The organism is Rothia sp. HMSC076D04, assembly GCF_001814645.1.
Classification (GTDB): Bacteria; Actinomycetota; Actinomycetes; order Actinomycetales; family Micrococcaceae; genus Rothia; species Rothia mucilaginosa.
The window spans coordinates 1-57,671 of sequence record NZ_KV817364.1 but is presented as its reverse complement, the minus strand read 5'-3'; the positions used below and the strand labels follow the sequence as shown (position 1 = coordinate 57,671).

Annotated in this window: 46 protein-coding genes, 2 tRNA genes and 1 other RNA gene (1 of these 49 running past the window's edge); 26 read left to right on the top strand and 23 right to left on the bottom strand. The window is 60.4% G+C overall.

Going from position 1 to position 57,671, the window contains the following annotated elements; genetic code table 11:
* The 7 genes from purQ to HMPREF2980_RS01930 all read right to left on the bottom strand — a co-directional run.
* Positions 1–128, bottom strand: partial view of a phosphoribosylformylglycinamidine synthase subunit PurQ gene (gene purQ, locus HMPREF2980_RS01960; protein ID WP_005507195.1) — the 5' end (the start) only. 685 nt of this gene lie to the left of the window's left edge; 128 of the gene's 813 nt are visible here — the first part of the coding sequence; the start codon lies at positions 126–128; the stop codon falls past the left edge of the window.
* A 5-nt stretch (positions 129–133) separates the two neighbouring features.
* On the bottom strand, positions 134–385 hold the full coding sequence (gene purS, locus HMPREF2980_RS01955; protein WP_005507194.1) for a phosphoribosylformylglycinamidine synthase subunit PurS: 252 nt from the start codon (positions 383–385) through the stop codon (positions 134–136).
* Between the two features lie 122 nt (positions 386–507).
* Positions 508–1,458: a 3-methyladenine DNA glycosylase gene (locus HMPREF2980_RS01950; RefSeq protein WP_070689941.1), complete on the bottom strand. Its 951-nt coding sequence runs from the start codon at positions 1,456–1,458 to the stop codon at positions 508–510.
* A gap of 52 nt (positions 1,459–1,510) precedes the next feature.
* Positions 1,511–1,972, bottom strand: a complete 462-nt coding sequence (locus tag HMPREF2980_RS01945) for an excisionase family DNA-binding protein (RefSeq protein ID WP_070593554.1) — start codon at positions 1,970–1,972, stop codon at positions 1,511–1,513.
* A gap of 234 nt (positions 1,973–2,206) precedes the next feature.
* Positions 2,207–3,502, bottom strand: a complete 1,296-nt coding sequence (locus HMPREF2980_RS01940) for an aspartate kinase (protein WP_070593553.1) — start codon at positions 3,500–3,502, stop codon at positions 2,207–2,209.
* Positions 3,503–3,689: 187 nt separating this feature from the next.
* The gene (recR, locus tag HMPREF2980_RS01935; protein ID WP_070634305.1) at positions 3,690–4,844 is read right to left on the bottom strand and encodes a recombination mediator RecR; all 1,155 of its coding nucleotides are present in this window, start codon (positions 4,842–4,844) and stop codon (positions 3,690–3,692) included.
* A gap of 193 nt (positions 4,845–5,037) precedes the next feature.
* Positions 5,038–7,896, bottom strand: a complete 2,859-nt coding sequence (locus tag HMPREF2980_RS01930; RefSeq protein WP_070689939.1) for a DNA polymerase III subunit gamma and tau — start codon at positions 7,894–7,896, stop codon at positions 5,038–5,040.
* Positions 7,897–8,113: 217 nt separating this feature from the next.
* Here HMPREF2980_RS01930 and ffs point away from each other — a divergent pair.
* The 3 genes from ffs to HMPREF2980_RS01915 all read left to right on the top strand — a co-directional run bounded on the left by ffs (position 8,114) and on the right by HMPREF2980_RS01915 (position 9,081).
* Positions 8,114–8,210, top strand: an RNA gene (gene ffs, locus HMPREF2980_RS01925) — signal recognition particle sRNA small type.
* Between the two features lie 339 nt (positions 8,211–8,549).
* A tRNA-Ser gene (locus HMPREF2980_RS01920) sits at positions 8,550–8,638 on the top strand.
* A gap of 119 nt (positions 8,639–8,757) precedes the next feature.
* A complete protein-coding gene (locus HMPREF2980_RS01915; RefSeq protein WP_005507186.1) occupies positions 8,758–9,081 on the top strand; it encodes a type II toxin-antitoxin system VapB family antitoxin in 324 nt (107 codons plus the stop codon).
* 125 nt (positions 9,082–9,206) lie between these two features.
* Here HMPREF2980_RS01915 and HMPREF2980_RS01910 read toward each other — a convergent pair whose 3' ends face one another.
* Both HMPREF2980_RS01910 and HMPREF2980_RS01905 read right to left on the bottom strand, forming a co-directional pair.
* Positions 9,207–9,902: a TetR/AcrR family transcriptional regulator gene (locus HMPREF2980_RS01910; RefSeq protein WP_005507185.1), complete on the bottom strand. Its 696-nt coding sequence runs from the start codon at positions 9,900–9,902 to the stop codon at positions 9,207–9,209.
* A 108-nt stretch (positions 9,903–10,010) separates the two neighbouring features.
* Complete coding sequence (locus HMPREF2980_RS01905) at positions 10,011–11,063, bottom strand: hypothetical protein (protein ID WP_070689938.1); 1,053 nt, start codon at positions 11,061–11,063, stop codon at positions 10,011–10,013.
* Between the two features lie 234 nt (positions 11,064–11,297).
* Here HMPREF2980_RS01905 and HMPREF2980_RS01900 point away from each other — a divergent pair, with 234 nt between their 5' ends.
* From HMPREF2980_RS01900 to HMPREF2980_RS01870, 6 genes are all read left to right on the top strand, one after another.
* Positions 11,298–12,026 (top strand): queuosine precursor transporter, encoded by a 729-nt coding sequence (locus tag HMPREF2980_RS01900; RefSeq protein WP_049340305.1) that lies wholly within the window; start codon positions 11,298–11,300, stop codon positions 12,024–12,026.
* A 107-nt stretch (positions 12,027–12,133) separates the two neighbouring features.
* Positions 12,134–13,585, top strand: a complete 1,452-nt coding sequence (locus tag HMPREF2980_RS01895) for an amino acid permease (RefSeq protein WP_049340307.1) — start codon at positions 12,134–12,136, stop codon at positions 13,583–13,585.
* 232 nt (positions 13,586–13,817) lie between these two features.
* Positions 13,818–15,323 (top strand): amino acid permease, encoded by a 1,506-nt coding sequence (locus HMPREF2980_RS01890; RefSeq protein WP_049350501.1) that lies wholly within the window; start codon positions 13,818–13,820, stop codon positions 15,321–15,323.
* Positions 15,324–15,669: 346 nt separating this feature from the next.
* Positions 15,670–16,182, top strand: coding sequence for an acyl-CoA thioesterase (locus tag HMPREF2980_RS01880; RefSeq protein ID WP_070634313.1), 513 nt, complete (start codon positions 15,670–15,672; stop codon positions 16,180–16,182).
* A gap of 111 nt (positions 16,183–16,293) precedes the next feature.
* Entirely contained in the window at positions 16,294–17,415 is a 1,122-nt protein-coding gene (locus HMPREF2980_RS01875; protein WP_070634314.1) for a phosphoglycerol transferase, read from the top strand.
* Positions 17,416–17,651: 236 nt separating this feature from the next.
* On the top strand, positions 17,652–18,365 hold the full coding sequence (locus HMPREF2980_RS01870) for a hypothetical protein (protein ID WP_070592999.1): 714 nt from the start codon (positions 17,652–17,654) through the stop codon (positions 18,363–18,365).
* A 146-nt stretch (positions 18,366–18,511) separates the two neighbouring features.
* Here HMPREF2980_RS01870 and HMPREF2980_RS01865 read toward each other — a convergent pair whose 3' ends face one another.
* The 5 genes from HMPREF2980_RS01865 to HMPREF2980_RS01845 all read right to left on the bottom strand — a co-directional run bounded on the left by HMPREF2980_RS01865 (position 18,512) and on the right by HMPREF2980_RS01845 (position 24,152).
* Positions 18,512–19,021, bottom strand: coding sequence for an SRPBCC family protein (locus tag HMPREF2980_RS01865; RefSeq protein ID WP_070641818.1), 510 nt, complete (start codon positions 19,019–19,021; stop codon positions 18,512–18,514).
* A gap of 32 nt (positions 19,022–19,053) precedes the next feature.
* Complete coding sequence (gene tgt / locus HMPREF2980_RS01860; RefSeq protein ID WP_070593001.1) at positions 19,054–20,364, bottom strand: tRNA guanosine(34) transglycosylase Tgt; 1,311 nt, start codon at positions 20,362–20,364, stop codon at positions 19,054–19,056.
* A gap of 124 nt (positions 20,365–20,488) precedes the next feature.
* Positions 20,489–21,427 carry a Dyp-type peroxidase gene (locus HMPREF2980_RS01855; RefSeq protein WP_070615632.1) on the bottom strand — a complete coding sequence of 313 codons (939 nt, stop codon included), beginning with the start codon at positions 21,425–21,427 and terminating at the stop codon, positions 20,489–20,491.
* A 121-nt stretch (positions 21,428–21,548) separates the two neighbouring features.
* Positions 21,549–22,811, bottom strand: coding sequence for a glycoside hydrolase family 76 protein (locus tag HMPREF2980_RS01850; RefSeq protein ID WP_070689936.1), 1,263 nt, complete (start codon positions 22,809–22,811; stop codon positions 21,549–21,551).
* Between the two features lie 162 nt (positions 22,812–22,973).
* Entirely contained in the window at positions 22,974–24,152 is a 1,179-nt protein-coding gene (locus tag HMPREF2980_RS01845; protein ID WP_049354485.1) for a pseudouridine synthase, read from the bottom strand.
* A 558-nt stretch (positions 24,153–24,710) separates the two neighbouring features.
* Between HMPREF2980_RS01845 and HMPREF2980_RS01840 the strand changes: the two genes are divergently transcribed.
* Positions 24,711–25,295, top strand: coding sequence for a TetR/AcrR family transcriptional regulator (locus HMPREF2980_RS01840; RefSeq protein WP_049354486.1), 585 nt, complete (start codon positions 24,711–24,713; stop codon positions 25,293–25,295).
* A 265-nt stretch (positions 25,296–25,560) separates the two neighbouring features.
* On the opposite strand, the gene HMPREF2980_RS01835 is transcribed toward HMPREF2980_RS01840, so the two are convergent.
* A complete protein-coding gene (locus HMPREF2980_RS01835) occupies positions 25,561–31,122 on the bottom strand; it encodes a DEAD/DEAH box helicase (protein ID WP_070689935.1) in 5,562 nt (1,853 codons plus the stop codon).
* 147 nt (positions 31,123–31,269) lie between these two features.
* On the opposite strand from HMPREF2980_RS01835, the gene HMPREF2980_RS01830 reads away from it, so the two are divergent.
* Positions 31,270–31,857 (top strand): malonic semialdehyde reductase, encoded by a 588-nt coding sequence (locus tag HMPREF2980_RS01830; RefSeq protein WP_005507168.1) that lies wholly within the window; start codon positions 31,270–31,272, stop codon positions 31,855–31,857.
* Positions 31,858–32,000: 143 nt separating this feature from the next.
* On the opposite strand, the gene HMPREF2980_RS01825 is transcribed toward HMPREF2980_RS01830, so the two are convergent.
* The 5 genes from HMPREF2980_RS01825 to HMPREF2980_RS01805 form a co-directional block, all read right to left on the bottom strand.
* On the bottom strand, positions 32,001–32,942 hold the full coding sequence (locus HMPREF2980_RS01825) for a DUF4232 domain-containing protein (protein ID WP_070689933.1): 942 nt from the start codon (positions 32,940–32,942) through the stop codon (positions 32,001–32,003).
* 2 nt (positions 32,943–32,944) lie between these two features.
* Positions 32,945–33,265, bottom strand: coding sequence for a 2Fe-2S iron-sulfur cluster-binding protein (locus HMPREF2980_RS01820; RefSeq protein ID WP_005509285.1), 321 nt, complete (start codon positions 33,263–33,265; stop codon positions 32,945–32,947).
* A gap of 279 nt (positions 33,266–33,544) precedes the next feature.
* Positions 33,545–34,810, bottom strand: a complete 1,266-nt coding sequence (locus tag HMPREF2980_RS01815; protein ID WP_070689931.1) for a cell wall biosynthesis glycosyltransferase — start codon at positions 34,808–34,810, stop codon at positions 33,545–33,547.
* Complete coding sequence (locus HMPREF2980_RS01810; RefSeq protein WP_070689928.1) at positions 34,810–36,366, bottom strand: DNA repair protein; 1,557 nt, start codon at positions 36,364–36,366, stop codon at positions 34,810–34,812. Before HMPREF2980_RS01810 ends, HMPREF2980_RS01815 begins: the two co-directional genes overlap by 1 nt.
* A gap of 352 nt (positions 36,367–36,718) precedes the next feature.
* Positions 36,719–36,794 (bottom strand) — tRNA-Arg (locus tag HMPREF2980_RS01805).
* Between the two features lie 499 nt (positions 36,795–37,293).
* Between HMPREF2980_RS01805 and HMPREF2980_RS01800 the strand changes: the two genes are divergently transcribed.
* From HMPREF2980_RS01800 to HMPREF2980_RS01785, 3 genes are all read left to right on the top strand, one after another.
* Positions 37,294–39,144, top strand: a complete 1,851-nt coding sequence (locus tag HMPREF2980_RS01800) for a phosphoenolpyruvate carboxykinase (GTP) (protein ID WP_070689926.1) — start codon at positions 37,294–37,296, stop codon at positions 39,142–39,144.
* A gap of 371 nt (positions 39,145–39,515) precedes the next feature.
* Positions 39,516–39,986 carry an RrF2 family transcriptional regulator gene (locus HMPREF2980_RS01795; RefSeq protein WP_070689924.1) on the top strand — a complete coding sequence of 157 codons (471 nt, stop codon included), beginning with the start codon at positions 39,516–39,518 and terminating at the stop codon, positions 39,984–39,986.
* Positions 39,987–40,617: 631 nt separating this feature from the next.
* A complete protein-coding gene (locus HMPREF2980_RS01785) occupies positions 40,618–41,799 on the top strand; it encodes an FAD-binding oxidoreductase (RefSeq protein ID WP_070634331.1) in 1,182 nt (393 codons plus the stop codon).
* A gap of 157 nt (positions 41,800–41,956) precedes the next feature.
* On the opposite strand, the gene HMPREF2980_RS01780 is transcribed toward HMPREF2980_RS01785, so the two are convergent.
* Positions 41,957–43,363: a phosphomannomutase/phosphoglucomutase gene (locus tag HMPREF2980_RS01780; RefSeq protein ID WP_070605030.1), complete on the bottom strand. Its 1,407-nt coding sequence runs from the start codon at positions 43,361–43,363 to the stop codon at positions 41,957–41,959.
* Positions 43,364–43,500: 137 nt separating this feature from the next.
* On the opposite strand from HMPREF2980_RS01780, the gene manA reads away from it, so the two are divergent.
* From manA to HMPREF2980_RS01765, 3 genes are all read left to right on the top strand, one after another.
* The gene (gene manA, locus HMPREF2980_RS01775; RefSeq protein ID WP_070689921.1) at positions 43,501–44,688 is read left to right on the top strand and encodes a mannose-6-phosphate isomerase, class I; all 1,188 of its coding nucleotides are present in this window, start codon (positions 43,501–43,503) and stop codon (positions 44,686–44,688) included.
* A gap of 298 nt (positions 44,689–44,986) precedes the next feature.
* Entirely contained in the window at positions 44,987–45,256 is a 270-nt protein-coding gene (locus HMPREF2980_RS01770; RefSeq protein ID WP_005507158.1) for an ACT domain-containing protein, read from the top strand.
* Between the two features lie 10 nt (positions 45,257–45,266).
* Positions 45,267–46,622 (top strand): PFL family protein, encoded by a 1,356-nt coding sequence (locus HMPREF2980_RS01765; RefSeq protein ID WP_070688145.1) that lies wholly within the window; start codon positions 45,267–45,269, stop codon positions 46,620–46,622.
* Positions 46,623–46,754: 132 nt separating this feature from the next.
* On the opposite strand, the gene HMPREF2980_RS01760 is transcribed toward HMPREF2980_RS01765, so the two are convergent.
* Positions 46,755–47,897: a DNA polymerase III subunit delta' gene (locus tag HMPREF2980_RS01760; RefSeq protein ID WP_049346701.1), complete on the bottom strand. Its 1,143-nt coding sequence runs from the start codon at positions 47,895–47,897 to the stop codon at positions 46,755–46,757.
* Positions 47,894–48,610, bottom strand: a complete 717-nt coding sequence (tmk, locus tag HMPREF2980_RS01755; protein ID WP_080974871.1) for a dTMP kinase — start codon at positions 48,608–48,610, stop codon at positions 47,894–47,896. The genes HMPREF2980_RS01760 and tmk overlap by 4 nt, the downstream gene beginning before the upstream one ends.
* A 159-nt stretch (positions 48,611–48,769) precedes the next feature.
* Between tmk and HMPREF2980_RS01750 the strand changes: the two genes are divergently transcribed.
* The 9 genes from HMPREF2980_RS01750 to rlmB all read left to right on the top strand — a co-directional run bounded on the left by HMPREF2980_RS01750 (position 48,770) and on the right by rlmB (position 57,227).
* Positions 48,770–49,972, top strand: coding sequence for a trans-sulfuration enzyme family protein (locus HMPREF2980_RS01750; protein WP_049340345.1), 1,203 nt, complete (start codon positions 48,770–48,772; stop codon positions 49,970–49,972).
* Positions 49,973–50,020: 48 nt separating this feature from the next.
* A complete protein-coding gene (locus HMPREF2980_RS01745; RefSeq protein WP_070634707.1) occupies positions 50,021–50,338 on the top strand; it encodes a DUF2516 family protein in 318 nt (105 codons plus the stop codon).
* 220 nt (positions 50,339–50,558) lie between these two features.
* Entirely contained in the window at positions 50,559–51,296 is a 738-nt protein-coding gene (locus tag HMPREF2980_RS01740; RefSeq protein WP_005507152.1) for a phosphoglyceromutase, read from the top strand.
* 165 nt (positions 51,297–51,461) lie between these two features.
* Positions 51,462–52,604: a sensor histidine kinase gene (locus HMPREF2980_RS01735; protein WP_239665180.1), complete on the top strand. Its 1,143-nt coding sequence runs from the start codon at positions 51,462–51,464 to the stop codon at positions 52,602–52,604.
* 41 nt (positions 52,605–52,645) lie between these two features.
* Complete coding sequence (locus HMPREF2980_RS01730; protein ID WP_005507150.1) at positions 52,646–53,329, top strand: response regulator transcription factor; 684 nt, start codon at positions 52,646–52,648, stop codon at positions 53,327–53,329.
* A 15-nt stretch (positions 53,330–53,344) separates the two neighbouring features.
* Positions 53,345–54,088, top strand: coding sequence for a 2-C-methyl-D-erythritol 4-phosphate cytidylyltransferase (ispD, locus tag HMPREF2980_RS01725; RefSeq protein ID WP_049350517.1), 744 nt, complete (start codon positions 53,345–53,347; stop codon positions 54,086–54,088).
* Positions 54,089–54,161: 73 nt separating this feature from the next.
* Positions 54,162–54,644: a 2-C-methyl-D-erythritol 2,4-cyclodiphosphate synthase gene (gene ispF / locus HMPREF2980_RS01720; protein WP_005509302.1), complete on the top strand. Its 483-nt coding sequence runs from the start codon at positions 54,162–54,164 to the stop codon at positions 54,642–54,644.
* 82 nt (positions 54,645–54,726) lie between these two features.
* Positions 54,727–56,145 (top strand): cysteine--tRNA ligase, encoded by a 1,419-nt coding sequence (gene cysS / locus HMPREF2980_RS01715; RefSeq protein WP_044146129.1) that lies wholly within the window; start codon positions 54,727–54,729, stop codon positions 56,143–56,145.
* A gap of 95 nt (positions 56,146–56,240) precedes the next feature.
* Positions 56,241–57,227 (top strand): 23S rRNA (guanosine(2251)-2'-O)-methyltransferase RlmB, encoded by a 987-nt coding sequence (gene rlmB / locus HMPREF2980_RS01710; RefSeq protein ID WP_005507146.1) that lies wholly within the window; start codon positions 56,241–56,243, stop codon positions 57,225–57,227.
* The last annotated feature ends 444 nt before the right edge of the window (positions 57,228–57,671 follow it).

The window sequence follows — 57,671 nt, the reverse complement described above, 5'->3', positions numbered from 1 at the left end:
TCACGGTCATCCAGGGTGCCGGGGAAAGTCACCACGCCAACGCGTGCGTCAGCGAAAGCGGGGTTCGGGGAGTAGCTAGAGAAGTCGCCAACCAGGGGGACTTCAGTGGGTGCGAGGGACTCTGCCATAGGTATTAGTCCTCCAGAACCGAAACGTTCACAACGTCTTCGATGACGGGGTTCGAGAGCAACTCTTCAGCAGCCTTGCGGGCAGCCGCGAGGTGCTCCTCGGTTGCCTCACCCTCGACGGTCAGCTCGAAGCGCTTACCCTGGCGAACATCAACGAAGGAATCAACGCCGATACGGGGCAGCTCGTGAGAAATAGCCTTACCCTGCGGGTCAAGAATTTCGGGCTTGAGCATAACATCAACAACAATACGGGCCATGTGTGGGCACTCCTTGGGTGCGTGGGTTCTGTATGAGCCGTATCTCATCTTACCGTACTAACGACCGTAACGGGGGTATGTGTTCGGTTGGTGGATACCCTAAGAGGCTCGAATCACGTCTTTTACGCCTCGAGGGGTGGAAGATAGCGCTCGCACACCCGCAGCAGACGCTCACGCAGCTCAATCGAACGCTCCGACAGCTCACGCTGAATCCGCACGTACTCAGCCTTACCCTCGGTCGTCTCCACCGGAATCGGCTCATACCCCCAGTCACGAATATCGTAGGGGGCTGCGCGCATATCCAGTTCACGCGCATCCCACGCCAGGTCAAAACAATCCATGACCAGAGTCGAATCAACCAGCGGAAGCAGCTTGTACGCCCACTTGTACACGTCCATATTCGCGTGCAGGCACGCGGGCTGCTCCAGCACACGCTGCGTCTCACGGGTCGGCTGCAGCTCGTTCAACGGTGCTGCCTGCGGCATGAAGAAACGGAACGCATCAAAGTGCGAGCAGCGGATGCGGTGCTCCTCCACCACGCGGTCCGTACCCTCCGCACCCAGGCGCAGCTCCAGGTAGTCGTGGCGGATATTGTTCTCCACCGACTTGTACGCCATCGCCCACTCGTGCATGCCGAAGCAGCCGAACTGGCCCTTCTTCGCGGCGGTATTACGCAGAATCTCGTGGGTGAAGGCGAGGGCGGTAGCGCGGCGCTCCACGAAGTCGGTGACGTCCACCGTGACGGCGGAGGCGGCATCGGCCTGGGCACGCGTCACCTCGGGGGTACAACCCGCTTCGAGGAGCTCCTGCTCGGTTGCGGACCGGTAGAAACGCCAGGAGGCGCGCTCGGGTGCATCCAGCAGAATGATGCCGGCGCCGGGGTGCCAGCGCTTGAACTGGCCGGGCTTGAGAGTGTAGTAGGTGAAGAGGAAGTCCTCCACGGGGTGCACTTCGTGGCGGGCACGACGCTGCGCAAACGGGTCGGCGTAGCGGCCGGCACGCGCCTCATGCGCCGCCTCTGCGGCACGCCATTGACGGGCATCCATCACCTGGGAAAAAACAACACTACTCATGCTTCTAGCCTAAACGATGCCGCGACAAGGTAGGGCAGAAAGTAAAACTACTTTATTCAGTGAAGGTGTCAACAAGACCGTGTTCATCCTCGAGTTCCCAGAGCTCTTTGAGAGCTTGCTCCTTCTGAGCAACGGTCTTCTTGAGAAGTCCCTTACGGAAAGCATCGGCATCCTCGGTGCGGATACGGAAGTGGCTACCCACCTTATGCGCCGGGAGGTCACCAGAGCGAATAGCCTTCATGAGCGTGGGGCGGGAAATACCGATACGCTGCGCCGCAACGGTCGTCGTCAAATCTTGGGGGACAGGCTGAACATCAATACTCTGCCCGTTAGCCAAGGCATGGAAGACGTGCTGAATGACCTGGTTAAGGGCGTCGCCAAGCTGCTGGCTTTCTCGACCCGAAACGGTCAGCTCAATGGTGGTTTCTTCAGAATTCTTGAGAATCTCCCGCGCCTCTGCGCGAGCCTGATTGAGGGTATCTTCCTCCAGGGGGTTGGTTAGGGTGGTGGTCATTATCTTCTCCTTGGTGCTGTTGCCGGCAGAGTCAACGTCCGAAGATGCCACGTCGGTGGGGTGCATATCATTCGGTTGGAGGCTCATTCACGGTTGATACAACCCTACCCCTATCTGAAATAACTGTAAAGCGTTTCAGTTATTTCACCTATACACAGACAAAAGGGAGGGGCGGTGCCGGATCAAACCAGCACCGCCCCTCCCGAAGCGTACAGCCCACAAACGAGCTAAACCCTAGCGGCCAGTACCACCGTAAACAGTAGCCTCACCCTCAGCGTCCAGACCGAACGCAGTGTGCACCGCGCGAACAGCCTCATCCAGCTTGCTCAGCTCAGTAATCACCGAAATACGGATCTCAGACGTTGAAATCATGTCAATGTTCACGCCAGCAGCAGACAGAGCCTCAAAGAAAGTGAACGAAACACCCGTGTTAGTCTTCATGCCCGCGCCAACCAGCGACAGCTTACCAACCGACTCGTTGTAAATAACCTCCTGGAAACCCAACTCAGCCTGCGCAGCCTCCAGCGCCTTCAGCGCGGTGGGGCCCTGCTCCTGATCCAGGGTGAAGGAAATATCGGTCACGCCGGGGCGGTCGGTGGGAACGTTCTGAACGATCATGTCCAGGTTCACCTTCGCCTCGTTAATCAGACCGAACACCTTAGCTGCCGAACCGGGAACATCCGGAACACCAACAACAGTAATCTTTGCGCGGGTGCGATCGTGCGCGACACCAGAAATCAGGGGCTGCTCCAAGGGAATCTCCTTCAGATGGGTGGGGGTCAGTTCCGCGGACTCCTCCGGAACCACGATAGTGCCTTCAAGGTTAGAGAACGAAGAACGCACGTGAAGCTTCAAGTTAAAACGACGAGCATACTCGACGCTACGCAGGTGCAGAATCTTTGCACCGTTCGCCGCCATCTCCAGCATTTCCTCGCTGGTGATGGTATCCAGCTTGTGCGCGGTCGGCACGATGCGCGGGTCGGCGGTGAACACGCCGTCCACGTCCGAGTAAATCTCGCACACATCGGCGTTCAGCGCGGCGGCCAGCGCAACGGCGGTTGTATCGGAACCGCCGCGGCCCAGGGTCGTAATGTCGCCACTCTGACGGTTCATGCCCTGGAAACCGGCCACAATCGCGATATTTCCGGCCTCGACGGACTCACGGATGCGATCGGGGCGAACCTCCACGAGGCGCGCCGAACCGTGCACGCCGTCGGTAATCATGCCAGCCTGCGAACCAGTGAAAGACTGGGCCTTAGCACCCAGGTCGTTAACAGCCATCGACAGGACGGCGGTCGAAATGCGTTCACCGGCGGTCAGCAGCATGTCCAGCTCACGGGAAGGAGTGACATTGCTGGTGACCTCTGCGGCAAGGTCGAGCAGCTCATCGGTGGTGTCACCCATAGCGGACACCACGACGACCACATCGTTACCTGCCTTCTGAGTGTCCACGACGCGGCGGGCAACGCGCTTTACACCCTCCGCATCAGCTACGGAGGAACCGCCGAACTTTTGGACGATCAGGCTCATAGAATTCTCCAGGTCAGTTACTTGTGTGCCACCGGCAGAGGCCGGCTCCTCATTTATAGTAGACGGCGTTCAGTGCAAGCGGCGAACTGTGCACCCGTATGTATTGCCCCGTGAAATATTACGTAGTATTACGCGGTGGTGACGCGGGGCGCGGAAGCGGGTACAGCACGCCCGCGGAGGCTAGTTTTTAGGTCCACGGGTTCACATACGTGACACCCGGTAGCGGCGGAACATCCGGCTTCGGGGTGCGCAACGGGGCGTTCTGAATAGTGCGGATCTTCTCCTCATAATCGGGGGTGCGGAACACCTCCGGCGCATCTTCCGCCTGCTCGGCTACGGGTGCTTCAGCCGGTTCGGAGGTGGCGCTCGCAGGAGCCTCCTCGCCGGAGTCTTCGCCCAGGTCGGGGGCGGGTTTTACAGTGGGTTCTGCGTCTGCAGATTCGGCAGCAGAATCCATACCAGAACCAGCGGGGGATTCCTTGTTGCTGGATTCCTCAGCCTCCTGCAGAACCTGCTCAATCAGCTGCTCATCCACCGTGCCCTGCACACCCTCAGTGGCGGGCGCCTCCGTGCGGGAACCTGCAGAATCCTCAGAATCCAGGTCATCAAACATGCTCGAAGTCCAGCGGCGACGACTCTGCTTCGCCTCCTGAGCCTGAACCTGAGCCGCCTGCTCACGCTCCTGTTCCTCCTCACGGTTCACGCGCTCAAAATCCTCGGCGGCAGTATGCGCCACCGCTGTGCCCTCGCTAATGACGCGGCGGCCCTCCAACGCGCGGCCCAGGGTAATCTCGTCCGCGTACTCCAGATCGCCACCGACCGGAAGACCCGATGCCAGGCGCGATAGACGCACACCCAGCGGCACGAGCATACGCGAGAGGTAGGTTGCGGTCGCCTCACCCTCAAGGTTCGGGTCCATCGCCAGAATAATCTCCTGGATACGCTCATCCGCCAGGCGGGACACTAGCTCACGAATACGCAGCTGCTCCGGGCCCACACCCGCCAGCGGGTTAATGGCGCCGCCGAGCACATGGTAGCGGCCGGTAAAGGAACGGGTACGCTCAATCGCCACCACGTCCTTCGACTCCTCGACCACACACAGCACGGACGGGTCGCGGCGCTCATCACGACAGATCGTGCACAGCTTCGTCTCGGAGACGTTACCGCACTCCTCGCAGAAGCTGACGCTGGTCTTCACCGTGGAAATGGCGTTGGCTAGGCGCGCCATATCGGCAGCATCCGCATTCAGAATGTGAAAAGCGATGCGCTGAGCCGACTTGGGACCCACGCCCGGCAGGCGGCCGAGCTCGTCAATGAGGTTTTGAACTGCTCCCTCGTACATGGCTTCTCCTTCAGATGCGGTGCGTTGTGCTGGTGTGTTGTGCTGGTGCGTTGGTGCGCTTGTTCTTGGGCGACGTTATGAGTATGCACCCAACCCCTGACAGTTTAGGGGGCGTTTCGCGTAGCGAGTATGCGGCTGGAATGAGTGCGCCCGCCATCGGTGCGATGGCGGGCGCGGCACCTACAACCCCGGATTAGGGCTGGTGCAGGGGGCGTTCGTCAATGACGGTGCCACCAATAATTTTTTCGATAGCGCGCAGACCGATGAAGGTGCTGTTTTCGACCTTCTCATCATCCTCAGAGACGTAGTCCTCATCGGATGCGGCGCGTGCCGGGCGAGCCGGTGCCGCAGGTGCGCTGGGAGTCGGTGTGGCAGGTGCGTTAGAAGCCTGCGCTGCGGGCTTCTCATCGCTTGCCGGAGCGTTATCAGCCGCAGCCGCTTGCGGTGCCTCTGCCAACGGACCAGCCGGGGCGAGGGGGCCTGCCGGTGCAACCGGAGTAACGAGGGGACCAGCCGGCTCAACCGGAGTAGCAAGTGGGCCTGCCGGTGCTACAGGCTGAGCAGGCATTGCGGGCGCAACAGGCATTGCGGGCGCGGTGGGTGCCTCAACCGGTTCAGCGTAGGCAGGCTCATCCTCAAAAGGGGGCTCCTCCTCATACGGAGGTTCCTCCGCGTGAGGAGGCTCCTGCGCGAACGGGGGCTCCTGCGCATACTGGGGATTTGGGGCATGCTGGGGTTCCTGTGCTTGCTGGGGTTCCGGGGCGCTCTCCTGCTGCGGAACTCCGCTACCGGATGCGGCAAAGGAATCACGCTCACCAAAACCACCCGCCGGAGCAACCGGAACCTGCTGAGCTGCCGGAACTTGTTGACCCGTCGGAACCTGCGGAGCAACCGGGGGCTCAGGCGCAAGCGGACCAGCCGGGGCTTCCTGAACCGGTGCCTGCGGTGCAGCCGGGGCAATCTGCTGAGGTGCTTCCTCGGGGGCGCTCTGCGGAATCGGGGCAACCTCCCACGCGCCCAGGGGGGCATCCACGCTCGTGGACTCGGGGGTGTTTGCGCCGGTCAGCGGCTGACCGTGGCGACGCCACGCATCCTCACCGCCGCGCGGACCATCAGCCAGCGGTGCCGGCTGAGCGGGCTGCGGGGGAGTCTGCTGAGCGGGCTGCTGAGGCGCCTGCGGGGCAACAGCGGCCGGAGCCGCGGGCCGCGCTGCGGGAGCACTGGGCGCTGCGGACTTGACCTGCTCACCGGGCTTCGCCACCTGAGCGTGGATGGTCACCTGACGGCGCAGGAACTCACTCACGCGGGCGGTCAGCTCGGGCACAAAGCCCTTGACCGCGCGCAGAGTCGCAATGTCGGCGCTCACGTACAGGGTTGCGCCGTCCATGCGGGCGGGGCGAACCTTCATCAGCTGCTCCGCCGCACCGGGAACGCTCATTCGGTTAAGAATGGCGCGCCAATTACCCTGAACCGCCGCCAGCGGATCGTTCGGGTCAAGCTTCAGAGGCGCGGAGGGGGTACCCGCCGCAGCTGCTGCAGGAGAAGCCGGGACATTCGGTGCCGCCGGAGCATGAGGTGCCGCCGGGGTGTTACCCGCTAGGGGAGCACCAGCCGCAGACTCCTGCGCGGTCGGTGCCAGAGGTGCAACACTAAGGGGCGCACCCGCCAGCGGGGGAGCACCCGCGCTGGCCTGCTGAGAACTGCCCTGCTGAGAGCCGCTCTGCTGAGGGGCTGCCTGCTCCTGAGAAGTCTGGGGTGCAGACACCTGGGTCTTAGGAGCCAGGCCAGCCGCCGCCATACCCGCCGCGCGAGCCGCAGACATGCCGCCCTGCGCCGGGGCAGAACCAGCAGAACCCGCGGAACCAGCAGCACCAGAAGCCACGCGGCGCTCCAAAACCTGCAGGCGAGAAGCCAACGCCGCAACCTCAGCGCCACCGGCAGAACCCTCCACCGCAGGCAGAAGCAGACGAGCACACAGCAACTCCAGCTGAAGCTGCGGATTCGCCGCACCCGTCATACCATTCAGAGTCTCATTCGCCGTACCCGCAGCAACCGTCAGCTCACGCTCACCCAAAGCCTGAGCCTGCTGACCCAGACGCTCCAACTGATCCTGCGGAAGACCCTGCAAAATCTGACCCGCAGCCTGCGGAACAGCCTTCACCACAATCAAGTCACGCAGACGCTCCAGCAGATCCTCCACAAAACGGCGAGGATCCTGACCGGTCGCCACCACACGCGACACCGCGCCAAAGAGAGTCGGCGCATCCTTCGCACCCAACGCCTCAATGACCTCATCCAGAAGCTGCGCGTGGGTATAACCCAGCAGCGCCACCGCACGGTCATACTCAATACCGTTCTGCGACGACGCACCAGCCATCAGCTGGTCAAGAATCGACAGCGAATCACGCACCGAACCGCCGCCAGCACGAATCACCAGCTGCAGCACACCCGGCTCAACCGGCACCTGCTCCTGATCGCACAGACCCTGCAGGAACGGCAGAAGCACCTCCGGCGGAACTAGGCGGAACGGGTAATGGTGAGTACGCGAACGAATCGTGCCCAGCACCTTATTCGGCTCAGTCGTCGCGAAGATAAACTTCACGTGCTCCGGCGGCTCCTCCACAATCTTCAGCAGCGCATTGAAACCCTCACGGGTCACCATATGCGCCTCATCAATAATGAAGATCTTGTAACGGTCACGCACCGGCGCCAAAGTAGCGCGTTCACGCAGGTCACGGGCATGATCCACACCGCCGTGGCTCGCCGCGTCCATCTCAATCACGTCAAGAGAACCGCCACCATCACGCGACAGCTCACGGCACGAATCGCACACACCACACGGAGTCGGAGTCGGACCCTGCGCACAGTTCAAGCAACGCGCCAAAATACGCGCCGACGTGGTCTTACCGCAACCACGCGGACCCGAAAACAGGTACGCGTGATTCACACGGTTCTTTTCCAAGGCGACCATAAGAGGTTCGGTCACGTGCTCCTGCCCGATAACCTCAGCAAAGGTTTCGGGGCGATAACGACGATAAAGGGCAGTGCTCACGGCAACCTCTTCAACTCGGGGGTGCGGATAGGACAATCCCTACCATTTTAGACGCTTTACCCCTCAGCCCGAGTGGCCGACAGTCACCGGTGAACACGCCACCGCACCGCCGCCGCCGTGACACCTACCATGGATGCTCACCCGGGTGGCATGTACGCCCACAGAAATACCGTGGACGCACCGAATTCCCAAGAACCCAAAAATCCGGTACACTGGTTCTTGCCTCTTACGTGGCGTTATCTTGGAAAACTCCCCCAGGACCGGAAGGTAGCAAGGGTATTCGAGCTATGACGGGTGCGTAGGAGGTCTTTTTTTACCCAAAATCGGCTACCTGATACTCGTGCACCCGTCATATGCACTGCGTGCCCGCTCCGCTGGCGCTCCGCGGCTTCGGATCCGGATTCCGCCTCTAGAGCTCGGCGGCTTCGACGCAGGATTTATTACCTCGCGCGCTCGGAATCCTGCGCCTCAGTTCGCGAGCTCAGAATCCGGATCCTCAGCAGTTGCGTAGGAGGTTTTTTCATGCCCAAAAACAGGGGCACAAGCATCCACAAATGTGCTTTCTGTTACTTTTCCCATCCAGGACTTGCGTGCTTCGCAAAAGCGTAGTAAAGTTTTATTCGTTGCCTGCGCAATGCGTAGAAAACATAGCTGGAGGATTCGCCTAGCGGCCTATGGCGCACGCCTGGAACGCGTGTTGGGTTAACAGCCCTCGGGGGTTCAAATCCCCCATCCTCCGCCACCGATCCCCGGTCTTAGATTCTAAGACCGGGGATTTTTTATACCCCTTGGTACTATTTCTTCAGAACCCCACGGTTACACGCGCCGCCGAGGCGCCCCACACCTGCAGAAAGCACCACCATGATCTTCAAAAAAGTAGGCGACAGCCGCCCCTACCCCCAACACGGCATGACCCACGCCGACTGGGGAGGAATCCCGCCGCAGCAGGTACGCCTCGACACCCTCATCACCACCCAAAAAACCCTCAACCTTGAGACCCTACTCGCCGAAGACTCCACCTTCTACGGTGACCTCTTCCCGCACGTGGTCAAATGGGGCGGCGAACTCTACCTCGAAGACGGCGTGCACCGCGCGCTACGTAACGCCCTGCACCGCCGCGCCGTCATGTACGCGCGTGTACTGGACCTGGACTCCATCTCACCGGCGCTACTGCCTGGCGCGTAAAAACCTACCCGAATACAGAAAAAGCCGCGGACCGATGCAAAGAAGCATCAGGTCCGCGGCATTTTTGTGACGTATAACTGAGCTACGTTCCGCGGTTCAGGTTCCACGGTTCAGAGGTGCCACGCTTAGGATGCGACCTTCAGGCCCGCCTCCTGCACCGGGGATTGCTCCGGCAAAGACTTCTCGGAGTCCAGACGAACAGGGTTGCCTTCGGTATCGAAACGCGCGCCCAGGCCCATCTGAATAAAACGGATAGTATTCAGAATCTGACGCTCGCGGGTCTCCTCATCCGGTGCATCCTCGGCACGACCGGCGCTTGAGGAGAGGGAACCGTGCACGAGCATCGCCAGTTCGCGAATGTCGTTCTTCGGAATGTAGTTCTCGGCAATGGCGGCAGAAAGAATATGCGCGAGCACCATCTGCAGCTCGTGAACGTGCTTGCCGAGCTTCGCGTAGGACTCGGGGGAGAGCATGGAGCGCATCGCAGGGCCCGGAGGCAGGTGGCGGCGCGCCAGGTCGTTGATCTGCAAGCGAATGTAGACCGCGAGCTGGTCAATCGGGTTTTCGATGCCCTCCAGGCCGACGCGCAGCTCGTTGAGGAAGCGTTCGGTCTCGTCCAGGGCGTAGGCGACCAGCAGTTCGCCCATGTCGGCGAAGTAGTTGTAGACTGCGGTGCGGCCGATGCCGGCGTTCTTGGCGACGTCGGTCATGGTCAGGCCGGAGAGGCCGCGGTTGTAGAGGATCTCGCCGAAGGAGTTGAGGATGGCGCGCTTGGTGTTTTCGCGCTGGGCGGCGTTGGTTGCTGCAGAAATACGAGGCATAGTGACACTCTACCCTAATACGTCATCAAATGACGAATGTATTGAATGTGTCACCAAGAAATTTGCGTAATCCATGCGAATTTTCACAAATATGACAAAAATCAGTCCTCACAAGAACCCCAAACGAGTAGCCGCCGCCAAATCAGCACCCACCAACGACGCAATCGGATACCCCGTATGGCCACGCCCCGGAGTCACCTGCAACAAAGTCCGCGCCCCCAAACCCTCGTAGAACGCACTACCCTCCTGCACCGCAATCCGCGCCGACCAACTCCCCTCAGAACTCGTCGCCATACGCCGACGAGCCGACGGCGAACGACCATCCAGCACACCCACATGCCAGCTCATCAACAGATGCTCATGCGAGGAAGGATTCAGCGCAGCCTGTTCACGCACCCGCACGGGCACGCCGTCAGCGCCGCCGCCACCGATAAAGGTGGCGCCACCTCCACGAATCCACTCAATATCGTGTGACAGCAGCTCGTAGCTGAGAAACTCCGCACCACCCGAATAGCCCGTAAGCCAGACGCGGCTCATATCCACCTTGTACGCCAGGGCAATCTCCTCAATGAGGGCGCGAACCATCCTGCCGTTCGAGCGGGCACGAACCCACCAGTTATAGGTCAGCGGAGGCGCATAAGAATCACCATCGGTCAGGCGCGGCTCCCGCAGACTACCCGGCGACAGCACCGGCACCGACAGCAAATTGAACTCAGCCGCCACCTGCGCCAGCTCGGCACGCAGGGGGGAAGTTCGGCGCAACAGTCGGCTACCGGCACGCGAGAGATGATCACCATCAAAATAGAACAGCACACCGGGCGCAGACTCAGAATCGGTCAGAAGATACAGGTTATCGACCCGATAGTAGATATTGCGCCCGCGATGCGTAAACGATCGGTAACCGAGCAGCTCAGACGAAGCCAGAAACACTGGCTCTAGCAGGGAAGCTCCGGTGCGCACAGCCTGCGCCGCATAGGTGAACAGCGGATGCAGACGCGGAATATGCGCGCTCAGCCGCCGCTGGTTACGGTGCCGCCGCCTCCGCACCTGCTGTGAAGAACCCCGTACCGACCGCCGAAGCGAGGCGCGTAGCGCACGCCCCGCCCCCAGCAGGGATACCACCTGCTCAGTGCGGTGAATTCCGTGGCCCAGATTCTTCATACATTTATTGTAAATGTGCGGTCAGGAAGGCTGGCGGGGTGGTCATGAGCGTCCACACTCTTGAACGAAGCCCGTAAACCTGCCGCCGCCACGGCATATAGGTACTATTAGATAGGCTCGGGTGGCAGACGAGCCGGTGAGTAGCGCCCTGCATAGCGCACTCACCCACCACACGTGAGGGCTCGTACCTTGCGTGAAGAAACACATCGCATGAAGAAAGACTTGGGGAAAGTAATGGCTAAACCCGTTAGCGAATCTAAGGCTCAGACGAGCACCGTCAAGGTGCCCTGGGCTGGTCGCCGCGGCTACTTTGATCTGCTGCTGGGCGCATCCTGCGTCATCCTGATCATTTCGAATATTGGTGCAACTAAGGGCGTGGAGTTCGGTCCGCTGCCCTTCGAACTGCCCCTCATTGGTAACACCATCGTCACCGACGGTGGTTTCTTCCTTTTCCCTCTCGCCTACGTTATTGGCGACCTTCTTTCTGAGGTGTACGGCTTCAAGCGTGCCCGCCGCGCGATTGTGGCCTCCTTCGCCTCAGCCGCTTTTGCTGCCCTGTGCTTCCTGCTGATCGTGCACCTGCCCGCTGCGAGCTTCTACACCGGCCAGGAGGCGTTCGCGCAGGTTCTCGGCCCGGTCTGGCAGATTTTTGTGGGCTCCCTGCTCGGTTACCTCTTCGGTCAGACCCTGAACGCCTGGGTCATGGTGGCAATGAAGAAGGCAAGCAAGGGCCGTTTCCTGTGGCTGCGTATGATTGTCTCCACCCTGGTCGGTGAGCTGCTTGATACCGTCATCTTCTGCTCCATTGCGGCACCGGTGCTCGGTATCGACACCATGGAAGCATTCATCAACTACGTACTGATTGGCTATATCTATAAGTGCCTGGTCGAGGTGCTCCTCATGCCGATCAGCTACCCGATTATTGGTTGGTTCAAGCGTCACGAACTCGAGTACGTGGCATAAGCTAACCTCCTGACAGCTGATGTGCAGAGCCGCCCGGCCTAACGACCGGGCGGCATTGCCATTTCAGCTTTATTCAATACACAGCATGTCTAAGAAAGAGATACGTTATGTCTAAACTGCAGGGGAACACCCCCGAGCAGTCGAAGAACGACTCGCTGAATCGTTCCCTCTCCCACGGCCAGTTGACCATGATTGCGATGGGCTTGGCGCTGGGTACGGGCCTGTTCCTGGGCTCCTCCTCCGCCATTAAAATTGCGGGCCCCGGCGCAATCCTCTCTTACGCTATTGGTTCGATGATTGCGGCAACCATTGCTGCGTGCGCGGGCGAAATGTCCGTGCGTCACCCCGTCCAGGGCGGTTTCGGTACCATTGCGAGCCGATACCTGAACCCCTTTAGCGGCTACCTGACTCGCTGGGCGTATTGGGCGTGCACCGTGCCGCTGGCTGGTGCTGAGCTGGTGGCGGTTGGCCACTACATGGCGTACTGGTTCCCGGACGTTCCCCTGGCTGTGTTCGTCGCCCTCTTCGGCGCGATTATTCTGGTGCTGAACCTGGTGAGCGTGAAGTCCTTCGGCGCGCTGGAGTTCATGCTCTCTTCGATTAAGGTTTCTGCCGTCATCGTGTTCATGGTGATTGGTGTACTGCTGGTGTTCGTGGGTCTGCCCGGCCACGCCGCGGCGGGTACCGCAAACCTCGTGAACGACGGCGGCTTCCTGCCGAACGGCCCGGCATCCATCTGGATTTCGATGGCTGTTGTCATGTTCTCCTTCGGGGGTGTGGAAATGATTTCCCTCTCCGCAGCGGAGGCGAAGGACCCGGCACGCTCGGTGGCAACCAGCGTGAAGGCAATGATTTGGCGCCTGTCCACCTTCTACGTGGTGTCCATGGCAATTATTCTGTGCCTGGTGCCCTGGCAGACCGCCGCACAGAACTCGGAGCTGACCGAGTCGCCGTTCGTGCTCGTCTTCTCTGAACTGGGTATCCCCTTCGCGGCGGACATCATGAACTTCGTGGTGCTCGTTGCTGCGCTCTCTGGCGCTAACGCCTCCCTGTACGCGGCAACCCGCCTGCTGCACGCCCTGGGCTCTGACCGCATGGCTCCCGCAGTGGCTGCCCGCACCTCCTCGCGCGGCGTGCCGGTCGTGGCTCTGCTCATCTCCTTCACCGGCGTTGTTGTGGCGACCGTGATGGCTGTTGCCAAGATTGGCGACATCTTTGCCCTGCTCATGGCGCTGGTGACCCTGTGCATCCTGATCGTGTGGATCATGATTCTGCTGACCTACCAGGCGTACAAGAAGGACCAGAAGGACGCCTCCTCCTTCACCGTGCTGGGTGGCCGCGTCACCGCAGGTCTGGCTCTGGCGGGTGTTCTGGCGACCCTGGCGGCAATGTTCATGCTGCCCGGCTCGGGTGTTCAGGAATCGATCATGGTCGGTATCGTCTTCTTCGTGCTGATTTCTATTGGCTACGCCATCTCGTCGAAGGTTAAGGGCGGTTATGAGCGCCCCGACCTGGACGCTATGCACGCTGACGAGAACACCAGCGCGGCACAGCACTAAATAGCGTGAAAGCCTCGCGAGGCTAAAACATAAAAGGCACCGGATGGGGGAGCACCCCCGTTCGGTGCCTTTTCGCTTTTGTACCCTAGACGGCGCTGTTCTGAGCGGTGTGAGTGTGCCCGTAGAATAGTTAACTATTCGTACCCGTCAACGAGGCTAGAAGCCGCAGAAGCCGGGTGCGAGCACACATTGCACATCACGCCCCTAAGGCGTACTGACGGAAGGCACCTTCGTGTCCCACAACGACGATACCCGCAGCCACGCTGCAGCGGGGACCGCCGGATCGCGCACCCTGAAGCGTTCTCTGTCCCACGGACAGATGACCATGATCGTGATGGGTTCCGCGCTCGGTACGGGCCTCTTCTTGGGTTCGGGCACCGCCATTGCGATGGCTGGTCCCGCGGTCATTCTCACCTACGCTATTGGTTCTGCGCTCGCTTCGGTGATTGGCGCGGCAACCGGTGAAATGGCGGTTCGCTACCCTGTCCGCGGCGGTTTCGGTACTATTGCTACCCGCTACCTGGGCCCCTTCGCGGGCTTTTTGACTCGCATCGCCTACTGGACGGCGACTGTGCTGATTGCCGGTGTTGAGCTGGTGTCGGTTGCGATGTACTTGAATTATTGGTGGCCGCAGCTTCCGCTGTGGGCGGGTATTGCCGCGTTTGGTGTGGCGCTGATTGTGCTGAACCTGACCAGCGTGAAGTCTTTCGGCATGTTGGAGTTCTTCCTGTCTTCGATTAAGGTCATTTCGATTGTTGCCTTCCTGCTGGTGGGCCTGTGCCTGGTTTTCTTCGGTCTGCCCGGTCACGCTGCGGTGGGTACCGCGAACCTCTTCAACGACGGCGGTTTCATGCCTAACGGCCCCCAGTCGGTGTGGCTGTCGCTGGCTGTTGTGATGTTCTCCTTCGGCGGTATTGAGATGATTTCGATCTCTGCTGCGGAGGCGAAGGATCCCTCTCGTTCGGTGCGTTCCTCGGCGAAGGCGATGATGATTCGCCTGGCGACCTTCTACGTGCTGGCGGTGCTGATTGTTGTTGCTATCATTCCGTGGCGTTCGGCCTCGGGCATAGGCGATGCGGTGGATGCTTCCCCGTTCGTTCTGGTCTTTGAACAGCTCGGCATTCAGGGCGTGGCGCACTTCGTGAACTTTGTGGTGCTGATTGCGGCACTGTCGAGCGCGAACGCAAACCTGTACGCGGGTGCGCGTCTGCTACACTCCCTGGCGGCTGACGGCATGGCGCCTCGCCAGCTGGCTCAGGTGAACCGTGCTGGCGTTCCGGCTCGCGCCGTGTGGGCGTCGACCAGCGGCATGGTTATTGCTATTCTGCTGGCGCTGTACAGCCCGAAGGAAGCGTTCCTCTCCATGATTTTTGTGATCATGGTGTGCGCGCTGACCGTGTGGGTTCTGATTCTGTTCGCCTACATCGTGTACAAGCGTGTTGAGCCTGCTGCCAATGGTTTCCGCCTGTGGGGTGGCCAGTTCACCGCGGCGGTTGGCGTTCTGCTGCTCTTCGCGGTGTGGGTTGCGCTCTTCATGGTGCGCGGTTCTATGGTTCCGGCAATTGTGGGCGTGGGCTACTTTGTGGTTCTGAGCCTGCTGTACTTTGCTCGTATCCGCCACACTCACATGATTGATGAGCAGACCTTTGTTGAGGCTCAGCAGGCAACTGCCGAGTATGACGCCATGAAGTACGACGCTGATCATGCCCTGGAGACTGCGGCTAAGCTGGGCCGTTAAGGTTCTGTAGCTGCCGGGAGAGCCGGTGCTGGGGCCTGCAGAGACTCCAACACAGTAATAAACGAAAAATACGGAAAATTTCTGGAATTCCTCGTAATAAAACCGTAAAAATGCAGTTGGCCCTCAGAGTGGGGTCTATCATAGACAGTGAACCGTATGATCTTGTATGCGTTCAAATGTCTGTGTGTTGGATGAGGCTCGAAAGCATCGTAGCTTTCGAGCCTCATCGCTTTAACTATCAAATATATTTCTAGCCCCCGAATCATTATCAGCTGATTCATTTGCTGTACCTTGCGGATTCGTACGAATAGCCGCCTCACAGCGGTGGGGGAGTAGAGTTAAAACCATGCAAAGCCACGAAAAGAACCGCGAAAACACCCCCACCTCTGAGGTCGGTACCACCGACGAACTGCTGGTGCACGTACCCGCACGCTGGGGCGATATGGACGCCTACGGGCACGTCAACAACGTTGCCATCCTCTCGGTCATGGAAGAAGCCCGTGTGGCGCTCTTCGGCCCGCCGCCCTCCTCCGGGCAGAAGCCCACCGTGGCACCGCAGCCTCCGATTCCGCTTTTCGACCTGGTTGCCGAGGGCGTGCAGGCGCTTATTGCCGAGCACGGCATCCGCTACCTGGCTCAGCTGCCCTACACCGGTGAGCCCGTACCCGTGCGCCTGAGCGTGGAGAAGGTCAGCGCCGCATCCGTGCGGATTGGCTACTCGATTCTCTCCCCGGTGGACGGCCGCGAATGCGTGCGTGCCTTTACCGTGCTGGCGTTCTGGGATTCGGTTGTGGGGCGTTTGACCCGTCTGAGCCCCGAGCAGCGTGAGCTGTTGAGCTCCTACCTGCCGCAGAAGTAGGGGTAGATACCGGCGCTCCGCTGTAATAAACCGGTCTTGAACGGGGTCAAGCGTATGCTTTAAATACCTTCTGCAAAGGGTGCAAAAGGTTCATTCCCGGGAGAGATAACGATGTCGTTCCACCACACTCAGGCAGACCCCACCGGTTGGGGTCGCCGCACGATGCGCGCCACCGGATGCGCCGCCGCCCTGCTCCTCGCTCTGACCGGCTGCTTCGGCGGTTCTCAGAGCGAAAACTCCTCGTCGACCCCCAGCGCCTCCAGTACGGCTAACCACTCGAAGTACCCGCTTCCTTCCTCCACCGCGTCCCCGACGCCGACGAAGAAGACCGAGCCGACCGTCACCGAGACTCAGGCACCCGCCCCCAGCGAGAGCGCCGAGGCGAAGGCGTCCGATTCCTCCGCACCCGCTGATGCAAAGGCAACCCCCGTCGCGGCAGCAACCCCCACCGGTGACACTCCCCGCGCGCCCGAAAAGGTGGAGGCTGAACGCGCCTCCGCCGGCGAGCGCTGCGGACACATTGGCCGCAAGGGCTACCTGAAGACTGGTGCGGAAATCATGGTGCTGCGCGGTACCGTGGACTGCGCCCACGCCCTGGACGTGCTGACCGAGTACATCACCACCCCGCGTGCCGACGACAACCTGACCGAGCACCAGGTTGCGAAGGTTCAGGACGCCACCTGCTACTGGAACCCGCAGTACGCGATGGCTGAGAACCGTCGCGAGGATCGCGGCGCCCCCGAATGTACCATCGGTGAGGATGTCGCCTTTGTGGCTCGTCTGGAAAACCCGGATGCTCCCCCGATTCCCTTCCTCATGGAGCCCTCCTACTACGATTCCGGTGCCGGCTACTACCGTTTCAAGAGCGATGACGAGCGCACCCTCTGCGAGCTGAACCCCGCGGATGGAACCCTGGTGTGCGAGCGCCGCACCGGTGAGCAGACCGGTGACGGTAACGGTGCGGTCGGTCGTACTTTTGCCGGTCCGGTGGAGGTGACTCGCATGAACTTCCTGACCGGCGCCAGCGAGGTGAATACCGTGAATGAGTCCTCGGTTCTGCACGGGGAGACCACCACCGCAAACACGAAGATGATGCACACCTGGGATGTGGTGACTGTGCCCGCTGCCGATGGTAATCAGCTGACCTGCTTCGGTGAGATTGAGACTGGCTCGATTAGCTGCCATGACGGAAACGGCCACACTATTCTGGTGCGTGGCAGGCAGGAAGGCTAAGCGCCCGTGCCAGAGGCAATGAGTTGTCAGTGAGCTGTCAATGAGTTGTGAAGAGCTAAGGAGGGGCTTCCGTAATGCCGGGGCACCCCTCCTTATTGCGTTCTTTCCGCTGTGCCCTTTTCCGTTATGCCCAGAGGGTCCACCCTGCGGGTTCCTAAGATGCCGTATAGCTAGCTCACAGGTAGCGTCTTTAGAATGCTGATAGGAACCCGAACCGATGACGCAGAAAGGTCACCATGCATCCGGCACAGAAGCACCAGACTTCTATCCAGGCTCGTTCTACTACCCTCCGCACCGCTAAGCGCTACAGCCCCGTAGCACTCGGTGCCACGCTGCTGCTGGCGCTGTCGGCATGCTCCGGAGGCGCCACTACCGCCTCCCCGAGCGCCACCGCAACCCCTAGCCCCAGCGCTACGAGCGCGAAGGCAACCGCCAGCCCCACCCGCACCGCAACGGTCACTGAAAGCACCCCGACTGCCGGTACCGTGCACACCCCCACCGCGGTGGCTACCGTGAGCCCCGGAACCATCACCACCGCAAGCCCCACGGCAACCGCGCAGGCGAGCGCGGCGTCGAGCCCTTCCGCATCGGCTAAGGCGAATACTTCGGCGAGTGCAGTGGCGAAGGCGTCGAGCACCGCAAGCCTGTCCAACTCGGATGTTCAGTCTGCGGGCGGTAGCTGCGGCAGCATGGACGCTACCGGCTACCTGAAGCACAACGCTACGGTTCAGGTGGCCTCGGGTGCGGTGGATTGCCTGTTTGCGCGTGAGCTGATCCGCCAGTTTGTGGTGCAGAACCCCGCCGAGGTGACCGATAAGGCGAATGGTGAGCGTACCGTCATGTCGGCGCGCTGCTACTGGAAGCCGGGCGACGGCGCGGATCGTGCGACCCCCGAGTGCGTGTCCCTGGATGGTGGTAGCACCGTCATTACCGTGAAGCTGACCAACTAGTTTACGATTCACATCCGGCAGGGCACACCCCAGAAGGTGCACCCGGCAAGGCACGGGTGTTAAACACAAGCGCCGCGTTGACGAATGATTCGTCAACGCGGCGCTTTTTGTCTTGAAGCTATCTCAGGCAGCTGGCGCGGCAGGTTTTAGAGCTCCCCACGTGCGCGGGCGGCGAGTACGTCATCCAGGCGGGCGAAGGTTGAACGCCAGGTGGTGCGCACCTCCTCGTGAACCGAGGCGGGCATGGGGCCAATCTCAATGAGGATGCGGGTACCGGAACCCACGCCGTCGGCGGTAATCACGGTTTCGGGGAAGAAACGGTGACGCTGGTACACCAGCACGCTACCGGGGTTGCCCAGGTGGTCGGGCAACTGCTCGGCGTATTCGAGCTCCTTGAACGGTTCAATGCTCAAAAAGCGGCTCTGCAGAATACAGGACACCGAGGGGTCAACCTCGTTGATCATGGACAGGCGCTGCATGCCGCCGACGACAGGCTCCACGACAACGTCGGTGGGGCGCACGTGCCAGCCTGCGGGGCCGTACCAGCGGACCAGCAGTTCGGGGTCCAGGTAGGCGCCGAAGACGTCCTCGACCGGGGCTGCGATCTCGTGGTCGAAGACGAGAAGCTCCTCATCGGGAACATGAGTGATGCTCATAGGGTTCTCCTTAAACGGGTTGAAGAGCGGGTTTAGGGCTTCTTGCCGGAGTAGTAGTTGCCGAGGAACTCGTCGCGGTACTCGAAGTAGGTGCCGTCCTTGATGGCTTCGCGGGCGTCGTCCACCATGCGCACGATGAAGCGCTCATTGTGGATGGAGGCGAGGGTCGCCGCCAGACGCTCGTCCGCCTTGAAGAGGTGACGCAGGTAGGCGCGGGTGTAGTGGGTGCAGGTGTAGCAGTCGCAGCCCTCGTAGATGGGCGAGAAGTCCGCCTTGAAGCGCGCGTTGGTGATGTTGTAGCGGCCGGTGGGGGAGTAGACGGCTGCGTTGCGTGCCACGCGGGTGGGGGAGACGCAGTCGAAGGTGTCCACGCCGTTCTCGATTCCGACGAAGATGTCGTCGGGTTCGGAGATGCCGAGCAGGTGGCGGGGCTTAGATTCGGGCAGCTCTTCGGCGCACCAGCGCACGATGGTGCCGAGGTTTTCCTTCTCGAGCGCACCACCGATGCCGAAGCCGTCGAAGGGCATGGAGCCGAGGTCCTGGCATGCCTTGCGGCGCAGGTCCTCGTACTGTGCACCCTGAATGACGCCAAACAGTGCCTGGTAGGGCTTGCCCACGCGCTCAGTGGTCAGGCGCTGGTGCTCAGCGATGCAGCGCAGCGCCCACAGGCGGGTGCGTTCGAGCGCCTCCTCCTGGTAGCCGCGGGAGTTGTAGAGGGTGGTCAGCTCGTCGAAGGCGAACATGACGTCGGCACCGATCTGGTGCTGAACCTGCATGGACACCTCGGGGGTGAAGCGGTGAATCGAGCCGTCAATATGCGACTTGAAGTTCACGCCGTCGTCGTCAATGTGGGCGAGGCGTTCCTTGCCCTTCGCCACGTCGTCGTCGCCGAGGGGGCGGCCGTCGGCGCCCTTAGCGTCCGCGACGGTACCCATATCGATAACCTTCTTGAAGCCGGAGCCCAGGCTCATGACCTGGAATCCGCCGGAGTCGGTGAAGGTGGGTCCGTCCCAGTTCATGAATGCGCCCAGGCCGCCTGCTGCGTCGAGGATTTCGGGGCCGGGCTGCAGGTACAGGTGGTAGGCGTTGGAGAGCAGAGCCTGAGCGCCGAGCTCCTTCATGGATTCGGGCAGAACCGCCTTGACGGTTGCCTTGGTGCCCACGGGGGTGAAGGCGGGGGTCTGAATCTGTCCGTGCGGGGTGGTGATGACACCGGCGCGTCCGCGGAACTGTCCGCCGTTGGCTTCTACACGTTCAGCGCTGGGGGAGGCGGTGTCCGCCAGGCGGCTGGTGATGGTGAAGCCAAAGTCCTCGGTGGGGAAAGAGTTATCTAGAACGCTCATTCTTCTCTCGATTGTTTGCTTTCCGTCTGAATGTCTACACCCTAGCCTACCGGAAAACCCCGCCTCCTTTGCCGGAGGCGGGGTTCACGAGAATTTAGCTGAGGGTAGCTGGGTTTAGCTCGCCTTAGCCGGCGAAGTCGCCGAGCATATCCACAGTCGGCACGAAGAAGAGGGTGCCGGTCACCGCAGTGCTGAAATCCAGCAGACGGTCGTAGTTGGCGCCATCCACGCCGGTGAACATGTTCATGAGCATCTTCCGGACGGTCGAGAAGGTGCTGGCGTAGCAGATGAAGTAGGTGCCCAGCTCGTTGTTACCCACGGTGCCGAAGGGCATGTTGTCGCGAATAACCTTGAAGTCGTCACCGATATTGGCGATAGCGGAGTGCGAGTTGGCGGGCTTCTCGTCCTCGCTCATCTCGATGTCGTCGTGCTTGGAGCGGCCAATGACCTTCTCCTGCTCGGAGACGGGCAGGGCGTTCCACGCGGTCATGTCGTGGATGTACTTCTGCACGAACTGGTAGCTGCCGCCCCTGTACATGGGGTCGCTGTCACCGATGACGCCAAAGTATTCGCGTGCCGCGGGGGTCTGCGGGTTCTCGGTGCCGTCCACAAAACCGATGATGGAGCGGCCGTCCCAGTAGCGGAAGCCGTGCACCTCATCCAGTACCTCGGCAACATCGCGCAGAGCCGCGGTAATAGCGGACGCCATATCGTAGGCGACGGACGGCTGGGTCGCGCGGATGTGGAAGTGCAGATCGCCGGGAGTGGACACCGCGGTGTGCTTAGGGCCCCTAATCTCCTCGAACTCCACGAGCTCTTGCGGCAGCGGCTTGGGCAGATCCAGGGTCAGCCACGCGCTGTGGCTGATACCCAGCACAACGCTGGCGTTCTCGGGAGAGTAGCGGTTCGCGGCGGTGTGGTTGAGGTTAATAACGAGCCCGCAGAGGTTCTGGAACCCCTCAATGAGCGCATCCTGGCTGATGTCTTCCTTGAACTTCCACACCATGAAAATGGTGTTAGCGTTCGGGCTGGCAGTGACCTGTTGTGATTCTGGTGCAAACATAAAACTCACCGTACGCCCGTGTGTACGCCCCTGCAATGAATCTAGCCCTAACCTTCTGCACAGGCCCTAACCTTCTGCACTGAACGGAGAAGATTAGGGCTGGGAATATAAAAGCCGTGCTTTAGAAGCCGTGGGAGGCGAGGTCACGGGCATGCGCCAGACGCGCCGCCGTCTCAAAAATAGTCCACGCCTGCACCTGAGCGGACAGCTCCACCGGCGCGCCGGGCTTCACAACCTTGCTCATCGGCTCGGTGAACCGCGGGGAGAACTGCACGAGCGCCTTACCGCGAATCTCATTCGGGTCAATGCCGTACTCATTCATCGGCAGGTCGGGGTCAAACTCGCGGCGACCCTCCCACAGGGCGCGTGCGGTCGAGTACACCAGGGTCGAGGCGAGCGCTCGCGCCTCATCACTAAGCAGCGGCGAGGATGCCGCCATGCCCAGGTAGCGCACGAGAATGCCGGTGAACAGGCCGCCGTCGCCGTCGCCGTGAGAGATGAGGATGCGGCGGCGCGCACCGGAGAGGAACTCCACCTCTTCGGTCATGTGCTTGACGATGCCGACGATGAGGCGCTCGGCGCGTTCTGCGGGGTCCACCTCGCAGGGCACACCGGATGCGGCGAGGCTCAGCAGGGCGCCCAGGGCGGTTCCCTGGTTGTAGGTGAATTCGCCGCGCTCGTACTCGTACTCGTCGCCGCGCACGTTCACGCCGTCAATATAGAGCGAACGTTCTGCATCCCAGAGGGTTTCGTTCATCCAGTCCATCAGCGCTGCGGCAGTCTTCGGGTCGCCCGCACGCGCATACGCCAGCGCGGTCGGCGCGGTTGCCGCAGCATTCACAAAATCACGCTTGGACTTGCGCCAACTCATGCCACCCACCGGGGAGAAACCCTTCGCCAACTGCTCGAAGAGGGCCACGCCAGCATCCTGGGCGGCAACATCATTAGCGCCGGTCAGCTCGATGCAGAAGGAATTCATGCGGCCCACCGCGAGGGTCAGCCACGCCATATCGTCAAAGTAGTCGTTCGCGAAGCGGCCGTAGTTGCGCACGTTAATGCCGCGCAACAGCGCGCGGGCGCGGTGCAGCTCCTCCTGTGCGGCAGTAATATCGCCCTCGCGCAGGTGACGCTGGCCGGCATCAATCACACAGTCCAGCAGGTGCGCCTGCCACCAGTAGTGCCACGCGCTCAGACGCTGGCTCAGCGGGCGAGGATCGGGAACCTGAACCGAGCCGATGAGGGCGCCGGGAACACCGAGGATGCGGTGCACGAAGGTGTCGGTGACGCTGTCGGCTGCGGCAGCGGCGTGCGAGGAGGTGCGCTCGGCGTACTCGCTAATCGACTCCAGAGACTGCGCGTTGTGGGAAGACGGCTGGGAATTCATGGACCCTCTGTAGTTGCGGTGAAGTATTACGTCTGAATTATCCCACTTTTTGCCCTCTGAGCGCCCGGATGCTGTGGGCGGGCTCTCGGGTGTGATTCCTTTTCGAGAGACCGCCGAGAAGATGCACCGCAGGGAACGGGGTGAACGCCATTCAAAAACCAGTTAGGAGGCGGCAGTGAGTGAGCGGCCACTGTACAAATCCACTCGCTCGCCGGTGATGGGATGCTCAAAATGCAGGCTGTACGCCAGCAACTGCAGCGGGTACTCCGGGCGGTCTGGCGCGTCGGGTAGCACCTGCGGGTAGAGCACATCGCCCAGAATGGGGGCGCTGAGCATATTCAGATGCGCCCGCAGCTGGTGCGTTTTGCCGGTGTGAGGCGCCAAATCATAGAGCGCCCATTCTCTATTCGGTTCCGCGCGCCACCCCTCAACCGCCTGCGCACTCGGAGTGAAAGTCCGCAGAATCTTCACGGTCGTCAGCGTATTCGGCTCCACACCCTGCGCCGCGCACTCTTGCTCAGAAAGCTGCTGAACCTGCAGCTGATCACGAATCTTCTGAATATGCGAACGCACCTGCAGCCCCTCCGCACTCAACGCCTGCTCGGCGGCGGCAGCATCGGCGGGAACCGGCGCCACGGCACGGTAGGTCTTTGACACCTGACGGTGCTGAAACATCATCTGGAAGGGGCGGCGTGCCTCAACGGTCTTGGCAAAAAGCAGCACACCCGCGGTCGGGCGGTCCAGGCGGTGAATCGGAATCAGTAGCGGGTTCTGCTCACGCACCCGCAGCTTGGTCAGCGCGGTCTGCGCAATATAGGAACCGCGCGGGGTGGTCGGCAGAAAATGCGGCTTATCAATCGCCAGCACGTGCTCATCCTCGTAGAGCACCGGCATGTCTGAGGGTAGCTGCGGCTCATCGGCAAGCTCACGGAAGTACCAGATGCGCTCACCCGGCATATACGGGCTGTCGCTAGTCAGAATTGTGCCGTCGTCCAGGCGCACCTCACCGGTATTAAAGCGGGCGTGAATAATCTGCGGGTCGTTCGGGTAGAAGCGCGCAATCAGGTAATCCGCAATGGTTGTCGGAGCCGTATTGTTCGGGGCGGTGTTGTTCGGTGCAGTGTTGCTCGGGGCGAGCTCGGCGGGGAGCTCCTCCACGAGCGGCAGGATCAGCTGAATCGGGTCGATACCGTTCTTCTGAGCCAGCGGAGGGGTCAGCAGACGGCGATGCGTGCGGCGTGCAGGCTTTGCCTGATAGGTGGGCTGTGTTCCCTGCTGTGTTTTGGGCTGAGAGCTGGACTGTGAGGTGGGTTGTGGGCGTGCGGTGTTCTGTGCGGGCATGGCTCTACTCTACCTTTTGGGAGGGACTGATTCGGCGGCGACCCGGGTGCGCCAGACTGAGCAGCATGCGGGTGGAAATATTACCGTGGGCTTGGTGTGGGGTTGCAGAAGACAGTTTTGTCTGACACTCATGAATGTTTGTGTGAATACGTGGAACAGAAAACGAAAACTTCACAAATTTTTGAAATTATTGGACATTTAATTTAAAAAAAGTGCATTAATTTTACAAAAACTATCGATTGAGTGCGGTATTTTCGAAAATGCTGTCAAATCATAAATCAATAACCCTCAATTTAGCCCCTGTGGTTTTTCTAAGTATAAAAGATGTAAAGCAATTAAAGACCTGATAACCTGGGCATCCTACGTCATAAACACCTTAATAAAGGCTGGAAACCGCCTTAAAGCGGTACGATTAAGACACAGAAGTTCGATATTTCGAACGAAGGGGTCGAAATGGGACAGAAACAGCGCAAGGATGCAGAGGTTAAAGGAACACCCCCAATTACAGCGGTGCAATCGGACAATTCCAAAGCACCGGAAAATGCGAGAGGAGAGGTTATGGAACATTCACAAAAGAATGCGGAGCCTCGCACCGGTGCCCTGCGCATGGAGCCGCACGAACGCGAAGAGCAAATTCTGAAAATCGCTGCAGAACATTTCGCTCGCCGCGGCGTGCTCGGTGCCTCCATGAGCGCTATCGCCCGCGATGCAGGCATTACCCGCGCCCTGCTCTACCACTACTTCCCCGGCAAGGACTCCCTGGCGGCAGCTGTCACCCGACGCGAAGCCAACGCAGTCCTTGAGGCTCTCGGCGAGCACCACGAAAATCCCGAGGAAGCACTCCGCAGGGAGTTGCGCACCTATTTCCTCGTCGTAGCCGGTGTCCCCACCCCCGGTGGGGAGGACTTCCCGAACAACCCCACCGACTACCTCGAATGGATGCTTGAACGCACCGGCATGCCGATTAATGACCGCACCCGCGTCATCCTCGGAGGCTGGTTGCAGCTCGTCGACTACTTCGCCATGCACGTCGTGCAACTCAACCCCCGCGATCAGCGCACCGTTCGCTCCCGCGGGCTCGGGCTCGAAGAAGCCATCGACCTGTGCCTGGGTGCCGTGGACACCCTCACTGGCGGCTACTAGCCGCCTCAAGAGGTGACAGGTCTACACAGGACTTCCCGCTCCGATGTTTGGTTATGTGCTCCACGGCAAAGATGACGTGGACATCCGGGCGGTTATTCCTCCGCTACGCCGCTTGCGACGTGGTGGACTCCGGGAACACCACCCGGTTCGTGAGTAGGGAAACATAATGCCCCGTACCCCCTTCCGTGGGGGTGCGGGGCATTATGATGCTCAAGTTGAGATTGAAGAAAATAGTTTTACTCTGAGGCTAAGCTTGAGGCTCGGGCTAAATGGAGCGGCGTAGCGACAGGCCACGAACCGTCGCGTAGAACCCCTGCGCCTGCAGTGCCGCACGCAGCGCCTCCACCGGATGCTCTACAACCTCGCCGCCGGATGCGCCCAATGTGGATGTGCTCACCGTGTGGGTGCCCAAAAGCTCCACATCGTTGACCTTCTCCACCGAAATCTTCTCCGCACCGCCGGCGGACACCAGGCGCGCCAGGGCGGGGGCCGCCGCCTCCAGAAGTACCGGGTCGGTGGTGAAAGCCAACAGGGTCTTCGCGCCACGCTCCACATAGAGCACCGGTGCGCCGTCCACCAGCACCACGCAGGCGCCCGCCTTGCGTGCCGGGCGGTGCTTTACGGTGCCCTCGCCCTCGTGCGCAAAGGAGGGAATCGCGGACCAGCTCAGCGCCGCACCGTACGGGTTCGCGGGGTCGGTCGCCGCCAACAGGGTCACTGTGAACGTGCCGTACACCCGCTCCGTATCGGTACGCTGCGGGGTGTAGGCACTCGCACCAAAACCCTGTGTCGCGCCAAAACCCTGTGGACTTGCGGGAACACTGAGGCTATCGGCGGTAGAACGCAGCAGGTCCACCGTCGCGGGGGCGGCAAACTGCGCCGCGCCCAAACCCTCAATAAAGTAGCCGCGACGCACCAGCGCACGATCCTCAGCCGCCGAATAAATCCGGTACAGCTGCGAGAACCCGCCGGCAGAATCCTCCACCTGCAGGCACCCGCGAGTCAGTACACCGTAGCGGTCCAGCAGCAGGTCGGCGCGTGCGAGCGCCGTAACCGTCGCCTCCACCGGCTCCTGCAGCAGTGTGTCCACGCGTGAGAAGCGACCGCTATCCTGCGGGGCAACGGCGGGAGCGGCGCCATGGAACCCGCCGCGCAGGGAACGCAGACCGCGCCCGGTGGCAGCGCCGTATCCGCCCGCCAAGCCGTTACCCATGGAGGCGCGTGCCGCCGCAATACGGCCCGCACCACGGCGACCCACCCGCGACAGACGCGCAGGGGCTGCCGGAGTCGGATGCGCACTGCGGACGCCCGCAAGCATCGCCCGAACCGGCGCGAAACTATCGTTCGTCACCGCACCAGCCCACACCAGGCGCCACAGCGCCGCCGAAACCTCCGCCGCATCCGGGAAAGTCACCACCTGACCGGCAGGTGCCGCAGCGCTCATCAGTTGCGCCACCCGCTCACGTAGCGCCGGCACGAACAGGCCGCCATGAGCCAGCGCCTCATAGATGGCGTGCTCGAGCGTGCCCGGAGCCTGCAGCGCCTCCCAAAGCTCGGGGTTCTCCGCGCGTAACAGCTGCTCCGGGTAGTCCTCGCCCATGGTCAGCTCACCCAGAGTCAGCGAGGAACTCTCGCTCAAATGCAGGCGAATCCAGCCGTCAGACTTCTGCGCGCTACCGCCGCCGAGCTGACCGGCGCCGGTGAAGAACACCCTGCCGCTTGCCATCAGCTCGTCCAGCATGTGCGGCTGGTAGCCGGGCACACGCGCCGGGAGGATCAGCGTCTCCAGCGCGGAAGCCGGTACGCGCACACCCGCCAGCTGGTCGATGGCGGTGAGCAGATCCTCCGTGGAGGAGGCGGAATCTTGTCCCGTATGTTCTGTGCCGTGCTCAGCTAACGGGTTGGGTACCGCCGGGTTGAGCGCCGCCGGGCCGAGAGGCGCCACCCTCTCGCCCATTACCGTGGCGGTGCGGCGGGAGGGCATGAACGCGCCGTAGGCGCTCGCCTCCGGCAGGGTCTGCGCAACCCGCACGGATAAAGAACGAACGTTCTGCCATGAGGGTAGGAATACACCATAGACCTGCGCCGATACCGGCTCAATTTCCTCACGCAACGCCGCCAGAGAGCGGGCACGAATCGTGCGCAAAACCTGCGCATCCACCCACTCGACACCGGCAGACCCGGGAGTGCGCAGCACCTCGGGCAGGAACTCGCCGGAGCTTAGGCGGCGCTGCTGCTGAAGACGCTGCAACACCGGAGTCAGCACGCCCACACCCACCGGGGTCAGGCGCGAAAAATGCTCCGCCGCCTGCTGCGCAGTGAAGGGAATATGGGTGCGCGCATAGCGAGAAACCAGATCCTCCAAAGGCTCCGCGACCGGCTCCAGAAGGGCTACAGGAAGCGCCGCGGCGGGCATAATGCCCAGCCCATCGCGCAGACGCGCAGCATCCTCAACCACCGCATAGTACAGCTGCGGCTCGGCGGAATCGTCGGTAGCTCCCATGTCGGCAGCTCCCATGAATGAGAACGCGCGGCGCGAGCGCACCAGCTGCTCCGCCAGTTCGCGCGCCTGCTCCACGCTGGCGTGCGCGCCGTACTCCTCGCCGTACTCCTCGCCGTAGTTTTCAGAATCCTCATGCTCAATGCCGGGCGCCTCAGTCGGCGGGTTGTCAGAGCGCAAACGCAGGCTCAACTCCCGCGCGCTCAACGGGCCCAGCTGACGCAGCAAATCCGCCACACCCTCCACACCGCAGGCGCGGTAACGCTCACCGGTGCGTTGCAGGCGTTGCTGAGTCTGCACTAGCACCGCCGGATCCAGCAGGTCACGCAGACCGCTCGAACCCAGCAACTCAGCAAGCAGCGCCGGGTCCAGCGAGAGCGCGGCGGCGCGGCGTTCGGCGGCGGGCGCATCGCCGTCGTAGAGATGCTCGGCAACGTACTCAAAGAGCAGAGTGCGCGCAAAAGGCGAAGGCTCGTTCGTCTCAACCTCCAGCATGGACACCGCCCGAGACTGCAGTGAACGGTGCACCTGAACCAGCGCCGGAACATCGTACACATCCTGCAGACACTCGCGCGCCGTCTCCAAAAGCACCGGAAAATCAGGGTACTTACGCGCCACATCCAGCAGCTGCGCCGCACGCTGACGCTGCTGCCACAGCGGGGTGCGCTTACCCGGATCACGGCGCGGTAACAGCAGGGCGCGCGCCGCATTCTCACGGAACCGAGACGCAAAAAGCGCCGAATCGCCTACGCGTTCGGTGACAATCGCCTCCAGCTCGTCCGGGTCGAAAAGGAACAGATCAGCGCCGGGCGGCACATCCTCCATAGCGGGCAGACGCAGAATCAAGCCGTCATCACTCGCCATGACGGAAGCGTCCACCCCATACCGCTCCTCAATGCGGGCGCGCACTGCCAGCGCCCAGGGCGCGTGCACCCCGTAGCCGAGCGGCGAGTGCAGGACCACGCGCCAATCGCCCAGTTCGTCGCGGTGCCGCTCCACAATCATGCGGGTGTCGGAGGGGACCGCCCCGGTGGATTCGCGCTGCTCACGCAGGTAGGCGAGCAGGTTATCGACCGCCCAGGTGTCCAATCCGAGCTGTTCGAGCTGCAGGCGGGCGGCGGCGCTATCGGTGGCGCCCAGGCTGGAGAGGGCGCGCGTGAACGCACCCGTCTGCACGCCCAGGGCGTAGGGGCGGCCCATGCGGTCGCCGTGCCAGAAAGGCAGGCGCGCGGGCTGACCGGGTGCGGGGGAGACCCGCACCGCGTCGTGCGTAATTTCTTCAATGCGCCAACTGCTCGCGCCGAGGGTGATGACCTCGCCGGCACGGGATTCGTACACCATTTCCTCGTCGAGCTCACCCACACGCTTGGGGCCGCGCTCCTCATCGCCGCTGACCAGGTAGACGGGGAAGAGCCCGCGGTCGGGAATCGTGCCGCCGCTGGTGACGGCGAGGCGTTGCGCACCCGGGCGGCCCTCAATACTGCCGGAGGGGGCTTCCTCGGTAGGGGTGCGATCCCAGATGATGCGCGGGCGCAATTCAGCGAATTCATCGGAGGGGTAGCGTCCGGCGAGCATTTCGAGTACGGAGTCGAAGAGGGCGCGCGGCAGTTCGGCGTAGGGTGCGCTGCGGCGTAGCGCCTCGTACCAGGAGTCCACGCTGATGGGGCCCAACGCGCAGGCGGCGACGGTCTGCTGCGCGAGTACGTCCAGGGGGTTGGTGGGGATGGCAAGTGGCTCGAGGGTTCCGCTGCGCATTCCGGCGAGGGTGACGGTTGCGCCGAGCAGGTCGCCGCGGTGCTTGGGGTAGAAGAATCCGCGCGAAATTTCGCCCACGCGGTGTCCGGCGCGGCCCACGCGCTGCAGTGCGGAGGCAACCGATGGAGGCGCCGCCACCTGGATTACGAGGTCCACGTGACCCATATCGATGCCCAGCTCCAGGGAGCTGGTGGCGACCACGCAGCGCAGGGTTCCGCCCTTGAGCGCCTCCTCGATGAGGGTGCGCTGTTCCTTGGACACGGAGCCGTGGTGCGCGCGGGCGAGCGGCGGCACCTCGGCGATGTCGCCGATGCCTGTCGCGTAGTCTTCGGGGTCGATTCCCTGCTGTGCGAGGACGCGGCGCAGGTGAATATCGTTGAGTGCCGCGGTGAGCTTTTCTGCTAGTCCACGCGAATTAACGAAAACAATCGTAGAACGGTTGTTCTCAATATGGTCGACGATGCGCTCCTGCACACGCGGCCAGATGGAGGTCTCGGGGCGCTCGCTACCGGGGGTGTCTCGCAGCGTCTTTTCGTGCAGTGCCCCCTCATGCAATGCTTCTTCCGAGATGGTGAGCGTATTTTTGGGCGCAGCGGTATCGCCCTGTCGCGACGGGTTTGCCTGCCCGGTTTCTTGCGCGGGTTCCTGCGCTGGGTTTGCCTGCCCGGGGAACACGCCAATGGCGTCTTCGAGCGTGTAGGGAGCGCTCGCCGGGGTGCTTGCTGCACTAGAGATAGGCTGCGCCGCACTTACCGGCGAGCTCGTAGAAGCTGAGCCTCCGCCTCCCTGCATCTCTGAGGGCGCGTAGAGCCCCTGCCCGTAGTCGTTGGCGCCTCCGAGTGCCGCCATATCGGGTACGGGCACGCTCAGGCGCAGGTCCCATTCTTTGACGACTGGACGGCTCATGATGGTTACCGGCTGAATGCCGCCGAGGAACCGGGCGACCGCCTCCGGGTTTTCGACGGTTGCGGAGAGCCCAATGCGCTGTGCGGGCTTTTCGAGGAGTGCGTCGAGGCGTTCGAGGGAGACCGCCAGGTGTGCGCCGCGTTTGGTGGCGGCGAGGTTGTGGATCTCGTCCACGATCACGGTGGTGACGCCCGCGAGGGTGTTGCGGGCGGCGCTGGTGAGCATGAGGTAGAGGGATTCGGGGGTGGTGATGAGAATGTCGGGCGGGTTGCTGATGAGTTGGCGGCGTTCGCGTGCGGGGGTGTCGCCGCTGCGCACGCCCACGCTGATGTTCGGTTCGCCCGTGTTGTTTTCGCTCAGGCGCGTGATTCCGGTCAGCGGTGCGCGCAGGTTGCGTTCGACGTCGGCGCCGAGTGCTTTGAGGGGTGAGATGTAGAGGATGCGCGTGCCGCCTGCGGTGCCGGCTTCGTGTTCGCGGTGTAGGGCGTCGAGTGCCCAGAGGAAGGCGGCGAGGGTTTTGCCGGAGCCGGTGGGGGCGATGATGAGGGTGTTGTTGCCGTTGCGGATGCTCTCCCAGGCGCCTTCTTGGGCGGCGGTGGGTGCGCTGAAGGTGGCGCGGAACCAGTCGCGTACGGGGGCGGAGAAGTGGGAGAGTGCGTCGGTCATGTATCTATTATGGCGGGGTTTATGGTGTGCGCCTCTTGAATTGTTGGGGGTTGGGGGAGGAAGATGTGCTTGACAGTGTCTCTACAGAGTATGTAATATTTTACCCGTAAAGTAATCGACTGCGAAACAACCCAAAGGAGCCTCACCATGACCCGCCTGACCGAAGAACAGCTCATCAGCCTCTTCCACGAGCCGCGCACCGTCTCCTCCTTCACCGAGGAGCCCGTCACCGACGAGCAGCTGCGCCGCATCCAGGAGCTGACCTTCTATGGCCCCACCGCCTTCAACAGCCAGCCCCTGCGCATCACCTGGGTCAAGAGCCCCGAGGCACGCGAGCGCCTCGTCGCACACCTGGCAGACGGCAACAAGGCTAAGACCCAGGCGGCACCGGTGACCGCAATCCTCTCCGCAGACGCAAACTGGGTAGAGCACGCTGACACCTTCAACCCCAACGCTGCCGGCTTTATCAAGGGCTTCTACACCACCGAGGAGCTCGCCACCCCCGCCGCTGAGCTGAGCGCTCACCTGCAGGCAGGCTACTTCATTACCGCAATCCGCGCCCTCGGCCTGGATGCCGGCCCCATGACCGGCGCAGACTTCGCCGGCATCAAAAAGGAATTCTTCGCGGACAACGCAGAAATCCCCTTCCTGGTCGTCAACCTCGGTCACGGTGAGGCTCCCGCATACCCGCGCGGTGCACGCTTCAGCCACGATGAGGTTGCTCGCTCCCTCTAAGAGCGCGCAGCTATGGTATGACTAAAGCTAAACCCTAGATTTAGGCTTATAGATAGTTCAAGGGCGGTTCCCCATCACGGGGAACCGCCCTTGAACCATATGCGCACACAACGCGCCAGAGTATTCACATCTACAACGCCGCGTTAGCGGGCACCAAACTGACCCACCGACAGCTGCGGAACAGACGAGGAACACGCGGTCGTATCCAGCGGAACAATCACACCACCGGAACCGGAGGGAAGACCCACCAGGAAGCCCTGAACCGGTCGGCTACCGCACGCGTCACCGAAGTGTGCCGGGTACACCGAACGCAGTACAGCGCTGGTGCTATCACCGGGGTTGAGGGTCACGCCCGCAGAGTTCATGTACTCATCGGAGGTGGATGCCTCACGACCAACCCAGGTTCCCGAGGGGCCCGCATGGACCACGCGCGGGTAGCCGCGCAGGGTGCAGGGGGAATCTGAGGAGTTCTGGAAGTACAGGGTGTAGTTGCGGGCGCCGGGGGAGCCGTCGCCAATGGACACCGAAATATTCAGGTCGTCCAAATCGCACTGACCGGGACCCTCAGCGTTGTTGGAGGAGTTAGAGGACTTCTCCGAAGAATTCGAGGAATTGGAAGAATTCGACGAGTTCGAGGAACCGGAGGAGTTCGAAGAGTTACCCGAAGAGCGAGAACCCGACTGCGAAGACGAGTCTGAGCCCTTCTGGGAGTCCTGCTGAGAATCTGCAGAGTCATCTGAGTTGTTCTGCTCGGAACCCTCGTGGGAGGACTCAGAAGAATGAGAGTCAGAGCTCTGCTTCGACTCGTGAGTCTCGGTGTGGGAAGAAGACTCGGAGTGCTCAGAGGAAGACTCGTGGTGCTCCGCGTCGGGGGAGTTCACCACGGTAATGGAACCCGGGCTCACCGAAGGGGTAGCCCCGTCGGAGGCTACTCGAATCGTGCCGGGCTTGACCGAAGCCGAAGCGCTCGGCTGTGCCGAGGTGCCTTCAGCTTCCTGACCGGCCTGGGACGCGCCGCATCCACTGAGCGCGAGCACGCAACAGAGGAGGGTGGTTGATGCGAGTACCTGAGCCGATTTAAACATGATTACATCGCCGCCTGCATTTGGATTTCTGCTCCGTCCATACCGGGGGCGTACTCGACCTGGCAGCACAGGCGAGAGTATTCGTTGGCGACATCGTCGACCATGTCGAGCAGGTCCTGTTCAGCTTCGGTGCGCTCACCGGAAGCCTCGAAGTGCTCGGGGTCGATGAAGCCGTGGCAGGTAGCGCAGGATGCGTTACCACCGCAGGTTGCGAGGACCGGCACGCCGTTAGCCTGGAGGGTTTCCAGGAGGGTGTGGTGGTCTTCCCACTGAATGTCGTAGTTTACGCCTGCTTCGTCAGTGACCTTAATCGTTACGCCCATGCGTTCTCCTTCTTCTGTAGTGATGCGTTTCTATTGTAGAGGTAGGGGCTGTTATTCACCGTACTTTGTGGCGCATCCCCAACCCTACCGTCACGCATATCACGGGAACGCATATTAATTTTTATGCTGAGTAGCATGTCTGTATTGCCCCCAGTCTACCCCGTATTGCCCTGACAACGCGGGATATTGGCGCCAATGAATACTGCCCCCAGATGCAAAGACATGCTGGGGGCAGTATAAAGAACCGGCACGCGGGCGCGCTTCAACGGTGACGAAGAGCTACTCGGATTCCTTCTCCGCTGTCTTCTCCGCGCTCTTCTCGGCGTCCTGCTTTTCTGCGCTGTGGTCATCAGTATTCTGGACGCTTCGTCCCGGACCGCGCACAATACCGCGCACGCTATCGCGGGGGTCGGCGTAGCGCAGGTCAATACCGAAGGTATTGCGGATCTGACGTGCCGAGTTCAGGTGCCAACGCTGCGAATCCGAGGGAGTCACCGAGGTGACCGCCTTCTGACCCGGAGCCAGCTTCTCATGGCGAATATCGTAGTGCTTACCGCCCATGGTGATGGTGAAGCCGTGCTCCTGCAGCAGCTGAACGAACGCATCCACATCGTGCGGGATCTTGCGGCCGCGCTGCCTCTTCGTGCCGCTCATTCTCGGCTGTGATTCGAAGGGGTTACGGCTGGGCGCGGTGCCGCGGCTAATACGAATCACCTGCTGGTCGGAGTGCGAGAACTCCACCTGGTAGCCGTTGAGTGAGTACACGGTGCGGCTACTGCCGGGAATCGGGCGGCGGTCCTCAGCCTCATCCAGGATGCGGGCAATATACTCGCCGGTCAGGCCAAACGACTTGAGCTGAGCTTGAGCATCGGGGGAGAGCTGATAGCCTCCCGCGAGAGCCTGCAGCGGGCGTAGCGCGAGCACCTCGGCGGTCAGGGGGTTGAGCACCACCTGGTAGCCTTCCTCCTCGTGCGTATAGAGGGTAACTTCGCGACCGTAGCGGTTCTCCTGCGCGCTCTCCTGAACCACAGTGCTTGCGGGCGATTCGATGATGTCCAGCAGCAGCTCGTAGGTGAGCCCGTGGCGCATCATATAGTCCATCACGCCGGGGAGCACACCGTAGATGCGGCGGCGCGGCGGCACATCGCCGTAGAATTCCTTCTCGATGCGCGCGGCAATACGCTGGTTCTCCAGCGGCACCTCGGTCAGCGGGATAAGGCGCTGGTTGGAGGGGCGAATCTTGGCGCGTGCGGCGGCGGGCTTGGGTGCCTGACGGTATGCGTCCACGAGTGCCTGCTGCTGCTCTACGAATTCCTGGGCAATGAGCGGTAGGAGGGTGAAGTAGAGCTCTGCCGCTTCGGGCTTGAGCGCGCCGTTCTCATCGAGTAGGGACGCGCCGTCCTTGGAGAGCAAATCCCACGGCTTATTGTTTGCACTGTTCTCTTCGGAGCCCTGATTGTCCCGGTAGCTATAGGCGGCGAGGGAGGCAAGCTCCTGCAGGCGAACATACACCTCGAGAGGAATAGTGATCTGCTTAGCGGACATTATTTCTCCTCCTCGGTGGTGTTTTCTGCCTGGGCTGCCTTATCTTCTGCCTGTTTCGCCAGGGTGTTGCTGAGCTCCTCGAGCTGCACCTTGCGCAGGTTCTCCGCGTGCAGAACATGGAAATCCGGGGTCTTCGCCAGAGCCAGAACGGTCCGCTCATCGGGCGAAACCGCGATCTCCAGACCCTGTGCCGCGTAGATGCGGGTCCAGCCTTCAGCCATGCGCACGCTCTCGGGGCTACTCAGCGCCTGAAGCATCAGATCGAAAACGAACGGCGGGTTCTTCTTCAAGAAGGTGCGAGCGCGCTCGCTGAACTCGAGTTCCAGGGCGTTGAGCGAGGTGTATTCGCCCTGCGCCAGGGAAGCCTGCGCCGCCTCGTTGTAGTCGGCGTCGTATTCGTCAATGACGGTAATAACTTCTGCGGAGGCAGTGTTCACGTCAACCCGGTAGTCGTCGTGCGTGAAGCGAATGGTCCAATCGTTGATGCGTTCCGCTTCGCCGTCGCGCAGGATGGTGCGCACGAGCTCTTCGCTAATGTTTTCGCGTTCGAGGCGGGCACGCAGGCTCGGGCGCAGTCGGTAGCTGCGTTCGCGGTCCTCGGCGGTAACGCCGCGAGGTGCCGCGGGTGCACTCGGGGTGGGCACGGCAAGCTTCGGCGCACCCGGTTTCGGCGCGATCGGCTTCGGCGCGGTCGGCTTCGGGGCTGCGGGTGCACTCGGCAAGGACTGGGCGAGCACCGGCTGATCTTCAACGGCTGCCTGCTCGGTTGCCGCTGCCGACTGGGCGGCTTCGGCAGCTTCTTCTGCTGCCTGCTGACGTGCGCGCAGACCCTCCAGGTACTCTTCGATGCGCGGCGGTCGGTAGGTCAGCGTGGACTTGCGGAACATACCGGGGGAAGGCGCTCCGGGAGTCGGCGCAACAGGCTTGGGCGCAACAGGCTTGGGCGCTGCAGGAGCAACCGTGGCGGGCGTCGGAACCGTCTCTTCTGCAACCGCCTCTGCGGGTGCTTCCACAGATGCTTCTTCCGGCACGCTGGGAGCCGGGCTGGGCGCCTGCGCCGCACGTGCCGCAAAGAGTGCGGGGGAAGGTGCAGGCTTGGGCGCTGCAGGCTTCGGGGTATCATCTGCGCTAACCTCAGCGTTCTTAGCTACTGCAGGTTCAGTGAGGCTAGTTTCAACCTCAGCCTCAACCTCAGTAACAGGGTCTGCGGCAGTTGCGGCTACCTGCAGCTCGTCCTGCTCCTCTTCTGCAGGCTCTTCCTCGCCGCGACGCAGGGCGGCGACGAGTTCCTGACGGGAGGTATAAGGAATAATCTCGTCGGGAGAGTCGATATATCGGGGGAAATTCTCGTAGAGAATCTTTGCCGCGGCCTCAAAGAGCTTCTCCGTGGTGGTGTTGGCGGCGGGTGCGCAGGGGCAGAGAAGTTCCCGACGCTGCGCGTCATAGAGGGACCAGTGGGCGCATCGTTCGGTGGGCGGGAAGTAGTCGAGCGTTCCCAGATCGGCTATATCGATGAGCGCACCTATCAGGGACTGCGGAATGGATAGCTGTGCCATAGTGCTCCTTCGCGTTGTCTGCTCTCCAGCCTATGTGTGGAGGGTCCTCTTTCCATCCTAGGCGTTTTTTGGCGGGTGTGCCCCGGAGCACGTCATCTGGGAGCATAAATCTGTGGATTCACAGGTTGAGGCACACTGTTAGTGCAGTTTTTGGGCGCGGATGCGACGGTCGGCGGAGCGTCTGCGCTACACCTCTATATAGGTATCTCTGCATGCCGCGCAGCTTCTACACGTCTGTAGTTTCTGCATGCGGCGTTTCTGCATACCGCGCCGTCCGCCGAGTGAGTGGCGCCTTCTGCACACAACTTCTGGGTATACAAAAAATCCCCGGTTCCGAAGAACCGGGGATCGCTGGTGCGCCCGAAGGGATTCGAACCCCCAACCTTCTGATCCGTAGTCAGATGCTCTATCCGTTGAGCTACAGGCGCATGTTCCTCGCTTCGGATTTCTTCAACCCGTCGCGGCAACAGGTACTACTATACGGATGTCCTCGAGGGTGTGCAAGCCGAAAATCTCGAAATCTGCCCAAATTCCCCTCCGAAGGAGTCGAAAATACCCCGTTTTGCCGCATGATTCCGGGGTTTTTGTGTTCGCAAAATTTTTTCAAAATATTTTTGTCCCACCCCAAAACCTGCCCTGGAACCGCCCGAAACACCCGCCTCGACCCTGCAGAATCACTCAAAAATACTTCAAAAAATCTTTTCGCCCTAGAAGAATGTGATGCGCAGAACGTAAGAAATAGCGTCATAGAGGGGTGTTCGGGTCATTAATGCGTTATTCTGTAAGCATCACGAGGAAGTGGCTTCTGTCCAAGCGTGCATATTCACCATTGTTTGCACGCTTGTAGTGTTTAACTGCTTCTTTGTTACTGCAGACCTAACCGGATCAACGTAGTATCCGGGCCACCGAATGAAGGGGAAAACGTCAATGGCTGACACCTCAACTCGTACTCTCTCTGCTGAGCTCGAAAAGGAGCTGCAGAGCGCACCCACTACCCACCAGGGCCTTCTGGATTGGGTTCGCGAAGTTGCGGCCCTGACCCAGCCCGCACACATCTACTGGGTCGACGGTACCCAGGAAGAATACGACCGCCTGGCACAGGAACTGGTCGACGCTGGCACCTTTGTTCGCCTCAGCGATCACGAATTCCCGAACTCTTACGCAGCTTTCTCCGATCCCGATGACGTGGCACGTGTCGAGGAGCGCACCTTCATCTGCTCCGAGACCGAAGAAGGTGCAGGCCCGACCAACAACTGGCGCGACCCCGTCGAAATGAAGCAGACCCTCTCCGGTCTGTTCGAGGGCTCCATGCGCGGCCGCACCATGTACGTCATTCCCTTCGTCATGGGCTCCCTGAAGGCTAAGAACCCCAAGATCGCTGTTGAGCTGAGCGACTCCGCATACGTTGTCTGCTCCATGCGTATCATGGCAACCATTGGTAAGGACGTTCTTGCCAAGCTGAACGAGACCAACGGCTTCTTCGTCAAGGCTCTGCACTCTGTCGGTGCACCCCTGGAGCCCGGTCAGGAAGACGTTCCCTGGCCCTGCAACCCCGAGAAGTACATCGTCCAGTTCCCCGAGACCCGCGAGATTTGGTCCTTCGGTTCCGGCTACGGCGGTAACGCACTGCTCGGCAAGAAGTGCTACGCACTGCGTATCGCATCCGTTATCGGTCGCGACGAGGGCTGGATGGCAGAGCACATGCTCATCCTGAAGATGACCAACCCCGAGGGCAAGGTTCGCTACATCTCCGCAGCGTTCCCCTCGGCTTGCGGTAAGACCAACTTCGCAATGATGGAGCCCACCATTGACGGCTGGAAGGCTGAGATGGTCGGCGACGACATCGCATGGATTGAGTTCGACGAGAACCACCAGGCACGCGTGGTCAACCCCGAGGCTGGCCTGTTCGGCGTGGCACCGGGTACCGGTTACTCCACCAACCCGAACGCTATGAAGGCGATCGCCAAGGGCAACACCATCTTCACTAACGTTGCACTGACCGACGACGGCTCCGTCTGGTGGGAGGGCAAGACCGACGAGGCTCCCGCACACCTGATTGACTGGACCGGCAAGGACTGGACCCCCGAGTCTGGCCGCCCGGCAGCTCACCCGAACTCCCGCTTCTGCACCCCCGCATCCCAGGTCGACATGCTCGCTCCCGAGTACTACGACCCCGAGGGTGTGCCGCTGAGCGCTATCGTTCTGGGTGGTCGCCGTAAGACCACCATCCCGCTGGTTTCCGAGTCCGAGAGCTGGGAGCAGGGCGTCTTCCGCGCAGTTACCCTCTCCTCCGAGACCACCGCGGCTGCTAAGGGTGCTGTCGGCGTGATTCGCCGCGACCCGATGGCAATGCTGCCCTTCATCGGCTACAACGCTGGTGACTACTTCAAGCACTGGCTGGACCTGGGCAAGAAGCACGGCACCGAGAACATGCCGAAGGTCTACTACGTCAACTGGTTCCGCCGCACCCCCGACGGTGGCTTCGCGTGGCCCGGCTTCGGCGAGAACTCTCGCGTTGTGAAGTGGATCTTCGACCGCCTCGACGGCAAGGCTGGCGGCCAGGAGACCTTCCTGGGCACCGTTCCCACCAAGGAAGACCTGGACCTGACCGGTCTGGAAATCTCCGAGGAAGAGCTGAAGGCTGCTCTGGCTGTCTCGAAGGAAGAATGGGCTGCTGAACTGCCCGGCATCGACGAGTGGCTGGAGAAGTTCGGCGACAAGCTGCCCGCTGAGGTTCGCGAACAGCGCGACGCTCTGGCGAAGGCTCTGGAGGACTAAGACACTCCAGCTAATACCTAAGGTTTAGCGCCTTGAAGGGGTGGAATCTCTCGGTGAGATTCCGCCCCTTCTTTCCGTTTGGGGGAAATTTGAATCCCTGTCAGTTGGGGGAGTGATAAGTTTTCTTGCAAAGGCGTGAGTGTAAGGCTATGCAGTCCACTTGCTCTTGAGAAATACTTTAAGATCCTCGCCGGGATGGTTTGGTGCAGAAGTGGCTATCCATAATTTCTTGCCTCTCTTGCCGCCCCTATACAATTCCAATGTAAGATTTTTGAACGCGTCGAACCCGCCCGGGCTCGCGCATCCGTTGCCGTCTCTATGGAAGTTCTCTGTGGAAGTGACGGCGGCACGAGAGATGAGAAGGAGTATCCATGCGTTTGACAGCATTCTCGGATGTCTCGCTCCGCGTTCTGATGCTCCTGTCTGCTCTGGAGCCCGGTCAGAAGCTTTCCACTCAGAAGATCTCTGAGGGAGTGGACACCCCCTACAACCACGTGGCGAAGGCTGCGGCTTTCCTCGTGAACATGGGTTACCTGGATTCGACTCGCGGTCGCGCCGGTGGCGTCATGCTTTCCGATGCTGGTCGTTCTGCGACCGTCGGCACTGTTCTTCGTGCTACTGAGGGCGATATCCCCATGATTGAGTGCGAGGATGAGAACGGCCACTGCCCCCTCGATAAGTTCTGCCGCCTGCGCAATGTGCTGGCGAAGGCTCGTGAGGCGTTCTATGCTTCGGTGGACTCGGTTGTGATTAGCGAGCTGACTGCCGGTGCACGTCCCGTTGGCCCGGTATTTGTGGAGCTAGGCTTCGCGCCTCCGGAGAATGCGCTGCCTGCACGCTAAAGGAATACGTGGTACCTGTGGAGCTTTCCGGTGGGAGGCTCCATAGAGTTTTTAACACGAAGTTTAGGGTGTTTCTGCGGTTGACGCGGGGGCTGCTGGGCGGTTCGCGCGGGGTTCTCTCGGCTTTCTTGCAGGGGGTTCTTGCAGGGTTTTCGAGGGGAGTGGGGAGTATTTTGCCGCTGCCTGCGTGACTGCTGGAACCTGCGTGAGTCCTAAATTTGTGCAGTAAATACAGAATATTGCAAATTTGCTTTTCAAATGCAGAAAATGTGACCATATTCATTTTTGCACCACACTGCATACTTTCCATAGTAAATATATTTTCATTCCAGAATTTTTATGCAGACTTCGGGGCTAGTCACCCGGCGAACTCAAAAACAGTGCTGAAAATATATAGTGTGACGCGGGGCTCTCTCTTTGAGTCAAGCTGAACCATAAGTCTCGCCTAGACCCCTCAACACCCCTCAGGGAGTGACCTGCACTCAGCGCAAACACCCCGCAAAATGCTACGGTAAGGGTGCTTTATAAACACTTCGTCACCAACTGAGCTGTCCGAGTGAACGCCCCAGCACCACACATATCAAGGGCATCATCACAACGACCAGGTGACCACACAGGAAGAAGGCAAGACATGCTCTCCGAGAAGTCCCGCCCCATCATTGAGGCAACGCTGCCCATCATTGCTGAGCGCATCAACGACATCACCCCCGACTTCTACCGTCGAATGTTCGCCGCTCGCCCCGACCTGATGGACGGCATGTTCTCCCGCTCCTCCCAGCTCGAAGGCACCCAGCCCAAGGCACTGGCAGGCTCCATCGCTGTGTTCGCTTCCTACATCGTCCAGAACCCGGACTCCTACCCCGACGAGGTCCTCTCCCGCGTTGCACACAAGCACGCATCCCTGGGCCTGAAGGAAGAAGAGTATCCCACCGTCTACAAGTACCTCTTCGAGGCAATCGCCGCTAACCTGGGCGACCTGGCTACCCCCGAAATCGTTGAGGCATGGACCGAGGTCTACTGGCTCATGGGCAACGCCCTCATCAAGCTGGAGAAGGGCCTGTACGCTTCCCAGGCAAACGACGTCATGTTCGCGCCCTTCAAGCTCGTTGACCGCAAGGAGACCGGCGAGAACGTTGTCGTGCTGACCTTCGAGCCTGCCGACGAAACCCCCATGACCGAGTCCAAGGGCGGCCAGTACATCTCCATCGTTGTTCCCGCACGCGACGGTCTGCGCCAGGCACGCCAGTACACCCTGCTGCCCAGCGAAAAGAACCAGCGCCGCATCGCTGTGAAGCTTGACCCCAACGGCGAGATGACCTCCATCCTGCACGAGCTGGAAGTCGGCGCAGTCGTCGAGCTTTCCAACCCCTACGGTGACCTGACCCTGGAAGGCTTCGGCGACCCCGAGGCACCGCTGTACCTCTTCTCCGCAGGTATCGGCACCACCCCCATGCTCAGCTTCCTCTCCGAGCTGGTTGAGAAGGGCTCTGAGCGCCCCGTGACCGTGGTCCACGCAGACCGCCGCCTGGACACCTGGCCCCTGCGCGAAGAGCTCGCCGAGCTCGTCGGCAAGCTGCCCAACGCACGCCTCGTATCCTTCATCGAGGGCGAGGGCGGCGACTTCACCGGCCGCGTCGATGTCTCCAAGCTGGACGTTCCCGCCAACGCTAACGTCTACCTCTGCGGCCCGCTGCCCTTCATGCAGGGCGTACGCTCCGCACTGGTTGAGGCAGGCGTTCCCGGCAAGAACATCAACTACGAAATCTTCGGCCCCGACCAGTGGATGCTCCACGACCAGGCACGCGAGGCGTAAAAACCCCGTAAGCCGGCTCGTCCGCTAGGTTTCTTAAACCCGGCTAGGTTCTTCCTCTGAGATAGGAGAACCTAGCCGGGTTTTTAGAACCCAAAATAAAAGATCCCGTCCCGCAGAAATAATCTGCGGGACGGGATCTTTAGCAGCTAGCTAGTGCTTAGCCCTGGCGAACCAGAGCCAGAACCTCGTCGCGGACGCGCTCCATAGTCGCAACATCCGGTGCCTCAAGGTTCAGGCGCAGGAAAGGCTCGGTGTTCGAAGGACGCAGGTTCACCCACCAACCCTCTTCGGTGTTGGTGAAGGTGGTGCCGTCGGAGTCCTCAACAACCACGGGAGCGTTAGCGTAGTGTGCACGCACGCGGTCCACAGCGGCTGCCTTGTCTTCCAGCTCGGAGTTGATCTCACCGGAAGCAACGTACGGAGAGTACTTCGCGCTGATCTCGGAGAGAGGCTGATCGCTACCACCCAGAGCAGCCAGCACGTGCATTGCAGCGAGCATGCCGGTGTCTGCGTTGAAGAAGTCCTTGAAGTAGTAGTGAGCGGAGTGCTCGCCACCGAAAACGCCGTTCTCCTCAGCCATAACAGCCTTGATGAAGGAGTGGCCCACGCGGGTCTTCACTGCGCGGCCGCCCAGCTTCTCAACCAGCTCAGGAACAGCCTTCGAGGTGATCAGGTTGTAGATGATGACGGGCTCTTCGTTACCCTCAGCCTTCGCACGAGCAATCTCGCGCTCAGCAACCAGAGCGGTCACAGCGGAAGGAGTGACGGGCTCACCCTTCTCGTCGATGACGAAGCAACGGTCAGCGTCGCCGTCGAATGCCAGACCAATGTCAGCACCGTGCTCAACAACAGCCTTCTGCAGGTCAACCAGGTTAGCCGGCTCCAGCGGGTTAGCCGGGTGGTTCGGGAAGGTACCGTCCAGCTCGAAGTACAGAGGAACGATTTCCAGGGGCAGGCCCGGCAGGATGGTGTCGCCCAGAACAGCGGGAGTGGTCATACCACCCATGCCGTTACCAGCGTCAACAACAACCTTCAGGGGGCGGATGGAAGACAGATCAACCAGCTTGCGCAGGTACTCTGCGTAAGGCTTGAGAATGTCCTTCTCAGAAACGGTGCCGACCTTCTCAACCGAAGGAATCTCGCCCGAATCCAGGTACTTCTGAGCCAGATCGCGAATATCGAACAGACCGGACTCGGAAGACAGCGGAACAGCGCCAGCCTTGGACATCTTCATGCCGTTGTACTCTGCGGGGTTGTGGCTAGCGGTGAAGGTAACACCGGCAGCGTTCTCAACGCCACATGCGAAGTACAGAACGTCAGTGGAGATCAGGCCGATCTTCTCAACATTTGCACCGCGAGCGGTTGCACCCTGGGCGAATGCATCCATGAATTCGGGGGAGGAGGGGCGCATGTCGCCACCGACCAGAATGGTCTGGCCCTCCAGACCCAGAACGTCTACGAAAGCCGCGCCGGTAGCGCGAACAGTCTCTGCGGTAATGGTCTCGCCGACGATGCCACGCACGTCGTACGCTTTGAATGAGTCATGTAGATTAATAGTAGTCACGCCTTTTATTTTAGCGGTAAAGAAGTGCAACTAGCCTCTATAATGGGCAGGTAAAACCTTATAAATTCCGCTGAATGTATGGGTTTTTTATCACGTCACTTGCTTCAAACAACTCACGTCGAGAGGTATTTTCCCCCATGGGTGAGATTTTTCCCCTAAAAAACCAGATTCAGAATTATGCGTGGGGTTCCCGCGAAATTCTCGGACGCATGCGTGGCGTGCCCGTCCCCACCGAACAGCCCGAGGCTGAGGTGTGGGTTGGCGCGCATCCGGCTGCGCCCTCCCGTGCGACCGTTGACGGCACCGAGTCCCCGCTCAACGAGCTGATCCAGGCTGAGCCGTCCCGTTTCTTGCGTCCGGACCGTACCTCCGACTGGTTCCCCTTCCTCTTTAAGATCCTTGCGATTGACGCCCCCCTGTCGATTCAGGTGCACCCCACCCCCGAGCAGGCTATTGCCGGCTTCGAGGATGAGCAGGCACGCGGCATCGCGATTGACGCGCCGCACCGTAACTACAAGGACCGCTACTCCAAGCCTGAAACCGTCATCGCCCTGACCCAGATGCGCGTGCTCACCGGTGTGCGCACCTCTGAGCAGCTGGCAGAGCTGGCTGAGGCGTTCAAGGCTGGCTGGCTGGCAGAGCGTGTGGAGCTCACCCCCAAGCAGCTGCTGACCGAGATTATCCGCATGCCCGAAGAGACCGCCACCGCGGCTGTTGAGCAGGTTGTTGAGGCGGCGGCACAGCTGACCGGCTCCGACAACGCACTCATCGCTGACGCAGCTGAGCTCGTGCAGATTGTTGCCGGCAAGTACCCCGGCGACCGCGGTCTGCTCGTTGCCTTCGTCATGAACCTGGTTCACCTGGCACCGGGCGAATCTGCCTTCACCCCCGACGGTCAGGTGCACGCCTACGTCTCCGGCACCGCTATTGAGCTGATGAACCCCTCCGATAACGTGATGCGCGCGGGCCTGACCGCAAAGCACATCGACACCGAGGAGCTCATCAAGGTTCTTGGCGAAAGCCAGGACGCCCCCGTTATCCAGCGTCCCACCCCCGAGAACGCACCTGTGGGCACCTACGCCATGTGGGACGAGCGTATGAGCGTAACCCGCATCCGCGTTGAAGAGGGCAAGCCGCAGGAATACACCTTCGAGGGCATTAGCGCCGCGCTGAGCGTATCCGGCAAAATTACTATTCACGCAGCAGACGGCAACGGTACCGAAGAGTTCGTGCTGGGCGCCACCGAGTCGGTACTGCACGTGGGTGAGCCCTCCGAGGCAACCCTGAGCGGTAGCGGTGAGCTGTACATCGCTTCTTATGTTTAGGAAATAATCCTCGATAACTAAAACTTCTAGACAGTTATAACTAGCCAGTTATAAGGAGTGTCGAAAGATACTTCAAGACTGGCACATAATAAAGAATCCACGTTCTTCCCTATATCTATTCAGGTCGGGGGAGGCGTGGATTTTTTATGCCCCGAATAGGGGAGGCAGGGGATATTTTGTGCCTACCCTGCACAGTGTGTTCTGGGTAACCTATAATTGGTCTTATAAATATGCGTATACCTGTGCCTTTATGCACCTCTTCCTCAGGTACGCAGCCCCAAACAACTAGGAGAACACCGTGAAGATCATCCTCACCGTCACAGGCATCGACCACGAAGGCATCATCGCCGCCGTGACCGCAACCCTCGCCGAGCGCAAGGTCAACGTCCTCGACGTCTCCCAGACCATCATGGGCGAATTCTTCACCATGATCATGCACTGCTCCTTCGACGAAGAGCAGCAGAACCTCATCGACCTGCAGGAAGCCATGGTTGGTGTCGAGCACGAACAGAAGGTCCAGATTCGCATCCAGGCAGAATCCATCTTCAAGGCAATGCACACCATCTAAGGCTCCACTTATGCGCAACGCCAACATTCTAGAAACCATCCGAATGATCGAGGAGCAGAAGCTCGACATTCGCACCGTCACCATGGGTATCTCCCTGCTCGACTGCGCCGACTCTGACGGTGAGGTAGCCCGCCGCAAAATCTACGACAAGATCACCAGCCGCGCCGCAAACCTCGTCAGCGTCTGCGAAGGTATCGAAGCTGAGCTCGGCATCCCGATTGTCAACAAGCGCATCGCCGTCACCCCCATCGCGCTGGTGGCAGGCGCCTCCAACGATGAGGACTACGTGGAGTTCGCCCGCACCCTCGACGCAGCTGCTAAGGCAGTCGGCGTGAACTTCGTCGGTGGCTTCAGCGCTCTCGTCGACAAGGGCATGACCCCCGCCGATGAAAAGCTGATTCGCTCCATTCCGCGAGCGCTCGCAGAAACCGACGTGGTCTGCTCCTCCGTAGACATCGGATCCTCCCGCGCCGGCATCAACATGAGCGCCGTCAAACTCATGGGCGAAACCATCCGCGCCACCGCAGACCTGACCGCGGACGCACACGGCTTCGGCTGCGCCAAGCTTGTCGTCTTCGCGAACGCCGTCAGCGACAACCCCTTCATGGCGGGCGCATTCCATGGCGTGCAGGAGGCAGACACCACTATCTCCGTAGGCGTCTCCGGCCCCGGCGTGGTACACCGCGCCCTGCAGAAGGTCCGCGGCGAATCCTTCGACACCTGCGCCGAAGAAATCAAGAAGGCAGCCTTCAAGATTACCCGCGTCGGTCAGCTGGTCGGTACCCTCGCCTCCGAGCGTCTGGGCGTACCCTTCAACATTATTGACCTCTCCCTGGCACCCACCGCAGAGATTGGCGACTCGGTCGCGCACATCCTCGAAGAGATGGGTCTGGAAACCGTCGGTACCCACGGCACCGTTGCGGCACTTGCGCTGCTCAACGATGCGGTGAAGAAGGGCGGCCTCATGGCGTGCTCGAACGTCGGTGGCCTCTCCGGTTCCTTCATTCCGATCTCTGAGGACATCGGCATGATTGAATCCGCAGCCGCCGGACACATCACCCTGGACAAGCTCGAAGCGATGACTGCCATCTGCTCCGTCGGTCTGGACATGGTCGCGGTTCCCGGCGACACCCCCGCCGCCACCCTCGCCGCAATGATTGCCGACGAGGCGGCAATCGGCGTGATGAACCACAAGACCACCGCGGTTCGCGTCATCCCGGCGGTCGGCCTGGGCGTAGGCGACACGGTCGAATTTGGTGGCCTGCTCGGTCGCGCACCCGTCATGCCCACCCACACCCCCAGCGCGGAGGCGTTCATCGCCCGCTGCGGTCGTATTCCGTCGCCGGTTCACGGTTTCCGCAACTAAGTTTGATTCCGTAACTAAGCTCGAATCTGCAACTAAACTCTAGGGGCACTGAGAACCAACAGAAAAAGGGGAGGCACCGAAGATCATCTCTTCGGTGCCTCCCCTTTTTACGCTGTATGAGCTACCAAGAAGCTACTGATACACGAAACGGCTCATCAACGCCTCAAGCGCCAAACGCGCATTCGCGTTCGTCCGCAGACGACGCAGAGTCAGCTCGACCGCCTGCACATCCTCCAGCAGCTGCTGGGCGGAACGGCGGGTGCAGAACGCCTCCAGAGGCTCACGCAAATGCTCATTGACTAGCGGAGCCTGCGCCGACAGAGCCACCGTCAGCGCATCACGCAGAACCGTCTGAACCTGCGCCACGGAACGCAACAGCGTATCGGAGGAAACGCGCTTAGCGCGGCGCTTCTGTTGCTCCTCCAGACGGCGAACCTGCGCTCGCAAGGACGGAGAAACACGCTCACCCTCGCGAATACCCAGCAGTGCCAGAAGCTCCTGGCGTTCCTGCTCATCCTTGAGAGCGGAGACAGCCTGTGCGTCCTGGTTGGCAAGGTCGGTGAGCTTCTCAGCTGCGTTGAAAGCCGAAGAAATAGAACGAACATTCAGAATCAGGGAGGTAATCAACTCCCGACGAGCCATCGCCCGCTCATCGGTCGCCAAACGGTACCCCTCCTGCGCATCGCCCAGAGCCAGACGCGCCGCACGTTGCGCCAAAGGATCAGCCACACCGTGCGCCAGTAGATACTCGTGCACCTGCGCATCGGTAGGAACCGGCAACTGCACCGGACGGCACCGCGAACGAATCGTCACCAGCACATCGGTGGGGGAGGGCGCCGTCAACAACCAAATCGTATGTGGCGGCGGCTCCTCAATCGCCTTCAACAACACATTGGAGGTACGCTCCGGCATGCGCTCGGTGTCCTCGACCAGAATCACGCGCCAGCGACCTACGGTCGGGCGGTCCTGAGCCTTCATGACCAGCTCGCGCGCCTCATCAATGCTGATGTGCGTCGCCTCGGTACTAAAGTGCGTAAAATCTGCGTGCGAACCGTTCATGACGGTCACGCAGCCCTTGCACTGGCCGCAGCCGCGGTTCTGAGGGTCGGGCTGATCGCACAGCAGGGCGGCGGCGAAAACCTTTGCCGCCTCACGGTGAGGCGCACCGGTCGCACCCGTGAAAAGCCAAGCGTGCGTGGGGCGGGCGGCGGCGGCATCCGTGTGTAGTTGCTGGAGCTTATCGGCGGGAATCAGCAGGGTATCCCAGAGGCTCATGAGTCCTCCTTACCGGTGCGGACCAGCTCGCGAGCGGCAAGTAGAGGCTCAATCACCTCGAGCACGCGCGCGTGTACCTGCTCAATCGTTCCCACACCATCAATGATGCGGTGCGAACCGTTAGCGTCCTCGCGGGCGATTTGCTCGAACGCACCGTGAATGCGGGCCTTGAACGCGGCGCCTTCAGCCTCAATACGGTCGACGGTGCCGCGCTGATCCATGCGCTCCTGCTCGGCGCTCAACGGCACACTCAGCAGTAGGGTCGCGTCGGGTACCAGATCGGCGGTAGCCCAGCGGCTCAAATCGACGATGGTTTCAATACCCAGATCGCGGCCAACACCCTGGTACGCGGCGGAAGAATCAATATAGCGGTCACTGAGCACGATGGCGCCCTCAGCGAGCGCCGGGCGAATCAGCTGGGAGGCGTGAGCCGCGCGGGATGCCGCGAAAATCAGCGCCTCGGTGCGGTCGTCAATGGTACCCTGACCCGCTTCAAGGACGAGGGCACGCAGCTTTTCGCCAATCTCGGTGCCGCCGGGTTCGCGGGTGGTGATGACGCGGTATCCGCGGGTGCTGAGTGCTTCATTCAGTAGGGAGAGCTGGGTGGTTTTGCCGGCACCGTCGCCTCCTTCGACCACGATAAAAAGCCCGCGGCGACCGGTCGGGTCGGCGGGAAGATTCTGTGCATCGGGGGTGTAGCTGAGAGTATCCATCACCTTTAAGGGTACCGGGTCTCTTAGCTGCACCGGTGCGGTTTTGGTGATACCTCCGCGTGGGATTGAGCGCGTATCAAGGTAAAAAACATGTAAATCCTGCGTATCGTCACCCGTGCGGGCGTGCGTTCTGGGCGCGGGTGTGCCAGGCTTAAAGACATGAGTGCAGATAACCACGACATGAATTACTCCGCAGAGACCTTCGTCGTCTCTGGCGGTCGCCCGGCACACGAGCATGACGCGCCGGTGAACCCTCCGATCGTTCTTTCTTCTACCTACCGCGGTGTGGATGCCGTCAATATTGAGCAGGACCGTGTGTACGCCCGCTTCTCGAACCCCACCTGGGAGGGCATGGAAGAGGTTGTGGCGAAGCTGGAGAACGCTACCCAGCCCGGTCTGCTGTTCCCCTCCGGTATGGCTGCTGTCGCTGCTGTGATCGACCTGGTGCCGGTTGGTTCCATTGTTCTGATTCCGAAGCACGCATACATGGCGTCGGTGACCCTGTGCAAGGATTTGGAGCGCCGCGGCATCATTGAGCTTGTTCGCGTGGACATTGAAGACACCGAGAGCGTTATCGCCGCTATGGAGGATGCCGCATCCCGCACCGGCGTGACCCCGGAGAACGTGAACTACTCGGCACCGAAGGTCCTGGCGTGGCTGGAAAGCCCCACGAACCCGATGCTTGAGGTCGCTGACCTGCCTGCCCTGCTTTCTGCTGCTCGCCGCCTGGGCATTGTGACCGCGGTGGATAACACCTTCGCAACCCCGATTCTGCAGCGTCCCCTGGATTTGGGTGCTGACGTGGTGGTTCACTCCGCTACGAAGTTCCTCGCGGGCCACTCTGATGTTCTGCTGGGCATGACCCTCACCTCGAATGAGGAACTGTACAAGGCGATGCTGCACCACCGCATCACCAACGGCGCAATCCCCGGCCCCGTGGAGGCATGGCTTGGTCTGCGCGGCCTGCGCACCCTGGCGCTGCGCGTGGAACGTGCTGTGCAGAACGCACAGGTGCTGGCGGAGCGTCTGAGCGAGCACCCCTTCGTGACTGAGGTGCGTTACCCGGGTCTGGAGAGCGACCGCGGTCATGAGGTTGCGAAGAAGCAGATGGACGGTTTCGGTGCGATTTTGTGCGTCACCCTGGATACCGATGCGGCTGGTGCCCGTAACGTCGTGGAGGCGTTGAAGCTGTGGACCCCGGCAACCTCTCTGGGCGGCGTGGAGTCTCTCGTGGAGCGTCGTCGTCGCCACGGTAACGAGCCGGATTCGATTCCCGAATCCCTGCTGCGTCTGTCGGTAGGTATTGAGAACGTCGATGACCTTTACAATGACTTGGTTGAGGCCTTTAATGCTGTCCGCTAGGCACTTTGCTAGGGTTGTCTAGAGAAGCTGCTGATTCTAAGGAATACTATGTCTCCTATTCTGTTGGTCATCTATGTGACCACTCTTATCGATGTGCTACTGGCTGTTGCCGGCGCTGTGGTTGGTGTGCTGGCTTTTGTTCGTGCGTGGTCGTCTCCGGCTAATGCTTACGATTTTGCTGGTAAGCGCCCGAAGAACACGTGGCTGGCTTTGACCGGTGGTTCTGCTGCGGTGTCGCTGTTTAGCGTTTTTGCTGCGGTGACTGGCGGCGGTAATACTGTGCTGATTCTTCAGCTGGTTGCTGCTGTGATTAGCTGCGTGTTCCTGGCTGGTGTGTGGCCTTCGGTGGGTCGCCGCCGTTTCTAGCGTTAGCTTTTGCGCTCGCTTTGTGCGATAGATGGTGAAGCCTCGTGCGCTGTCTGACGGGTTTGTCCCGGTTGGGTGGTGCGCGAGGCTTTGCCCTTTTCTGGCGGGGTTTTTGAGCCTTTCGTTCTGGTAAAAAAGACCCTTATAAATTTTTGGGAGAATGCATACTTTCTAGGCCTTGAGGCATGACAAACCGGCGGGTAAATGAAAAAATAGAGGTATGACTTACAAACTAGTACTCCTGCGCCACGGCCAGTCCGAGTGGAACGAGAAGAACCTGTTCACCGGCTGGGTGGACGTTAACCTGACCGATAAGGGCCGCGCTGAGGCTAAGCGCGGCGGCGAGCTGCTGGCAGAGCGCAACATCCTCCCCGATGTTGTTCACACCTCCCTGCAGCGTCGCGCAATCAACACCGCAAACCTTGCACTGGATGCAGCAGACCGCCTGTGGATTCCCGTCAAGCGCACCTGGCGCCTGAACGAGCGTCACTACGGTGCTCTGCAGGGTAAGAACAAGTCCGAGATTCGCGAGGAATACGGCGACGAGAAGTTCATGACTTGGCGTCGTTCCTACGACGTTCCGCCGCCCCCGCTGGATGACAACGACCCCTACTCGCAGGCACACGACCCCCGCTACGCGGATGTTGAGAACGCTCCTCGCACCGAGTGCCTGAAGGACGTTCTGGGTCGTATGCTTCCCTACTGGGAGTCGGACATCAAGCCCGATCTCGCAGCAGGCAAGACCGTTCTGGTTGCTGCACACGGTAACTCCCTGCGTTCGCTGGTCAAGCACCTCGAGGGTATCTCCGATGAGGACATTGCTGGCCTGAACATCCCCACCGGTATTCCGCTGTACTACGAGCTGGATGAGAACTTCCAGCCCGTCAAGCCCGGCGAGTACCTGGACCCCGAGGCTGCTAAGGACGCTATTGCTGCCGTAGCAAACCAGGGTAAGTAATACCTCCGGCAGGATTTCCCCTGTCATTGTGATGAGCCGTCCACCGTTGAGGTGGGCGGCTCATTGCGTTCTCAGCAGGGTTTCTGTACGGGGAGCCTGCCTGAGAAGACGGGTGCTCGCTCAAGTGCTGGGTATCGGCCACATTTATACTTATGGGGTACCCGAATGGAAGGGAAGTACATGGATGCCGGTCTGATCGCCTTTATTGCGGGCATGATAGGTCTGCTGGTGGGCGTCCTGAGCATGAATGCGGTGGCGCGTAGTGAGCGGGAGCAGGAGCGTAGTTTGGTGTCGGCGCCGGCGCTGCGTGATGGTGCCGCTCAGGTACTTGCTGTGATTGGTCGCGCCTACCTGGTGATTGATGAGGTGGGCGGCGTGGTTCAGGCTTCTCCGGGTGCGTATGCGATGGGTTTGGTGCGTGGTCATACTGTGGCGTCTGATGAGTTGGCGGATATGATTCGCATGGTGCGTCATCGCGGTATTTTTGCGGAGCGTACTTTTGAAATTGACCGCGGTGAGGGTGAGGCGCTGGTGCTGGACGTTCGCGTGGCTTCTTTGGGTGACGAGTACATTCTGGTGCTCGCGGATGACCGCACTGAGATTTCTCGTGTGCAGCGTATGCGTAATGATTTTGTGGCGAATGTGTCGCATGAGTTAAAGACTCCGGTGGGTGCGGTGAGTCTGCTTGCGGAGGCTATTGAACAGGCGAGTGATGACCCGGAGGCTATCGAGTATTTTGTGGGTCGTCTACATAAGGAGACTCGCCGCCTCTCTGCGCTGGTGCGTGACATTATTGAGCTTTCGCGTTTGCAGTCGACCGACGTGATTGCGCGTGGTGGTCCGGTGTCGGTGCCTTCTTTGGTGGCTGATGCGGTGGACCGTTCGCATATTGTGGCGGAGGAGAAGGACATTCAGATTTCTACCCGCATCGAGGAGGTCCCCGAGGTGTACGGTGACGCCGAGCTGCTCGGTATTGCTGTGCAGAACCTGGTGGAGAACGCGGTGCGTTATTCGCCGGAGCATACGAAGGTGGATATTTGGGTGCATCGTGTGGCTGATCAGCTGCTGGTTGAGGTTGCTGATCAGGGCGTGGGTATCCCGGAGGACGAGCAGAAGCGTATTTTTGAGCGTTTTTACCGGGTTGATCCGGCTCGTTCGCGTCAGACGGGCGGCACTGGTTTGGGCTTGAGCATTGTGAAGCATGTGATGACTCAGCACGGTGGTAGCGTGACGGTTCGGTCGATGCCGCAGGAGGGCTCGACGTTTACGTTGGCGTTGCCGCTGAATGAGCCTCCGGCCGCAGTGTAGTGTTAGCGGTATAGGTTTTATGGAATCGAAGGAAGTTATTGATGTCTAAAATTCTGATTGTTGAGGACGAAGAGGCCCTCTCGGATCCCCTTGCGTTTTTGCTGGGTCGTGAGGGTTTCCAGACGATTGTTGTGGACAACGGTCTGGATGCTCTGCCGGTGTTTGACCGCGAGGGCGCGGATTTGGTGCTGCTGGATGTGATGCTTCCGGGCATGTCCGGTATGGAGGTGTGCCGTAAGCTGCGTGAGGTGTCTTCGGTCCCGATTATCATGCTGACCGCTAAGGATTCTGAGCTGGATAAGGTGCTCGGTCTGGAACTGGGCGCTGATGACTATGTGACGAAGCCGTATTCTGCGCGTGAGCTGATTGCTCGTATCCGCGCGGTGTTGCGTCGTCGTTCGGCGGAGACTGATTCTGCTACTGAGTCGGTGTTGCAGGGCGGCCCGGTGCGTATGGACATTGACCGCCATGTGGTGACGGTTAATGGTGAAGAGATTTCTATGCCGCTGAAGGAGTTTGAGCTCCTGGAGATTCTTCTGCGCAATGTGGGTCGTGTGATGACTCGTGGCCAGCTGATTGAGCGCGTGTGGGGGGCCGACTATGTGGGTGATACGAAGACCCTGGATGTGCATATTAAGCGTCTGCGTTCGAAGATTGAGCCGGATTCTTCTGCCCCGCAGTATGTGGTGACGGTTCGCGGCTTGGGCTATAAGTTCGAGGCGTAGGCGGGCTTGAGACTGATGAGTTCTGCTTCTGCGGCGAATACTGCTGTGATTGTTTTGGCGGCTGGTTCGGGTACTCGCCTGGGTGAGCCGATCCCGAAGGCCGCTGTGCGTGTGCATGGTCGTACCCTGCTGGATTATGCGTTGGAGGGTGCGCTCGCTTCGGGCGTTGCTGAGCATGTGGTGGTGACTGTTCCTGCTGATTGTTCGGCGAGTTGCCCGGAGCTTTTGGAGGATGCCCGCCGTGCCGGTGCGTTGATTACAGCCGGTGGTGATACTCGTACTGCTTCGGTGGTTGCGGCGTTGGATGCTCTGAAGGATGCGCAGGTTCCGGTGGATTATGTGCTGATTCATGATTGTGCTCGTGCGTTTACTCCGCCGCAGGTGTATCACCGTGTAATTGAGGGCTTGGGTTCTGAGAGCCCGCAGGGTGTTGTGCGTGCGGTGATTCCTGTGTTGCCGGTGGTGGATACGGTGAAGACTGTGGATTCTGCTGGTTTGGTGACGGGTACTCCTTCGCGTGCGCAGATGCGTGCGGTGCAGACTCCTCAGGGTTTTGAGGTAGCTACTCTGTTGGCGGCGCATGAGCGTAGCCGTTCCCTGCCTGCTGAGGAGGCTGAGCTGCTTACTGATGATGCGATGGCGATGGAGGCGGCGGGTGAGCCGGTGTTGACGGTTGCCGGTGCTGCGGATGCGTTTAAGGTGACGACTCCGATGGATTTGCGGGTTGCTCGCGCGCTGTTTGGTGATTCTGCTACCTAACCTTGCCGCCTAATGCCTCTTTTGCCGAGGCATTGCTGCTGAGAAGATGTTTGATCGATTGAAGGGTCCTGTGATGACTGTTATTCCTCGTGTTGGTACCGGTGTTGATGTCCACGCTTTTGGCGAAGAGGGCACTCCCCTGTATATTGCTGGTCTGCATTGGCCGGGTGAGCGTGGTTTGAGCGGCCATTCTGATGGTGATGTGGTGGCTCATGCTGCCGCGGATGCTCTTTTTGCCGCCTCCGGCACGGGGGATTTGGGCTCTAATTTTGGTGTGGACCGCCCGGATATGAAGGGCGCTTCGGGTGTTCGTATTCTTTCTGAGGCTGCGGCGATTGTGCGTGCTGCTGGTTTTGAGATTGGTAATGTGAGCGTTCAGCTGGTGGGTAACCGCCCGAAGTTCTCCCCGCGCCGTGATGAGGCGAACCGTGTGCTGAGCGAGGCGGCGGGTGCTCCGGTGACGGTGATTGCGACGACTACTGACGGTCTGGGTTTGACGGGCCGCGGCGAGGGTGTGGCTGCTATTGCGACGGCGCTGGTGTATCCGCGTTCGTAGGTGTTTGGCTGCTTCGAGCCATTCTGTAACCTATCGCTGATTTACCGCCCCGGCGTCTGAACCGACCCCGTAGAATGAGAGTGTGACTATGCGTTTTTATGATTCAGCTTCCGCGACTATTCGCGAGTTTGAGCCCGTCGTGCCCGGTGAGGCGCGTATCTATTATTGTGGTGCTACGGTGCAGGGTGAACCGCATCTGGGCCACATCCGTTCGGCGTTGGTTTTTGACCAGTTGAGCCGTTGGATGCGTTACCGTGGTTTGAAGGTGACGACGGTCCGCAATGTCACTGATATTGATGACAAGATTTTGGCGAAGTCTGCTGATTCTATGGAGCCCGGTTTTGAGGGTGAGTTCCCGAATGAGCAGTGGTGGGCGCTCGCGTATCGTTTTGAGAAGGTTTTTGCTCAGGCGTATGCGGCGTTGGGTATTGATCCGCCGACGTATGAGCCGCGCGCGACCGGTCATATTCCGGAGATGTTTGCTCTGATTCAGCGTCTGATTGATCGTGGCCACGCGTATCCTGCACTGGATGATTCTGGTGACGTGTATTTTGATGTGCGTTCGTGGGATAAGTATGGTGCGCTGACGAATCAGAGCGTTGAGGATATGCAGGATTCTGCGGATGCTGATCCGCGCGGTAAGCGTGACCCTCGCGATTTTGCCCTGTGGAAGGGCTATAAGGAGGGTGAGCCGCTGACTGCTTCGTGGGAGTCTCCGTGGGGTCGCGGCCGTCCGGGCTGGCACCTGGAGTGCTCGGCGATGGCTGGTAAGTATTTGGGTTCGCGTTTCGATATTCACGGTGGCGGTTTGGATTTGCGTTTCCCGCACCATGAGAATGAGCTGGCGCAGTCGACTGCAGCTGGCGATGATTTCGCGAATTTCTGGATGCATAACGGCATGGTCACCTATGAGGGTGAGAAGATGTCGAAGTCTATCGGTAATACGATTTCGCCGGCGCAGATGCTGCAGATGGCCCGTCCGCTGGTGGTTCGTTATTACCTGGGTAGTGCGCATTATCGTTCGATTCTTGATTACCGTCCGTCGTCTTTGCAGGAGGCGGCAACCGCTATTGAGCGTGTTGAGGCGTTCCTTGCCGCTACTCAGGATGTGCTGAAGCCGGGTCGTGAGGTTCCGGAGGCTTTCGCTGAGGCTATGGATGATGACGTGAATATTCCGCGTGCTCTCGCGGTTCTGCATGAGCAGACTCGTGCGGGTAATGCGGCGCTTGCTGCTGGTGAGGATGCTTCGGAGGCGGCGAATGCTGTGATGGCTATGGCTGAGGTTCTGGGCTTGGCGCAGTTGATGAGCTTTAACGCTGAGGGCACTTCGGGTGCTGAGCATGAGGCTCTGGATGCGCTGATTCAGGCTGTGTTGGCGGAGCGTGCTGATGCTCGTGCTCAGAAGGATTGGGCGAAGGCTGATGCGATGCGTGATCTGTTGGCGTCTGCTGGTGTGCAGGTGAAGGATGGCGCGAATGGTTCGAGCTGGAGCGTTGGCTAGAGGGTGATGTGCCCCGCGTTTGTGCGTAAGGCTTAGGTCGCGCGGGTTTCTCTCGCGTAGACTCGTATTCATTACTTTGACGAAGGAAGAGAAGAATGGCTAAGGCAGGTTCGCGCCCGGGCGCTACCAGCAAGAAGAAGGGTGCTACTAAGGGCACTGGTGGTCACGGCCGTAAGGCGCTTGAGGGTAAAGGCCCTACTCCGAAGGCTGAGGACCGCGTTTATCACAAGGCGTATAAGATGAAGCGCGCGGCTGAGCGTCGTGCTGCTACCGGTACGAACCGTAAGTTCCAGACTCGTCTGGGCGGTAAGCGTGCTAGCGATGAGCTGGTGACTGGTCGTAATGCGGTGCTTGAGGCTCTGCGTACTGAGATTCCCTCGAAGCACTTGTACATCATGAGCCGTGTTGAGGTTGATGACCGCGTTCGCGAGATCATGACTATTGCGAATAAGCGCAATATTCCGATGCTGGAGATTCCGCGTAGCGAGCTGGATCGTTTGACTGATGGTTCTGTGCATCAGGGTGTTGCGATGCAGATTCCTCCGTACAAGTATCCGGACGCTACTGACCTGGTGCTGGATACTATGGAGCGTTGGCACTCGGGTAAGCTGTCGACTCCGCCGCTGTTTGTTGCTTTGGACGGTATTACTGATCCGCGTAACTTGGGTGCGATTATTCGTAGCGTGTCCGCGTTTAGCGGTGATGGCGTGATTATTCCTGAGCGTCGTTCGGCTGCTGTGACTGCTGGTGCGTGGAAGACTAGTGCTGGTGCGGCTGCTCGTATTCCTGTTGCGATGGCGACTAATCTGACTCGCGTGATTCAGCAGGCTAAGGAGCAGGGTATTTTCGTGATTGGTCTGGATGGCGGCGGCGATATTGAGTTGCCGGCTCTGGAGCTTGCGAATGAGCCGCTGTGCGTGGTGGTTGGTTCTGAGGGTAAGGGTTTGTCCCGCCTGGTGACTGAGAACTGCGATCAGATTGTGTCGATTCCGATTGATTCTGCGATGGAGTCTTTGAACGCGGCGATGGCTGTGGGTATTACTCTGTACGATGTTTCTCGTCGTCGCGCTTCCGCGAACTAAAGTTTTGAAGCTTGCGAGCTACGGGCTGTAGCTCTGTAGCTTGAACCCTATAGCTTGAACAAGGAGGGCGCCCCGTGAGGGGGTGCCCTCCTTTTCTGTGCTCTCCCCATATATAGGTGCTCATATATAGGGAGACTACAGAACTGGGAGGTACAGAACGGGGAAGTGCAGCGGTACAGATATGCGGGATACAGAGATGGGGGAGGGGGCGGAGCCCCTCTTCCCATCTTTTCTTCCCGTCTTCTCTTCTTATCTTCTTGATGCTGAGAGGCTTTTCTGCCCTTCTATATGGGCTCTTCAGGGAGCTTCTGCAGGTTTTTCGGGGTCTTTTGAAGGTTTTTAAACTTTTTTCAAAGAGCTTTTGAGGAGCTTATCCTGTGCTGACTAGGCGGTTTGGTGTCTGTGAGGGTGTTTGAGACCCTTTCAAGGTCCTTTTTGTGGTCT

Bases quoted from the DNA above. Each gene is read 5' to 3' on its own strand.
- manA (WP_070689921.1), top strand. From the start codon at position 43,501: ATGGGTGAGATTTTTCCCCTAAAAAACCAGATTCAGAATTATGCGTGG.
- HMPREF2980_RS01865 (WP_070641818.1), bottom strand. From the start codon at position 19,021: ATGAGCATCACTCATGTTCCCGATGAGGAGCTTCTCGTCTTCGACCAC.
- purS (WP_005507194.1), bottom strand. From the start codon at position 385: ATGGCCCGTATTGTTGTTGATGTTATGCTCAAGCCCGAAATTCTTGAC.
- HMPREF2980_RS01750 (WP_049340345.1), top strand. From the start codon at position 48,770: ATGAGTGCAGATAACCACGACATGAATTACTCCGCAGAGACCTTCGTC.
- HMPREF2980_RS01855 (WP_070615632.1), bottom strand. From the start codon at position 21,427: ATGTTTGCACCAGAATCACAACAGGTCACTGCCAGCCCGAACGCTAAC.
- HMPREF2980_RS01785 (WP_070634331.1), top strand. From the start codon at position 40,618: ATGCTCTCCGAGAAGTCCCGCCCCATCATTGAGGCAACGCTGCCCATC.
- HMPREF2980_RS01765 (WP_070688145.1), top strand. From the start codon at position 45,267: ATGCGCAACGCCAACATTCTAGAAACCATCCGAATGATCGAGGAGCAG.
- HMPREF2980_RS01820 (WP_005509285.1), bottom strand. From the start codon at position 33,265: ATGGGCGTAACGATTAAGGTCACTGACGAAGCAGGCGTAAACTACGAC.
- HMPREF2980_RS01915 (WP_005507186.1), top strand. From the start codon at position 8,758: ATGATCTTCAAAAAAGTAGGCGACAGCCGCCCCTACCCCCAACACGGC.
- HMPREF2980_RS01895 (WP_049340307.1), top strand. From the start codon at position 12,134: ATGTCTAAACTGCAGGGGAACACCCCCGAGCAGTCGAAGAACGACTCG.
- ispF (WP_005509302.1), top strand. From the start codon at position 54,162: ATGACTGTTATTCCTCGTGTTGGTACCGGTGTTGATGTCCACGCTTTT.
- HMPREF2980_RS01880 (WP_070634313.1), top strand. From the start codon at position 15,670: ATGCAAAGCCACGAAAAGAACCGCGAAAACACCCCCACCTCTGAGGTC.
- HMPREF2980_RS01910 (WP_005507185.1), bottom strand. From the start codon at position 9,902: ATGCCTCGTATTTCTGCAGCAACCAACGCCGCCCAGCGCGAAAACACC.
- HMPREF2980_RS01815 (WP_070689931.1), bottom strand. From the start codon at position 34,810: ATGTCCGCTAAGCAGATCACTATTCCTCTCGAGGTGTATGTTCGCCTG.
- HMPREF2980_RS01730 (WP_005507150.1), top strand. From the start codon at position 52,646: ATGTCTAAAATTCTGATTGTTGAGGACGAAGAGGCCCTCTCGGATCCC.
- HMPREF2980_RS01835 (WP_070689935.1), bottom strand. From the start codon at position 31,122: ATGACCGACGCACTCTCCCACTTCTCCGCCCCCGTACGCGACTGGTTC.
- HMPREF2980_RS01945 (WP_070593554.1), bottom strand. From the start codon at position 1,972: ATGACCACCACCCTAACCAACCCCCTGGAGGAAGATACCCTCAATCAG.
- recR (WP_070634305.1), bottom strand. From the start codon at position 4,844: ATGTACGAGGGAGCAGTTCAAAACCTCATTGACGAGCTCGGCCGCCTG.
- HMPREF2980_RS01845 (WP_049354485.1), bottom strand. From the start codon at position 24,152: ATGCCCGCACAGAACACCGCACGCCCACAACCCACCTCACAGTCCAGC.
- tmk (WP_080974871.1), bottom strand. From the start codon at position 48,610: ATGGATACTCTCAGCTACACCCCCGATGCACAGAATCTTCCCGCCGAC.
- tgt (WP_070593001.1), bottom strand. From the start codon at position 20,364: ATGAGCGTTCTAGATAACTCTTTCCCCACCGAGGACTTTGGCTTCACC.
- HMPREF2980_RS01850 (WP_070689936.1), bottom strand. From the start codon at position 22,811: ATGAATTCCCAGCCGTCTTCCCACAACGCGCAGTCTCTGGAGTCGATT.
- rlmB (WP_005507146.1), top strand. From the start codon at position 56,241: ATGGCTAAGGCAGGTTCGCGCCCGGGCGCTACCAGCAAGAAGAAGGGT.
- HMPREF2980_RS01840 (WP_049354486.1), top strand. From the start codon at position 24,711: ATGGAACATTCACAAAAGAATGCGGAGCCTCGCACCGGTGCCCTGCGC.
- ispD (WP_049350517.1), top strand. From the start codon at position 53,345: ATGAGTTCTGCTTCTGCGGCGAATACTGCTGTGATTGTTTTGGCGGCT.
- HMPREF2980_RS01810 (WP_070689928.1), bottom strand. From the start codon at position 36,366: ATGGCACAGCTATCCATTCCGCAGTCCCTGATAGGTGCGCTCATCGAT.
- HMPREF2980_RS01740 (WP_005507152.1), top strand. From the start codon at position 50,559: ATGACTTACAAACTAGTACTCCTGCGCCACGGCCAGTCCGAGTGGAAC.
- HMPREF2980_RS01900 (WP_049340305.1), top strand. From the start codon at position 11,298: ATGGCTAAACCCGTTAGCGAATCTAAGGCTCAGACGAGCACCGTCAAG.
- HMPREF2980_RS01875 (WP_070634314.1), top strand. From the start codon at position 16,294: ATGTCGTTCCACCACACTCAGGCAGACCCCACCGGTTGGGGTCGCCGC.
- HMPREF2980_RS01800 (WP_070689926.1), top strand. From the start codon at position 37,294: ATGGCTGACACCTCAACTCGTACTCTCTCTGCTGAGCTCGAAAAGGAG.
- HMPREF2980_RS01870 (WP_070592999.1), top strand. From the start codon at position 17,652: ATGCATCCGGCACAGAAGCACCAGACTTCTATCCAGGCTCGTTCTACT.
- HMPREF2980_RS01825 (WP_070689933.1), bottom strand. From the start codon at position 32,942: ATGTTTAAATCGGCTCAGGTACTCGCATCAACCACCCTCCTCTGTTGC.
- HMPREF2980_RS01735 (WP_239665180.1), top strand. From the start codon at position 51,462: ATGGAAGGGAAGTACATGGATGCCGGTCTGATCGCCTTTATTGCGGGC.
- HMPREF2980_RS01905 (WP_070689938.1), bottom strand. From the start codon at position 11,063: ATGAAGAATCTGGGCCACGGAATTCACCGCACTGAGCAGGTGGTATCC.
- HMPREF2980_RS01940 (WP_070593553.1), bottom strand. From the start codon at position 3,502: ATGAGCCTGATCGTCCAAAAGTTCGGCGGTTCCTCCGTAGCTGATGCG.
- HMPREF2980_RS01795 (WP_070689924.1), top strand. From the start codon at position 39,516: ATGCGTTTGACAGCATTCTCGGATGTCTCGCTCCGCGTTCTGATGCTC.
- HMPREF2980_RS01830 (WP_005507168.1), top strand. From the start codon at position 31,270: ATGACCCGCCTGACCGAAGAACAGCTCATCAGCCTCTTCCACGAGCCG.
- HMPREF2980_RS01745 (WP_070634707.1), top strand. From the start codon at position 50,021: ATGTCTCCTATTCTGTTGGTCATCTATGTGACCACTCTTATCGATGTG.
- HMPREF2980_RS01760 (WP_049346701.1), bottom strand. From the start codon at position 47,897: ATGAGCCTCTGGGATACCCTGCTGATTCCCGCCGATAAGCTCCAGCAA.
- HMPREF2980_RS01950 (WP_070689941.1), bottom strand. From the start codon at position 1,458: ATGAGTAGTGTTGTTTTTTCCCAGGTGATGGATGCCCGTCAATGGCGT.